General features: G+C 68.4%; 52 protein-coding genes, 1 tRNA gene and 1 other RNA gene (2 of these 54 running past the window's edge). 14 read left to right on the plus strand and 40 right to left on the minus strand.

Annotation, left to right across the window (positions count from 1 at the left end; all coding sequences use genetic code 11):
- The 5 genes from rnpB to rsmI form a co-directional block, all read right to left on the minus strand.
- Positions 1-35: RNase P RNA component class A (gene rnpB / locus EV678_RS08570), an RNA gene on the minus strand (it extends 402 nt beyond the left edge of the window).
- 9 nt (positions 36-44) lie between these two features.
- Positions 45-860 (minus strand): DUF3025 domain-containing protein, encoded by an 816-nt coding sequence (locus EV678_RS08575; protein WP_130459180.1) that lies wholly within the window; start codon positions 858-860, stop codon positions 45-47.
- Entirely contained in the window at positions 857-1366 is a 510-nt protein-coding gene (locus EV678_RS08580; RefSeq protein WP_014235370.1) for a hypothetical protein, read from the minus strand. Before EV678_RS08580 ends, EV678_RS08575 begins: the two co-directional genes overlap by 4 nt.
- Positions 1367-1405: 39 nt before the next feature.
- Positions 1406-2440: a dihydroorotase gene (pyrC, locus tag EV678_RS08585; RefSeq protein WP_130459181.1), complete on the minus strand. Its 1035-nt coding sequence runs from the start codon at positions 2438-2440 to the stop codon at positions 1406-1408.
- Between the two features lie 102 nt (positions 2441-2542).
- Positions 2543-3385 (minus strand): 16S rRNA (cytidine(1402)-2'-O)-methyltransferase, encoded by an 843-nt coding sequence (rsmI, locus tag EV678_RS08590; protein WP_130459182.1) that lies wholly within the window; start codon positions 3383-3385, stop codon positions 2543-2545.
- 20 nt (positions 3386-3405) lie between these two features.
- Here rsmI and EV678_RS08595 point away from each other — a divergent pair, with 20 nt between their 5' ends.
- Positions 3406-3810 (plus strand): YraN family protein, encoded by a 405-nt coding sequence (locus EV678_RS08595; protein WP_172974727.1) that lies wholly within the window; start codon positions 3406-3408, stop codon positions 3808-3810.
- Positions 3791-4168, plus strand: a complete 378-nt coding sequence (locus EV678_RS08600) for an HIRAN domain-containing protein (RefSeq protein WP_130459184.1) — start codon at positions 3791-3793, stop codon at positions 4166-4168. Before EV678_RS08595 ends, EV678_RS08600 begins: the two co-directional genes overlap by 20 nt.
- Positions 4169-4355: 187 nt before the next feature.
- On the opposite strand, the gene tyrS is transcribed toward EV678_RS08600, so the two are convergent.
- Together tyrS and EV678_RS08610 are read right to left on the minus strand one after the other, a co-directional pair.
- A complete protein-coding gene (tyrS, locus tag EV678_RS08605) occupies positions 4356-5630 on the minus strand; it encodes a tyrosine--tRNA ligase (protein WP_014235375.1) in 1275 nt (424 codons plus the stop codon).
- Between the two features lie 133 nt (positions 5631-5763).
- Positions 5764-6591, minus strand: coding sequence for a ferritin family protein (locus EV678_RS08610; RefSeq protein ID WP_014235376.1), 828 nt, complete (start codon positions 6589-6591; stop codon positions 5764-5766).
- Positions 6592-6783: 192 nt separating this feature from the next.
- On the opposite strand from EV678_RS08610, the gene EV678_RS08615 reads away from it, so the two are divergent.
- A complete protein-coding gene (locus EV678_RS08615) occupies positions 6784-7353 on the plus strand; it encodes a glutathione peroxidase (RefSeq protein WP_130459185.1) in 570 nt (189 codons plus the stop codon).
- Between the two features lie 46 nt (positions 7354-7399).
- Entirely contained in the window at positions 7400-8203 is an 804-nt protein-coding gene (folE2, locus tag EV678_RS08620) for a GTP cyclohydrolase FolE2 (RefSeq protein ID WP_130459186.1), read from the plus strand.
- Between the two features lie 180 nt (positions 8204-8383).
- Here the strand turns inward: folE2 and EV678_RS08625 are convergent, their stop codons facing one another.
- The 9 genes from EV678_RS08625 to EV678_RS08665 form a co-directional block, all read right to left on the minus strand.
- Positions 8384-9466 (minus strand): sulfate/molybdate ABC transporter ATP-binding protein, encoded by a 1083-nt coding sequence (locus EV678_RS08625; protein ID WP_130459187.1) that lies wholly within the window; start codon positions 9464-9466, stop codon positions 8384-8386.
- 10 nt (positions 9467-9476) lie between these two features.
- Positions 9477-10343: a sulfate ABC transporter permease subunit CysW gene (gene cysW, locus EV678_RS08630; RefSeq protein WP_014235380.1), complete on the minus strand. Its 867-nt coding sequence runs from the start codon at positions 10341-10343 to the stop codon at positions 9477-9479.
- Positions 10340-11188: a sulfate ABC transporter permease subunit CysT gene (gene cysT / locus EV678_RS08635; protein WP_014235381.1), complete on the minus strand. Its 849-nt coding sequence runs from the start codon at positions 11186-11188 to the stop codon at positions 10340-10342. Before cysT ends, cysW begins: the two co-directional genes overlap by 4 nt.
- Positions 11189-11262: 74 nt before the next feature.
- The gene (locus EV678_RS08640) at positions 11263-12276 is read right to left on the minus strand and encodes a sulfate ABC transporter substrate-binding protein (protein ID WP_014235382.1); all 1014 of its coding nucleotides are present in this window, start codon (positions 12274-12276) and stop codon (positions 11263-11265) included.
- A gap of 133 nt (positions 12277-12409) precedes the next feature.
- Positions 12410-15328, minus strand: a complete 2919-nt coding sequence (locus EV678_RS08645; protein WP_014235383.1) for an EAL domain-containing protein — start codon at positions 15326-15328, stop codon at positions 12410-12412.
- The gene (locus EV678_RS08650) at positions 15325-16359 is read right to left on the minus strand and encodes a cytochrome-c peroxidase (protein ID WP_130459188.1); all 1035 of its coding nucleotides are present in this window, start codon (positions 16357-16359) and stop codon (positions 15325-15327) included. Before EV678_RS08650 ends, EV678_RS08645 begins: the two co-directional genes overlap by 4 nt.
- Before the next feature lie 118 nt (positions 16360-16477).
- Positions 16478-16553 (minus strand) — tRNA-Phe (locus EV678_RS08655).
- 74 nt (positions 16554-16627) lie between these two features.
- Positions 16628-18163 (minus strand): sensor histidine kinase, encoded by a 1536-nt coding sequence (locus EV678_RS08660; protein ID WP_014235385.1) that lies wholly within the window; start codon positions 18161-18163, stop codon positions 16628-16630.
- Positions 18129-18812: a response regulator transcription factor gene (locus EV678_RS08665; protein ID WP_014235386.1), complete on the minus strand. Its 684-nt coding sequence runs from the start codon at positions 18810-18812 to the stop codon at positions 18129-18131. The genes EV678_RS08660 and EV678_RS08665 overlap by 35 nt, the downstream gene beginning before the upstream one ends.
- A 438-nt stretch (positions 18813-19250) precedes the next feature.
- Here EV678_RS08665 and EV678_RS08670 point away from each other — a divergent pair, with 438 nt between their 5' ends.
- From EV678_RS08670 to EV678_RS08685, 4 genes are read left to right on the plus strand one after another with little or no spacing between them, the layout of a single operon-like run.
- Positions 19251-20237 carry an HlyD family secretion protein gene (locus EV678_RS08670; RefSeq protein WP_130459189.1) on the plus strand — a complete coding sequence of 329 codons (987 nt, stop codon included), beginning with the start codon at positions 19251-19253 and terminating at the stop codon, positions 20235-20237.
- A 48-nt stretch (positions 20238-20285) separates the two neighbouring features.
- The gene (gene rbbA / locus EV678_RS08675) at positions 20286-23048 is read left to right on the plus strand and encodes a ribosome-associated ATPase/putative transporter RbbA (protein ID WP_207222218.1); all 2763 of its coding nucleotides are present in this window, start codon (positions 20286-20288) and stop codon (positions 23046-23048) included.
- 9 nt (positions 23049-23057) lie between these two features.
- Positions 23058-24194, plus strand: coding sequence for an ABC transporter permease (locus EV678_RS08680; protein ID WP_130459190.1), 1137 nt, complete (start codon positions 23058-23060; stop codon positions 24192-24194).
- A gap of 8 nt (positions 24195-24202) precedes the next feature.
- Positions 24203-24871, plus strand: coding sequence for a CerR family C-terminal domain-containing protein (locus EV678_RS08685; RefSeq protein ID WP_130459191.1), 669 nt, complete (start codon positions 24203-24205; stop codon positions 24869-24871).
- A 77-nt stretch (positions 24872-24948) separates the two neighbouring features.
- Here the strand turns inward: EV678_RS08685 and kdpE are convergent, their stop codons facing one another.
- The 15 genes from kdpE to EV678_RS08750 all read right to left on the minus strand — a co-directional run bounded on the left by kdpE (position 24949) and on the right by EV678_RS08750 (position 39148).
- Positions 24949-25656, minus strand: a complete 708-nt coding sequence (kdpE, locus tag EV678_RS08690; RefSeq protein WP_014235391.1) for a two-component system response regulator KdpE — start codon at positions 25654-25656, stop codon at positions 24949-24951.
- Positions 25653-28349, minus strand: coding sequence for a two-component system sensor histidine kinase KdpD (gene kdpD / locus EV678_RS08695; RefSeq protein ID WP_130459192.1), 2697 nt, complete (start codon positions 28347-28349; stop codon positions 25653-25655). The genes kdpE and kdpD overlap by 4 nt, the downstream gene beginning before the upstream one ends.
- A 9-nt stretch (positions 28350-28358) precedes the next feature.
- The gene (locus tag EV678_RS16070) at positions 28359-28535 is read right to left on the minus strand and encodes a hypothetical protein (protein WP_165397475.1); all 177 of its coding nucleotides are present in this window, start codon (positions 28533-28535) and stop codon (positions 28359-28361) included.
- A gap of 10 nt (positions 28536-28545) precedes the next feature.
- Entirely contained in the window at positions 28546-28848 is a 303-nt protein-coding gene (locus tag EV678_RS08700; RefSeq protein WP_130459193.1) for a hypothetical protein, read from the minus strand.
- Positions 28849-29061: 213 nt separating this feature from the next.
- Complete coding sequence (locus tag EV678_RS08705) at positions 29062-29898, minus strand: TorF family putative porin (protein ID WP_130459194.1); 837 nt, start codon at positions 29896-29898, stop codon at positions 29062-29064.
- Complete coding sequence (locus EV678_RS16075) at positions 29895-30035, minus strand: hypothetical protein (RefSeq protein ID WP_165397476.1); 141 nt, start codon at positions 30033-30035, stop codon at positions 29895-29897. The genes EV678_RS08705 and EV678_RS16075 overlap by 4 nt, the downstream gene beginning before the upstream one ends.
- Before the next feature lie 9 nt (positions 30036-30044).
- Positions 30045-30620 carry a potassium-transporting ATPase subunit KdpC gene (kdpC, locus tag EV678_RS08710; RefSeq protein WP_130459195.1) on the minus strand — a complete coding sequence of 192 codons (576 nt, stop codon included), beginning with the start codon at positions 30618-30620 and terminating at the stop codon, positions 30045-30047.
- A 10-nt stretch (positions 30621-30630) separates the two neighbouring features.
- Positions 30631-32709 carry a potassium-transporting ATPase subunit KdpB gene (gene kdpB, locus EV678_RS08715; RefSeq protein ID WP_130459196.1) on the minus strand — a complete coding sequence of 693 codons (2079 nt, stop codon included), beginning with the start codon at positions 32707-32709 and terminating at the stop codon, positions 30631-30633.
- Between the two features lie 10 nt (positions 32710-32719).
- Positions 32720-34528, minus strand: coding sequence for a potassium-transporting ATPase subunit KdpA (gene kdpA, locus EV678_RS08720; RefSeq protein ID WP_130459197.1), 1809 nt, complete (start codon positions 34526-34528; stop codon positions 32720-32722).
- Positions 34525-34617 (minus strand): potassium-transporting ATPase subunit F, encoded by a 93-nt coding sequence (locus tag EV678_RS08725; protein ID WP_014235400.1) that lies wholly within the window; start codon positions 34615-34617, stop codon positions 34525-34527. The genes kdpA and EV678_RS08725 overlap by 4 nt, the downstream gene beginning before the upstream one ends.
- A gap of 506 nt (positions 34618-35123) precedes the next feature.
- Positions 35124-35567 (minus strand): YaiI/YqxD family protein, encoded by a 444-nt coding sequence (locus EV678_RS08730; RefSeq protein ID WP_130459198.1) that lies wholly within the window; start codon positions 35565-35567, stop codon positions 35124-35126.
- Between the two features lie 251 nt (positions 35568-35818).
- Entirely contained in the window at positions 35819-37468 is a 1650-nt protein-coding gene (groL, locus tag EV678_RS08735) for a chaperonin GroEL (protein ID WP_014235403.1), read from the minus strand.
- A gap of 42 nt (positions 37469-37510) precedes the next feature.
- Positions 37511-37801, minus strand: coding sequence for a co-chaperone GroES (locus EV678_RS08740; protein WP_014235404.1), 291 nt, complete (start codon positions 37799-37801; stop codon positions 37511-37513).
- 295 nt (positions 37802-38096) lie between these two features.
- Positions 38097-38921, minus strand: coding sequence for a type I methionyl aminopeptidase (gene map, locus EV678_RS08745; RefSeq protein WP_130459199.1), 825 nt, complete (start codon positions 38919-38921; stop codon positions 38097-38099).
- Positions 38918-39148, minus strand: a complete 231-nt coding sequence (locus tag EV678_RS08750) for a ParD-like family protein (RefSeq protein ID WP_014235406.1) — start codon at positions 39146-39148, stop codon at positions 38918-38920. Before EV678_RS08750 ends, map begins: the two co-directional genes overlap by 4 nt.
- Before the next feature lie 236 nt (positions 39149-39384).
- Between EV678_RS08750 and EV678_RS08755 the strand changes: the two genes are divergently transcribed.
- The 5 genes from EV678_RS08755 (at position 39385) to EV678_RS08775 (ending at position 43806) form a co-directional block, all read left to right on the plus strand.
- Entirely contained in the window at positions 39385-39861 is a 477-nt protein-coding gene (locus tag EV678_RS08755; protein ID WP_014235407.1) for an OmpA family protein, read from the plus strand.
- A gap of 52 nt (positions 39862-39913) precedes the next feature.
- Positions 39914-40129 carry a hypothetical protein gene (locus EV678_RS08760; protein ID WP_014235408.1) on the plus strand — a complete coding sequence of 72 codons (216 nt, stop codon included), beginning with the start codon at positions 39914-39916 and terminating at the stop codon, positions 40127-40129.
- 442 nt (positions 40130-40571) lie between these two features.
- Positions 40572-40889, plus strand: a complete 318-nt coding sequence (locus EV678_RS08765) for a DUF485 domain-containing protein (protein ID WP_014235409.1) — start codon at positions 40572-40574, stop codon at positions 40887-40889.
- A complete protein-coding gene (locus EV678_RS08770) occupies positions 40886-42634 on the plus strand; it encodes a cation acetate symporter (RefSeq protein WP_130459201.1) in 1749 nt (582 codons plus the stop codon). Before EV678_RS08765 ends, EV678_RS08770 begins: the two co-directional genes overlap by 4 nt.
- A gap of 203 nt (positions 42635-42837) precedes the next feature.
- Entirely contained in the window at positions 42838-43806 is a 969-nt protein-coding gene (locus tag EV678_RS08775) for an SLAC1 anion channel family protein (RefSeq protein WP_130459316.1), read from the plus strand.
- A gap of 33 nt (positions 43807-43839) precedes the next feature.
- On the opposite strand, the gene EV678_RS08780 is transcribed toward EV678_RS08775, so the two are convergent.
- Together EV678_RS08780 and EV678_RS08785 are read right to left on the minus strand one after the other, a co-directional pair.
- Positions 43840-45231 (minus strand): EAL and HDOD domain-containing protein, encoded by a 1392-nt coding sequence (locus tag EV678_RS08780; protein ID WP_130459202.1) that lies wholly within the window; start codon positions 45229-45231, stop codon positions 43840-43842.
- Between the two features lie 61 nt (positions 45232-45292).
- A complete protein-coding gene (locus EV678_RS08785; protein ID WP_165397477.1) occupies positions 45293-45871 on the minus strand; it encodes a PilZ domain-containing protein in 579 nt (192 codons plus the stop codon).
- 70 nt (positions 45872-45941) lie between these two features.
- On the opposite strand from EV678_RS08785, the gene dacB reads away from it, so the two are divergent.
- A complete protein-coding gene (dacB, locus tag EV678_RS08790) occupies positions 45942-47453 on the plus strand; it encodes a D-alanyl-D-alanine carboxypeptidase/D-alanyl-D-alanine endopeptidase (protein ID WP_130459204.1) in 1512 nt (503 codons plus the stop codon).
- Between the two features lie 19 nt (positions 47454-47472).
- Here dacB and EV678_RS08795 read toward each other — a convergent pair whose 3' ends face one another.
- From EV678_RS08795 to EV678_RS08825, 7 genes are all read right to left on the minus strand, one after another.
- Positions 47473-50265 carry a patatin-like phospholipase family protein gene (locus tag EV678_RS08795; protein ID WP_130459205.1) on the minus strand — a complete coding sequence of 931 codons (2793 nt, stop codon included), beginning with the start codon at positions 50263-50265 and terminating at the stop codon, positions 47473-47475.
- Positions 50262-51044 carry a hypothetical protein gene (locus tag EV678_RS08800; RefSeq protein WP_130459206.1) on the minus strand — a complete coding sequence of 261 codons (783 nt, stop codon included), beginning with the start codon at positions 51042-51044 and terminating at the stop codon, positions 50262-50264. Before EV678_RS08800 ends, EV678_RS08795 begins: the two co-directional genes overlap by 4 nt.
- A 250-nt stretch (positions 51045-51294) precedes the next feature.
- Complete coding sequence (gene sfsA, locus EV678_RS08805) at positions 51295-52014, minus strand: DNA/RNA nuclease SfsA (protein ID WP_130459207.1); 720 nt, start codon at positions 52012-52014, stop codon at positions 51295-51297.
- Between the two features lie 64 nt (positions 52015-52078).
- Positions 52079-52957, minus strand: coding sequence for an ion transporter (locus EV678_RS08810; protein ID WP_130459208.1), 879 nt, complete (start codon positions 52955-52957; stop codon positions 52079-52081).
- 84 nt (positions 52958-53041) lie between these two features.
- Positions 53042-53536: a GNAT family N-acetyltransferase gene (locus tag EV678_RS08815; protein WP_235832421.1), complete on the minus strand. Its 495-nt coding sequence runs from the start codon at positions 53534-53536 to the stop codon at positions 53042-53044.
- Positions 53537-53540: 4 nt separating this feature from the next.
- Positions 53541-55166: a tetratricopeptide repeat-containing response regulator gene (locus tag EV678_RS08820; RefSeq protein WP_014235420.1), complete on the minus strand. Its 1626-nt coding sequence runs from the start codon at positions 55164-55166 to the stop codon at positions 53541-53543.
- A 31-nt stretch (positions 55167-55197) separates the two neighbouring features.
- Positions 55198-55788, minus strand: partial view of a sensor histidine kinase gene (locus EV678_RS08825; protein WP_130459209.1) — the 3' portion only. Its footprint extends 99 nt past the window's final position; only the last 591 of its 690 coding nucleotides appear in the window; the start codon falls outside the window, past its right edge; the stop codon is at positions 55198-55200.

Consider the following 55788-nt stretch of genomic DNA (forward strand, 5'->3'; position numbering starts at 1 on the left):
CGGTACGAATACCCAGCGGCTGCCTGGCCAGCTTCACCCCGCCATTATACGGGCTTGGCGCGCCGCCCCGGACGGAATTGCCAGGTATCGGCGTAATAGTCCGGATTTTCGTTGTCCGGGGTTACCCCGGGCAGGCCCAGCAGCGGCAGGGGCTGCAGCTCCCGGGGCCGGCCGTGGTGGCCGGCGGCCAGCTCAGTCGCCAGGCGCGCATCCAGGGCCGAGAGGTCGCCCCGGTCCACCGCCGCCAGGACTGCCGCATCCACCTCGTAGAGAACCGCCTTGGCCGTCAGCCCGCGAAAAGGCGCGAGCAGGGATTCATAGGTGGCGTGGCCGAACACCACCACCCGCAGGGAAACGGCCAGGTCCGCCCGGCGCTGCCAGAACAGTTCCTGCCAGCGGAACTCCCGCAGCAGCTGCAACAGGGAAGGATCGCTGGACAGCACCAGGGCGCCGCACTCATCGAAATGGGTCATGGCATCCCGGGCGCCGCCGCGCCCACTCCCCGGGGCACCGTCCCCGGCTGCCGCCAGGGCCTGCAGGTGGCGGCCGTTGATGGCCTGCTTGCTCAGGGGAAAGGCACACCACACCAGGGCGTTGAAGAAGTCGTGCCAGTTGTCGGGCCGGGTTTCCACCTGGCCGTTGGCGCCGATGCGCGCCTCGTAGCCCAGGCCGTCGTCCCGGGGCGGCGGAAAACTCAGAGGATGGCCGGTGGCCGAGCGCAACCCCAGACCGGCCGCCAGCGCCGTCAGGCCGGCCAGGGCGGCGGCATCGGGCACCGGCGGCCAGGGCGGCTGCAGCCGCGCCAGCCAGGGAGCCAGGGGCGCGAAGAGGGGATTGGCGTAGGGAGCCGGCCGGCTCACTGCTGGGTCGGCGCGGGCGCGGCGGGAGCCGTTGCGGCGGGTTCCGTGGCGGGGGCCGGCACCGCTTCCGCCGCCGCAGCCGGCGGCGTGGCGGGCTTGGGTTCCGGGGTGAAGACGAAGCGGTCGCCCTTCTCCTCGAACACGCCCACCTTGTCGCCCAGACCTTCCTGGGGGGCCGCCGCCAGCTTCTGGAAGCCCTTGCAGGTCTGGGTTTCGGTGAGGAAATAGGCCTCGCCCTGCTTCAGCACGAAGGTGCCGGGACCGGGCTGCCACAGCTCGACCCTGGTGTTGCGGGGAGCCGGATTGAGCAGGTGGATGCGCTGGCAGTCCGGCAGGCGGGCGGCGATGACGGCGAACTTCACCGTCTTCTCCCAGAAGAAGTTCTGCTCCCGGGAGACGCTGATGGCGTGATCGCGGCCATCGATGCGATAGGCGGCGGCGTCATTGATGCAGCCGGCCAGCAGGGGCAGGGACAGCAGGGGCAGGAGCAGCAGGGGCTTCTTCATGGCAGGCATCCTCGGGGAAGCGGTGGCGCAGTCGGGTCGTCAGGCGACGAAGGTCCAGGGCAGGCTCTCGCCGGCCCGCAGGGGGGTCAGGCTGTCGCCGCTCAGGTAGGCCAGGCTGGCAGGCACGGCCTGGGCCTTCTTTTCCAGGGTGATCTTGCCGCTGTTGCGCGGCAGGCCGTAGAAGTCGGCGCCGTGGAAGCTGGCGAAGCCCTCCAGCTTGTCCAGGGCACCCGCATTGTCGAAGGCCTCGGCATACAGCTCCATGGCATGCAGGGCGGTGTAGCAGCCGGCACAGCCGCAGGCCGCCTCCTTGGCGCCGGTGGCGTGGGGCGCCGAGTCGGTGCCGAGGAAGAACTTGGGATTGCCGGAGATGGCCGCCTGCACCAGGGCCTGGCGGTGGGTCTCGCGCTTCAGCACCGGCAGGCAGTACCAGTGGGGGCGCACGCCGCCCTGGAAGATGGCGTTGCGGTTGTAGAGCAGGTGGTGGGCGGTGATGGTGGCGCCGATGCTGGCGCCGCTCTCGGCAACGAAGGCCGCCGCGTCGGCGGTGGTGATGTGCTCGAACACCACCTTGAGGCCGGGGAAGTCCTTCAGCAGGGGCATCATGACGGTATCGATGAAAGCCTTTTCCCGGTCGAAGAGATCGATGGCCGGATCGGTGACTTCACCGTGCACCAGCAGGGGCAGGCCCCGCTTTTCCATCTCGGCCAGGGCCGCCGAGCACTTGGCCAGGCTGGTGACGCCGGCGTCGGAATTGGTGGTGGCGCCGGCGGGGTACAGCTTGACCGCCTTGACGAAGCCGGAGGCCACGGCGGCGGCGATTTCGCCGGCCGGGGTGTTGTCCGTCAGGTACAGGGTCATCAGGGGCTCGAAGCTCATGCCGGCCGGCAGGGCCGCCAGGATGCGCTGACGGTAGGCGGCCGCCTGCTCCACCGTGGTCACCGGCGGCTTCAGGTTGGGCATGACGATGGCCCGGGCGAACTGGCGGGCGGTATGGGGCAGCACGGCGGCCAGGGCTTCGCCGTCGCGCAGGTGCAGGTGCCAGTCGTCGGGACGGGTGATGGTGATTTGCATGGAAGTTCTTCGTCAAAGGGCCTTGCGGCTGATAAACGTAATTTTAGCTGCCGCCCTGCCCCACTGTCTGTAGGGACTTGGCGGGCCGCTGCGGCGGTCGCCTCAGCCGGCGTCCTTGAGGGCCAGGGCCTTCTGGTACAGCTCGTTCTTGGAGGCGCCGGTGATTTCGGCGGCCAGCTTGGCGCACTGCTTCACCGGCAGGCCTTCCGCCAGCAGCAGCCGGAGGACGCGCTCGCCGGCGCCGTCGTCCGCATCCTCCGGCGCGCCCTCCACCAGCAGCACGAACTCGCCGCGCTGGCGGTTGGCGTCGGCCTGCAGCCATTCCAGGGCCTCGCCCAGGGGACAGGCGTGAATGGTCTCGAACAGCTTGGTCAGTTCCCGGGCGAAGACGATGGTGCGCTCGGGGCCGAAGGCGGCGGCCAGGGCCTCCACCGATTCCAGTACCCGGTGGGGCGCCTCGTAGAAGACCAGGGTATAGGGCAGGGCCGCCAGGGCTTCCAACTCCTTCTGGCGCTGGCCGGCCTTGGCCGGAAGGAAGCCGTAGAAGAGGAAATGGGGAGCCATCAGGCCGGAGGCGGAGAGGGCCGTCACCGCGGCGCAGGCGCCGGGCAGGGGCACCACCTTGAAGCCCGCCTCCCGCACCCGGGCGACGATGCGGGCGCCGGGATCGGAGACGGCGGGCGTGCCGGCATCGGAGACCAGGGCCACGGCCTCGCCGGCGGCCAGCTTGTCGATGACGCCCTGGGCGGCCTGTTCCTCGTTGTGCTGGTGGGCCGGCAGCAGACGGGCGCCGCTGCCGAAGTGGCGCAGCAGGGGCTGGCTGTGACGGGTGTCCTCGGCGGCGACCCAGGGCACGGCCTTGAGCACCTCCACGGCGCGCAGGCTCATGTCCTGGAGATTCCCCAGGGGGGTGGGGACCACATACAATGCAGATTCAATTGTCATCAATACTCGCGAGCCGGACCGTGAACACAGGCGCCAAAGATACCACGGCAGCAGCCCCCTCCCCCGCCCGGGACCCGCGGCAGGCCGACGGCAGCCTGGCCGAGGCGCGGGCCGCCGCCTGGCTGGAGGGCCGGGGACTGAAGGTCCTAGCGCGCAACTACCGGGTCAGGGGCGGCGAAATCGACCTGGTCTGCCGCGACGGCCGCACCACGGTCTTCGTTGAGGTGCGCCTGCGCCGCAACGGGGATTTCGGCGGCGCCGCCGCCAGCATCACCCGGAAGAAGCAGCAGCGCCTGATCCTGGCGGCCCGCCACTGGCTGCAGGAACAGGGCGACAGCGCCTGCCGTTTCGACTGCGTGCTGTTGCAGGGCGAGGCGGCGAGCGCCCCCTTGGAATGGCTCAAGAATGCCTTCGACGCCGATTAGGGCCTTCCTGCTCTCGTGCCTGCTGCTGGCGGCGCCGGTGGGGGCCGCCGAGGTGCGCATCCTGGTGCAGAGTTCGCCCCTGGCCGGCAGCCAGTATTACGGCAGCGACACCCTGTGGCCGGCCATGGCCGTGGGCGATCCCCTGACCCTGCACCGGGAACCGGACAATCCCCACGATCCCCGGGCGGTGCGGGTGGAGTGGCGCAAGGCCAAGCTGGGCTACCTGCCCCGGGCGGAAAACGCCGCCGTGGCCGCCGCCCTGGACCGGGGCGAAGTGCTGGAGGCCCGCATCAGCCGCCTCACCCGCCACAAAAATCCCTGGCGGCGGGTGGAGGTGCAGGTGTGGGTACGCCTGTAAAGCGCAGCGGGAGCGACACCGCCCGGAGGCATGGCCCGGGAGGCAGCAAAGACGGCCATCCCCAGCGCGCCATGTCGCCAAAGCCCATGCCTGCTGCCTCTCCAGCCCCCCCTGAAAACGACAAGGGCACAGACCCACCATCTCGGTGACCTCTGTGCCCTCTGTGGCCAACGCTTTTAAAGCAGCGTCAGATCCAGCTCACCAGCCCGTACTGCTTCTTGCCTCGACGCAGGATGGTGAAGCGGCCGAAGAGGCGCTCGCCTTCGCCGATCTGGTGCTCGATGCCTTCCACCTTCTGGCCGTTGATGGCCACGCTGCCGCTCTGGATGAAGGTGCGGGCTTCGGACTTGGACTTGGCCAGGTTGGCAGCCACCAGGGCGTCGATGAGGCCGCCCTGGGCCTTGTCGATGGCGACGCCGGGCATGCCGTCCTGGGCCAGCTGCTCCAGGTCGTTTTCCGTCAAAGAGGCCAGTTCGCCGGAGAACAGGCTGTGGGAAATGCGCTGGGCCGCCTTGAGGGCCTCGTCGCCGTGCACCAGGCGGGTGGCTTCCTCGGCCAGGATGCGCTGGGCTTCGGGCTTGCCGCCGCCGGCCTTGTCCGCCGCCTCGATTTCGGCGATGCGGGTCAGGGGCAGGAAGGTGAAGAATTTGAGGAACTTGTAGACGTCCGCGTCGCTGGTGTTGAGCCAGAACTGGTAGAAGGCGTAGGGCGAGGTCTTCTTCGGGTCGAGCCAGACGGCGCCGGATTCGGTCTTGCCGAACTTGGTGCCGTCGGCCTTGGTGATGAGGGGCACGGTCATGCCGTACACCTGCTGCTGGTGCAGGCGGCGGGTCAGGTCGGTGCCGGCGACGATGTTGCCCCACTGGTCGGAGCCGCCCACCTGCAGGATGCAGCCGAAACGCTTGTACAGCTCGGCGAAGTCGTAGCCCTGCAGCAGGCTGTAGGAGAACTCGGTGTAGGAGATGCCCTGGTCTTCCCGCACCAGGCGCTGCTGCACCGATTCCTTCTTGATCATGGCGTTCACCGAGAAGTGCTTGCCGATGTCGCGCAGGAATTCCAGGCAGTTCATGCCGCTGAACCACTCGTAGTTGTTGGCCATGCGGGCGGCGTTGGGGCCGTCGAACTTGAGGAAGGGCATGACCTGGCCGCGGATCTTCTCCACCCAGGTGGCGATCACGTCGGGGGTGTTGAGCTTGCGCTCGGTGGCCTTGAAGCTGGGGTCGCCGATCATGCCGGTGGCGCCGCCCACCAGGGCGATGGGCTTGTGGCCGGCTTCCTGGAAGCGCTTCAGGATCAGCACCGGCACCAGATGGCCCAGGTGCAGGCTGTCGGCGGTGGGATCGAAGCCGCAATAGAGGGTCACCGACTCCTGGGTCAGCAGTTGATCGAGCGCCTGGGCGTCGGTCAGCTGGGCGATGAGCCCGCGATCGTGCAGATCCTGGATGAGGGGGGACTTGTACATTGCTATTTCTCCACGGCAGAACGGCTGGCCGCCCGGTGGCGGCCGCAAAGACGGGAGATTTTACCAGAGCCGGGGCGCCAGGCTGGCGCCGCCGGGCCGGTGAGGGAGAAAAGGGGGGAGCGGCGGGGCGGCCTCAGGCTACCTTGAGGGTTTTGCGGTAGCGGCTCAGGTCCTGCACCGTCTCGAAGGTCTGGTCGAAGAGGCTGGAGAGGTTGCGCAGGATGCCGCCCACCACCCGGGCTTCCCAGGTCTTGTCGAAACAGATCTGGGTGTCGAGCCAGCGTTCCAGCCATTCCGGGTCCGGCAGGCGGCTTTGCACCGTGTCGTTGGGGAAGAGGCTCTGGTTCACGTGCAAGTTGGTGGGGTGCAGGGGCTTGCCGGAACGGCCGCTGGCGGCCATCAGCATGCCCAGCTTGGCGAAGGCGGCCCGGGCGCTGTCGCCGAACTTGTCGATGGCCCGCTTCATGTACTTGAGGTAGGCGCCGCCGTGGCGGGCCTCGTCCCGGGAGATGTGGTCGTAGATGGCCTTGATCACCGGCTCGGTGTGCCATTCGCTGGCCCGGCGGTACCACTGGGTCAGGCGCACTTCGCCGCAAAAATGCAGCATCAGGGTTTCCAGGGGCGGGGCCGGGTCGAACTCGAAGCGCACGGCGTGCAGCTCCTCCTCCGTCGGCACCAGCTCGGGGCGGAAGCGGCGCAGGTATTCCTGCAGCACCAGGGAATGCTTCTGCTCTTCGTAGAACCAGATGGACATGAAGGCGGAAAAGTCGGAATCGTCCTTGTTGTCCCGCAGGAACATCTCCGTGGCCGGCAGGGCGGACCATTCGGTGATGGCGTTCATTTTGATGGTGATGGCCTGCTCGTCGGAGAGCAGGCCGGCGTCGAACTGGTCCCAGGGAATGTCGTCGGCCATGTTCCAGCGGGCTTTTTCCAGGCTGGTGAAGAGTTCCGGGTAGAGCATTTTTATGTTTTCTCTGTTGGAGTTGGGGGCGCGCAGCTACAGACAGCGCCAATGCCGCCCGGTTCCCTGCTTTTTTGCAGCGTCCGCCTTCGTGCGGGGGCCTGGGCCGGGAACCCGGAGCCGCCAGTTGCTGTCTTGAGTAAGCCGGGCTGCTGGCCTGGAGCCATCGACCTGCCCCTGCCCGGAGGATTCATGTCCCGACTTGCCGCCCGAGTTCTGCCCGCCCTCCTCGTCCTGTTCAGCCTGATAGGAACCGCCATGCCGGCCAGCGCCGCCGATTGCCCGCCCCTGCTGCAGCACACCTTCCCCGCCCTGCAGGACGAAAAGCCCCAGCCCCTCTGCCAGTACGCCGGCAAGGTGCTGCTGGTGGTCAATACCGCCTCCTACTGCGGCTTCACCAACCAGTACGACGGTCTGGAAGACCTCTACGCCGAACTGAAGGGCCAGGGCCTGGTGGTGCTGGGCTTCCCGGCCAACGACTTCGGCCAGCAGGAACCGGGCTCCAACCAGGAGATCGCCGATTTCTGCCGCCTCACCTACGGCGTGCGCTTCCCCATGCTGGCCAAGACCGCGGTGGTGGGCAAGGACGCCAACCCCTTCTACCAGGCCCTGGCCAAGGCCACCGGCCAGGTGCCGCAATGGAATTTCCACAAGTACCTGATCGACCGCAGCGGCAAGACCGTGCTGTCCTTCGGCAGCCGCACCACGCCCAACGACCCCCAGTTGCGCCAGGCCATCCAGCGCTTCCTGGCCCAGCCCTGAACGACAAAAAGGCGCCACGCCGCCCCCAACCCCACGGAGAGACGATATGAATGCACCGGACAAGATGTTCCACCTGCCCGATGTCCAGGCCACCCCGGACCAGCGCCAGCTGGCGATCCAGAAGGTGGGCGTGAAGGGCCTGCGCTATCCCCTGGCCCTGGCCGCCGCCGACGGCGCCGTGCAGCACACGGTGGCCGAGCTGACCATGGCCGTGGGCCTGGCGCCGGAGGTGAAGGGCACCCACATGTCCCGCTTCGTCGAAATTCTCGAACGCCCCCGGGGCGCCCTGCAGGCGGCGGACCTGCCGGCCCTGCTGCAGGAAATGCTGGGCCATCTGCAGGCCGAGAGCGGCAACATCGACCTGGCCTTCCCCTACTTCATCGCCAAGGCGGCCCCGGTTTCCGGCGTTTCCAGCCTGCTCGACTACGACGTGCGCCTGCAGGTGGAGCAACAGCCCGGCGCCCCGATCCGCACCACCCTGGCGGTGACCGCCCCGGTCACCAGCCTCTGCCCCTGCTCCAAGAAGATTTCCGAATACGGCGCCCACAACCAGCGCTCCCACATCACCATCAGTGCCGAACTGCGCCAGCCCATGGCAGTGGAGGAACTGGTGCGCCTGGCCGAGGAGGAAGCCTCCTGCGAGGTCTTCGGCCTCTTGAAGCGCCCGGACGAGAAGTGGGTCACCGAACGGGCCTACGACAATCCCAAATTCGTCGAGGACCTGGTGCGGGACATCGCCCTGCGCCTCATGGCCGAGCCCCGCATCGGCCGCTGGTCGGTGGCCTCGGAGAATTTCGAGTCCATCCACAACCACTCGGCCTACGCCGAGCTGTGCGGCGAAAATGTCTGAGACCCGGTGCCTGAAACCCGGCGCCTGAGGCCCGACCGCCAAGACCCGGCGACCTGAGGCTGGGCAAGGAATTCATCCAAGCCCTGCCCTGAAACGCAAGAGGGGCGCCATTCTCCGGCATGCATTGCCGAAGAATGGCGCCCCTTCTGCTTTAGCGGGCACCCGTTGTGAGACGACGCCTCAGAACAGGAAGGGCTGCTTTTCCTGGGCCTGAGCCGGCGCCACCGCCCCCTCGCCGTTGGCGAAGACCTTGACCTGGCGCGGCTTCAGCCACACCTGCTGGCCGGCCGTCAGGCCCAGCACCTGCTGGCGCTCCCGGGTCAGTTCCACTTCCACCAGTTCCCCCTGGTGGATCACCTCCACCCGCACCAGGGGGCCGATGGTCTGCACGTAGCTGACCTTGGCCTCCAGGGATTCGGGTGTGGCCACGGTGTCGATGTCGATATCGTGGGGGCGGATGAAGGCCACCGCCTCCTGGCCGGCGGGCACGTCGTCCCGGGCCACCTCGGCCCAGGCGCCATGGACCCGGCTGTGGAAGACGTTCACGTTGCCGAGGAACTGATAGACGAAGGGGCTGGCCGGGTTGGAATAGACCTCGTCCGGGGAACCCACCTGTTCGATGCGGCCCTTGTTCATCACCACCACCCGGTCCGCCACTTCCAGAGCCTCTTCCTGGTCGTGGGTGACGAAGACGGAAGAGATGTGCATCTCGTCGTGCAGGCGGCGCAGCCAGCGGCGCAGTTCCTTGCGCACCTTGGTGTCGAGGGCGCCGAAGGGCTCGTCCAGCAGCAGCACCTTGGGTTCCACCGCCAGGGCCCGGGCCAGGGCGATGCGCTGCCGCTGGCCGCCGGAAAGCTGGGTCGGGTAGCGGTCCGCCAGCCAGTCCAGCTGCACCAGGGAGAGCAGGTCCATGACCCGCTTGCGGATCTCGGACTCGCTGGGGCGCTCCTTGCGCGGCTTGACCCGCAGGCCGAAGGCCACGTTCTCGAACACGTTCATGTGGCGGAACAGGGCGTAGTGCTGAAAGACGAAGCCCACCTGGCGCTCCCGGGCGTGGAGGTGGGTGGCCTCGCTGCCTTCGAACATGACCTGGCCCTCGTCCGCCGTTTCCATGCCGGCGATGATGCGCAGCAGGGTGGTCTTGCCACAGCCGGAAGGACCGAGCAAGGCCACCAGCTCGCCGGTGGGAATGGAGAGGGAGACGTCGTCGAGGGCGACGAAGTTGCCGAAACGCTTGGCGATGTTGCGGATTTCGATACTCATGGCGGCAGGCTCAGTTGGTTTTCTCGGGGGGCAGTTCGGCGGTCAGCATCGCGGTCTCGGCCCGCATGCGCCACTCCACCAGGGTCTTGGCCACCAGGGTGACCAGGGCCAGGAGGGCGAGGACGGAGGCCGAGGCGAAGGCACCGATGGCGTTGTATTCGTTGTAGAGAATTTCCACGTGCAGGGGCAGGGTGTTGGTCTCGCCGCGGATGTGGCCGGAGACCACGGAGACGGCGCCGAACTCGCCCATGGCCCGGGCATTGGCCAGGATCACCCCGTACAGCAGGCCCCACTTGATGTTGGGCAGGGTCACCCGCCAGAACATCTGGAAGCCGGAGGCGCCGAGGGAGACGGCGGCCTCCTCCTCGTCCTTGCCCTGGGCCTGCATCAGGGGAATCATTTCCCGGGCGACGAAGGGGAAGGTGACGAAGAGGGTGGCCAGGATGATGCCGGGCACGGCGAAGACGATCTTCACGTCGTGCTCGGCGAGCCAGGGGCCGAAATAGCCCTGGGCGCCGAACATCAGCACGAAGATGAGGCCGGCGATGACCGGGCTGACGGCAAAGGGCAGGTCGATCAGGGTGATCAGCAGGCTCTTGCCGCGGAACTCGAACTTGGCAATGGCCCAGCTGGCGGCAATGCCGAAGGCCACATTGAGGGGCACGGCGATGGCCGCCACCGCCAGGGTCAGAGTCACGGCGCTGCGGGCCTCCGGGTCCAGGAGGCCGTTGACATAGGCTTCCCAGCCGCCCCGCAGGGCTTCGGCGAAAACCGCCGCCAGGGGCACGCCGAGGAACAGGGCGAGGAAGGCGAAGGCCAGGGTCAGCAGGGTGTAGCGCACCCAGGCCGGTTCGGTATTGGCACGGCGCACGCTCATTGCTCGCCTCCGGTATTGCGGTTGTTGTGTCGGTTGGCGGCCCACCACTGCAGGCCGTTGATAGCCAGCAGCAGGACGAAGGAAATGCCCAGCATCACCACCGCCAGGGCGGTGGCGCCCACGTAGTCGTACTGCTCCAGCTTGGAAATGATGAGCAGGGGCGTGATCTCGGAAATGAGGGGCATGTTGCCGGCGATGAAGATCACCGAGCCGTACTCGCCCACGGCCCGGGAGAAGGACAGGGCGAAACCGGTGAGCAGGGCCGGGAAGATGGCGGGGAAGATGATGCGGCGGAAGGTCTGCCAGCGGGAGGCCCCCAGGGTGGCGGCGGCCTCCTCCACTTCCGGCTCGATGTCCTCGATCACCGGCTGCAGGGTGCGCACCACGAAGGGCAGACCGATGAAAGTGAGGGCCACGACGATGCCCAGGGGCGTGTACGCCACCTTCAGGCCCAGGGGCTCCAGGTACTTGCCGATCCAGCCGTTGGTGGAATAGAGGGTGGCCAGGGTGATGCCGGCCACGGCGGTGGGCAGGGCGAAGGGCAGATCGACGAAGGAGTCGATCAGGCGCTTGCCGGGGAAGTCGTAGCGCACCAGCACCCAGGCCACGATGAGGCCGAAGAAGGCGTTGATGACGGCGGCCAGGGCCGAGGCGCCGAAGGTCACCCGATAGGCCGCGAGGGCCCGCTCGGTGGTGGCGATGTCCCAGAACTGGGCGAAGGTCAGGGCGGTGGACTTGAGCACCAGGCCGCCCAGGGGGATCAGCACCAGCACCGAGAGGTACACCAGGGTGTAGCCCAGGGCCAGGCCGAAGCCGGGGAGGACGTTGTTTTTCTTGGCTGACATGGGTTTCTCAAACGACGGCGCCGGGGAGCCTTGCAGGCCGGCCCGGCGCCGTGGGGGTCGGGGGCGGGGGTGGATTACTTCTGCACGTAGAGCTGGTCGAAGGAGCCGCCATCGACGAAGTGGGCCTTGGCCGCCTTGCTCCAGCCGCCGAACACTTCATCCACGGAGAAGGTCTTGATGTTGGGGAACTGGGCGGCATACTTCTTCAGCACTTCCGCATCCCGGGGCCGCAGGTAGTTCTGGGCGGCGTTCTCCTGGCCTTCCTTGGACCACAGGTAGTCCAGGTAGGCCTGGGCCTGCTTGCGGCTGCCCTTCTTGTCCACCACCTTGTCCACCACGGCCACCGGGAACTCGGCCAGGATGGAAACGCTGGGATAGACCACCTCGAACTCGCCGCGGCCGAATTCCTTGGCGATCAGCTCGGCCTCGGACTCGAAGGTGACCAGCACGTCGCCCAGGCGGCGCTGCATGAAGGTGGTGGTGGCATCCCGGCCGCCGGCGGCGAACAGGGGAGCGTTCTTCAGGATCTTGCCGACGAATTCCAGGGCGCTCTTGTCGTTGCCGCCGGGCTGCTTGAGGGCGTAGCCCCAGGCGGCCAGATAGGTATAGCGGCCGTTGCCGGTGTTCTTGGGGTGGGGCACGATCACTTCGACGCCGGACTTGGCCAGGTCGGACCAGTCCTTCAGGGCCTTGGGATTGCCCTTGCGCACGATGAACACCATGGTGGAGGTGTAGGGCGAGGCGTTGTTGGGGAATTTCTTGGCGTAGTCCTTGGCCACCAGGCCCTTGTCGGCCAGGTAATCGACGTCGGTGGCCTGGTTCATGGTCACCACGTCAGCTTCCAGACCGTCGGCCACGGCCCGCACCTGCTTGGAGGAACCGCCGTGGGACTGCTTCACCTCCACCTTTTCACCGGCCTTGGCCTGCCAGTGCTTGGTGAACATGGGGTTGTAGTCCTTGTAGAAATCCCGGGCCACGTCGTAGGAGGCGTTGAGCAGGGTGACATCGGCCAGGGCCGGGGCGACCAGGCCGCCCGCCAGGAGCAGGGCGGCGAACAGGCGGGAAACGGGGGAAACGGCGTTCTTCATGGGGGTTCCTTCCAGCGATGGCTGACTCTTCAGAAGCGAACTCTAAACAAGGTGTTTAGAACCACAAAGCTTCTTTGGCTATTTGTTTATTTGAGAAAACGCATAAAGCAAAGGCCCGTACGGCCCTTGCCCGTCACACCGGCAGGCGGCTCTCGCTGCGCTGCCAGTCGCCCTTGAGCAGGGGAATCTGGTGCGGCGGCACCGGCTTGCTGAACAGGTAGCCCTGCAGTTCATCGCAATCCAGGTCGCTCAGCACCTGCCACTGGGCCTCGGTCTCCACCCCTTCGGCGACGGTGCGCATGCCCAGGCCGTGGGCCAGGAGGATCACCGCCCGCACCACGGAGCGCGCCTCCCGGTCGTCCAGGAGGCGGGAGACGAAGCTGCGGTCGATCTTCACCTCGTCCACCGGATACCGGGAGAGATAGGAAAGGGAGGAATAGCCCGTGCCGAAATCGTCGATGGAGACCCGCACCCCGGCCTGGCGCAGGGTGCTGAAGATGGCCAGGATCTGTTCCGGGTCGTCGGCCAGGGAGCTTTCCGTCAGTTCCAACTCCAGGCCGGCCGGGTCGATGCCGCTCTGGGTCACCACCTGCAGCACCTCCTGGGCAAAGTCCCAGCGCCGCAGCTGGCGGGCCGAAACATTCACCGCCACCCGCGGCACCGGCACCCCCTGCTCCTGCCAGGCCCGCAGCTGGCGGCAGGCGGCCACCAGGCACCAGTGGCCGATGGCGTCGATGAGGCCGGCGTTTTCCGCCAGGGCGATGAAGCTGTCGGGCATGACCAGGCCCCGGGTCGGATGGCGCCAGCGCACCAGGGCCTCGACCCCGGCGATGCGGCCGCTGCTGGCACCGATCTGGGGCTGGTAGTAGAGCAGCAGCTGCTCGCCCTCGACGGCCCGGCGCAGGTCGTTCTCCAGTTCCAGCCGCTCCAGGGAACGCTCGTTGTGGCTGGCGATGAAGAAGCGGTAGGCCGCCCGGCCACCGTCCTTGGCTGCGTACATGGCCACGTCGGCATGCTTGAGCAGGGACTCCCCGTCCTCCCCGTCGGCCGGGTAGAGGGCGATGCCGATGGAGGTGGAGGCAAAAATCTCCCGCTCCCCCAGCCGCACCGGCTGGTCGAACTGGGCCAACAGCTTGCCGGCGACGATGCTGGCATCCTCCGCCGACAGCACTTCGGGCAGCAGCAGGACGAACTCGTCGCCGCCGAGGCGGGCCAGGGTGTCGCCCTCCCGCAGACAGAGACTGAGGCGGGCCCCCACTTCCTTGAGCAGCAGGTCGCCCTGGTCGTGGCCCAGGGTGTCGTTCACCGCCTTGAAGCGGTCCAGGTCCAGCAGCAGCACCGCCAGCTTGCGCCGGGAACGGTGGGCCTGGCGCAGGGCGTTTTCCAGGCGGTCGTAGAAAAGGCGGCGGTTGGGCAGGCCGGTGAGGGGGTCGTGGTAGGCCAGGTGGTGGATGTGGGCCTCGGCCTGCTTGCGGTCGGTGATGTCGGTGAACAGGCCCACGTACTGGCTGACCTGGCCGGCCCCGTCCTTGATGGCGGTGATGGACAGCCACTCCGGATAGGTCTCGCCGGACTTGCGCCGGTTGATCACTTCGCCCTGCCACTTGCCCTGCTCCTGCAGGCTCTGCCACATCTGGGCATAGAAGGCCGGATCGTGCTGGCCCGAGGCCAGGATATGGCCCGGCGCCCGGCCCCGGGCGTCCGCCTCGGAATAGCCGGTGACCTCGGAGAAGGCCGGATTGACCGACTGGATGCGGCCCCGGGCATCGGTCACCACCATGGCCTCGCCCAGGCTGTCGAAGACCCTGGCCGCCAGATGCAGGCGGGCCTCGGCCTGCTTGATTTCGCTGATGTCGCGGAAGGAGGCCACGTAGCCGGCCTGGTCGGCGTCGCCCTCGCCGCCCCGCAGGGGCGCCCCCAGCACGGCCACCGGGAAGGCACTGCCGTCGCTGCGCACGAAATCGTCCTCGCCCTCGAACACGGCGCCGGTGGCCAGGGCCCGGGCCAGGCCGGAAACCTCGGCCGGCGCCGCGCCGGGCCACAGCACCGTGGCGGCATCGCGGCCGAGCAGGCCGCCCGGCGCCGCCCCCAGCAGGGCTTCGGCCCGCTGGTTGGCGAAGGTGATGCGCCCGCCCCGGTCCAGGGCCAGGATGCCTTCGGCCAGGGTATTGGCGATGTTGTCGAGGAAGGCATGGCTGTGGCCCAGCTCCAGGGCCGACTTCTTCAGCTCCACCATGATGTAGACCACGGTGGCGATGAGGAACAGGGCAAACAGGGCCAGCAGCAGGCGGTAGCTTTCTGCCTGCTTCAGGTCCTGGCGGTAGATTTCGCTGTAGTCCCGGTAGGAGGCCTCCAGGCTGCCGGCGAAGGGGCTGCCGGTGAGTTCGTTGAGCAGGCTCTCCACGTCCAGGCGATGGCGCAGCACCTGCTGGCCGTGGGCCGTCATCAGCAGCACCTGGCGCCGCACCTCCAGAGGCCAGCCGACGACCTGGTCCTGCAGGGCGGAGAGGTCGGCGGCCACCGCCGGCATGTCGTCGGCCTCGCCGCGGATGAGGAACTCCATGATTTCCCGCCCCACCGTCGCCAGCAGGGCGCTGTGGGGCACGCTGCCGCGGCCGTCCGGGCTGTCGCTGGCACGCAGGAGCTGGCTGGAGAGATTGAGGAAGTGGTCCTGGGAATTGCGCAGCAGGGCGTTCTGCTGCTTGAAGCGCTCCAGTCCTTCCCGCTTTTCCTGCCACAGGGCCAGCACCGGGGTCATGGCCTCGCTGCCGTGGCGCTGCAGTTCCGCCTGCAAACGTTGCAGCAGGGCGGAAATGCGCTCGTCCGCCGCCGCCACCGCGTCATAGTCCTGCAACTGGCGGTGGCGCAGTTTGAGCAGGTCCTGGTTGAGGCGGGCGTCCAGGGCGACGATCTCATGCACCAGGGCCTCGACCCGGGCCTGCTCGGCGACGTCGGCCCCGGTGCTGCGCTGGAACAGCCCCACCAGGATGACGGTGAGGATCAGCACCAGCAGCCAGGGGGCGGCGCCCTTCCAGGACGGCAGGCGGGTCATGGCCGCACGTCCCCGTTGAGGGACTGCAGGAAGGTGACGATCAGGGTCACGTCCCGGGCCGGCAGCTCCACGCCCAACTGGTAGCGCCCCATGAGGGCCACCGCCTCGTCCAGGGAGGAAGTGGCGGCGTCGTGGAAATAGGGGGCGGTGAGCGCCACGTTGCGCAGGGTCGGCACCTTGAACACATGCCGGTCCTCGTCCCGGCCGGTGACGTTGAAACGCCCCATGTCGGCGGCGGTCAGGGCCTTCTTGTTGGCAAAGTAGTTGTCCATGACGCCGAAGCGCTGGAACAGGTTGCCGCCCACATTCACCCCCTGGTGGCAGGAAGAGCAGCCGTGACGTTTGAACAGGCGGTAACCGGCCTTTTCCTCGTCGGACAGGGCGGTGTCATCGCCCCGCAGCCAGCGGTCGAAACGGGAGGGGGTCAGCAGGGAGCGTTCGTACTCGGCAATGGCGTGGCGCACCGTGGCCGCCGTCAGCCCGGCCGGGTAGGCACTGGCGAAGCGGCTGCGCAATTCCTTGTCGGCCTGCAGCTTGGCCAGCACCTGGTCCCAATCCGCCGCCATTTCCAGCGGATTGTGCACCGGACCTTCCACCTGCTCCTCCAGGGTGGCGGCGCGGCCGTCCCAGAACTGGCGGAAATTGAAGGCGGCATTGAGCACCGTGGGGGCATTGATGCCGCCCTTCTTGCCGTCCACCCCGCGGGACACCGGCATGCCGTCGGCACCGCCCCGCTGCAGGTCATGGCAGCCGGCACAGGCCAGGGAGTCGTCGCGGGAGAGGCGGGGATCGTTGAAGAGGAGGCGCCCCAGGGCCACCTTGGCCGGATCCACCGGCAGGCTGTCGGGCAGGGGCAGCAGGGGCTCGCCGGGGCGGATCGGGGTAGTCGCCAGCAGGGCGGGCATGGGTTCGACCGCGGCATCGGGCGAGGCCGCCAGGCGCGGATACAGCAACGCCCCCACCGCCGTAACGGCCAGTACGCAGATCACTGCGAACAGGCGCAAATTGGGAAGACCTGCCGGCTTCGCCATGGACGTGCTCCAACCTCGTTGAACTCGGCGCTTCCGGTCTGATGCCGGAATCCACCCTTAACCGACAGCATAAAACAAAAAAGGGACAGGCTCGCGCCTGTCCCTTTTTATCGAATCTTGGTGGCCAGTCGCGGAATCGAACCACGGACACGCGGATTTTCAATCCGCTGCTCTACCAACTGAGCTAACTGGCCAAAAACGAAGGCCGCATTGTAGCCACGACCTACCGACCTGTCAAAGACTTTGTGACATTTATTTCGCAACGCCCTCACACCGACCCCGGCGGCGGCAGGGAGCGGTTCCAGGCGGAGGCCAGGGGCGCATCTTCGGCCAGCTCGGGACGGGGCTCCTGGTAGGCGGGGAAAACCACCCGGGCGATGCTGCCCTGGCCCTTGGGATTGGGCCGCAGGCTGGCCTGGGCGTGATGCAGCTCGGCGATCTCGCGGACGATGGGCAGGCCCAGGCCGGAGCCTTCGGTGCCCGCATCGTCCACCCGGTAGAAGCGCTCGAAGACCAGTTCGGACTGTTCCTCGGTGATGCCGATGCCGCTGTCCTCGATTTCCAGCACCACTTCCGATTCGCCGCCTTCGCTGCGCCGGCGCACCACCCGGCAGGTGACCTGGCCGCCCACGGGGGTGTAGCGCAGGGCGTTGTCGATGAGGTTGTTGATCATCTCCCGCAGCAGGAAGGAGTTGCCCTCGATCTCGGTGGCGCCGTCGGCAGGCTCGTAGCCCATGTCGATGTAGTTCTCCAGGGCCCGCATGACCCAGTCCTCGACGATCTCCCGCAGCAGCTTGTCCAGGTTCATGGGCGCCAGGGGCTGGCTGGCGGCGCCGCTGCCGGCCTCGGCCCGAGCCAGGGTGAGCAGCTGGTTCACCAGGTGGGAGGCCCGGTCCACCGCCCCGGCCATCTGCCGCAGGGCGTACAGCAGGCGCTCCGGGTCGTTCTCCCGCATGGCCAGCTGGGCCTGGGTCTTGAGGCCGGTGAGGGGGGTGCGCATCTGGTGGGCGGCGTCGGCGATGAAGCGGGTCTGGGCCTCCATGTTGCGCTCCATGCGCTCCAGCATGCCGTTGAAGGCCTCGATCAGGGGCTGCAGTTCTTCCGGCACCTTGCGCGTGTTGATGGGCGAGAGATCGCCGGGACGGCGGGCCTCGATGCGGCTGCGCAGCTTGGTCAGGGGTTTCAGCCCCTGGGAGAGGCCGAACCAGACCAGGATCACCGCCAGGGGAATGATGACGAACTGGGGCAGGATGACGCTGGCGATGATCTTGTTGGCCAGCTGGGAGCGCTTTTCCAGGGTCTCGCCCACTTCCACCACCAGCCAGCGGTCGTCGGGCCGGTTGGGATCGGCGAGGAACTGGTAGGCGATGCGCAGGTCCTGGCCGTTGAATTCGCCGTCGCGGAAGCTGATCTCGCCGGTGTCGTCCCGGGGCCGCACCAGCTCGGGGGCCACCGGCAACTCCTTGTCGCCAGCCAGGCGCGTACCTTCCCGGGTGACGACATGGAAGTAGACGCTGTCCACCTCGTCGGCCCGCAGCACGGCCCGGGCCGAGCCGGAAAGGTTGATCACCGGCTTGCTGTCGCTGTAGCGGATCTGCCGGGCGATGGCGTTCACGTTCTCCCGCAGGGCCTGGTCGTAGGGATAGCCGGCAACGATGTTGGCGAAATAGTGGGTGATGGCGATGCTGATGGGCCAGACGAAGAGCAGGGGCGCCAGCATCCAGTCCAGGATTTCCCCGAACAGGGAGCGCTGGGCGTCGCCCCCCTCCTTAGCGGCCGGCGCCGGGTTCTTGCGGCTTTTCAAGGCAGTAACCGAGTCCGCGCACGGTGGCGATGCGTACCCCGCCGGATTCCAGCTTCTTGCGCAGGCGGTGGATGTACACCTCGATGGCGTTGTGGCTCACCTCCTCGCCCCAGCCGCACAGGTGGTCCACCAGCTGGTCCTTGGAGACCAGGCGGCCGACCCGGGAGAGGAGGATTTCCAGCAGCCCCAGTTCCCGGGCCGAGAGGTCCAGGTTCTGGCCGTCCAGCTGGGCCACCCGGCCGGCCTGGTCGTAGGTCAGGGCACCGCAGGTGATGACCGGGGCGGTGCCGGAGGAACGCCGGGTGAGGGCCCGCACCCGGGCCTCCAGCTCGGCCAGTTCGAAGGGCTTGGCCATGTAATCGTCGGCCCCCAGGTCCAGGCCCTTGACCCGGTCGCCGGTGCCGTCGAGAGCGGTGAGGATCAGCACCGGCAGCTGCACATTGCGGGCCCGCAGGCGCTTCAGCACCTCCAGCCCGGGCAGCTTGGGCAGGCCCAGGTCGAGGATGAGCAGGTCGTAGGAATTGGTCATCAAGGCCGTATCGGCCTCCAGACCCGTATAGGCGCAGTCAACGGCGTAGCCGCCCTGCCGCAGGGAACGGGAAAGCCCGTCCGCGATGATTTTGTCGTCTTCAGCCAGGAGTATGCGCATGGAGGATAAGAGCCTGATCCGCGTAAGTTTTATGTAAGCCCGCGCCCTTAATCTGGCGCCGCTGTTCTCCTTTTATGGTCTTAGGAGTCTCGCTTCGGCGGGACTCGGGGGGCGGTTCGATTCCTGCACCGAATCGTCCCCTGCCATCTTTCTTGCGCGCTTTTTCTGTGCGTGCTGCGTTCCCGCCTCCGCTTCGTCCTCGCTCGGCCACAGGCTAAAAACCGCCTCTGGCGCCGCTTTCCGCCGCACGGACGTTCCTTACGGGAACCTTTTCAGTGTAACAAATTCGCCCCTCTCCGGTTGCTGCGCCGCGTCATGGACGGCACTGCCAGCTCCATCCGGACGGCATCATTTCATTCAAATGAATGAAATGGCACAATGGAGTCATTCAAAGCGCCGGCCATCCCCCAGGCGCCGCATCCTCCGCGGAGAATCCCCATGCCCTCCCCTGCCCCCACCTCCATCGCCCGCCGGGCCGTACCCCTGGTCCTGGTCGCCGTGCTGCTGCTCGGCGGCGCCATCGCCTACCGCCTGCGCCCGCCGGCCCTGCCCCCCGGCATCGCCACTGGCAACGGACGCCTGGAAGCCATCGAAGTGGATGTGGCGACCAAGGTGGCGGGCCGCCTGGCCGAGGTCAACGCCCGGGAAGGGGACAGCGTGCCGCTCAACGCAGTCCTCGCCCGCCTCGACGCCGAGGACCTGGCCGCCCAGCTGCAGGCGGCCGAAGCCCAGATCCGCCAGGCCCGGGAAAGCACCCGGGAAGCCAAGGCCGGAGTAAACAGCGCCGCCAGCCAGCGGCGCCTGGCCCAATCCACCCTGAAGCGGACCGAAGCCCTGGTGCAAAAGGGCTACGTCACCGGCAACAAGCTGGACCAGGACCAAAGCACCCTGCAGACCGCCGACGCGGCCCTGGCCGCGGCCCAGACCCGGGTGGCCGAAGCCGTGGCGGCGGTGGAATCGGCCCAGGCCAAGGCCGAGGCCCTGCGCGTCAGCCTGCGCGACACCGCCCTGCGGGCACCCCTGGCCGGCCGGGTGCTGTACCGCCTGGCCGAACCGGGCGAGGTGCTGGCCGCCGGCGGCAAGGTGCTGACCCTGCTGGACATGAACGACATGTACCTGACCATCTACCTGCCCACGGCGGAAGCGGGCAAGGTAGCCGTGGGCGACGAAGCCCGCATCGTCCTCGACGCCCTGGAGACGCCCATTCCCGCCCGGGTCAGCTTCGTCGCGCCGAAGGCCCAGTTCACGCCCAAGGAAGTGGAAACCCGCAACGAGCGGGAAAAGCTCATGTTCCGCCTGAAGCTGCGGGTGGAGCCGGAATGGCTGGCCCAGCACGCCGACCTGGCCAAGCCCGGCATGCCCGGCGTCGGCTACGTGCGCACCGCCGCCGACGTGGCCTGGCCCGCCAAGCTGCAGCTGCGCTGATCCCGCCACCGGCCCTACCCCAACCACTCCCACTCCCGGCCCGCCGCCATGGCCTTACTGGACACCGCCGCTCCCGTCGCCCGCCTCGCCGGCATCAGCCTGCGCTACGGCCAGGTTGATGCCCTGGCGGACGTCACCCTGGACCTGCCCGCTGGCGGCATGGTGGGACTGATCGGCCCGGACGGCGTCGGCAAGTCCTCCCTCCTGGCCCTGGTGGCCGGGGCCCGCAAGATACAGACTGGACGAGTGGAAGTGTTCGGCGAGGACATGGGCAGCGCCCGGGTGCGGCCCCGCCTGCAGCCGCGCATCGCCTACATGCCCCAGGGCCTGGGCAAGAACCTCTACCCCACCCTGTCGGTGGCGGAAAACGTGGATTTCTTCGGCCGCCTCTTCGGCCAGGGCAAGGCCGAGCGGCAGCGGCGCATCGACGAACTGCTCGCCGCCACCAACCTCTCCCCCTTCCGCGACCGGCCGGCGGCCAAGCTCTCCGGCGGCATGAAGCAGAAGCTGGGACTGTGCTGCGCCCTCATCCACGACCCGGACCTGCTGATCCTGGACGAGCCCACCACCGGCGTCGATCCCCTTTCCCGGCGCCAGTTCTGGGAGCTGATCGACCGCATCCGGGCCCGCCGCCCGGGCATGAGCGTGCTGGTGGCCACCGCCTACATGGAAGAGGCGGAGCGCTTCGACTGGCTGGTGGCCATGGACGCCGGCCGCATCATCGGCACCGGCAGCGCCGCCGAGCTGAAGGCCCGCAGCGGCGCCGCCACCCTGGAGCAGGCCTTCATCAGCCTGCTGCCGGAGGAACGGCGCCAAGCCCACAGCCAACTGGTGATCCCGCCCCTGCCGCCGGACGGCCACGACTTCGCCATCGAGGCGGAGGGCCTGACCCAGCGTTTCGGCGACTTCACGGCGGTGGACCGGGTCAGCTTCCAGATCGGCAAGGGCGAGATTTTCGGTTTCCTCGGCTCCAACGGCTGCGGCAAGACCACCACCATGAAAATGCTCACCGGCCTGCTGCCGCCGACCCAGGGCAAGGCCAGCCTGTTCGGCAAGACGGTGGACGCCAACAACCTGGAGACGCGCAAGCAGGTGGGCTACATGTCCCAGGCCTTCTCCCTCTATGGCGAACTGACGGTGGCCCAGAACCTGGACCTGCACGCCCGCCTCTTCCACCTGCCGCCGGAGAAGATCGGCCCGCGCATCGCCGCCCTCGCCGAACGCTTCGACCTGACGCCCTACGCCGACGCCCCGGCGGCGGACCTGCCCCTGGGCATCCGCCAGCGCCTCTCCCTGGCGGTGGCGGTGGTACATGAGCCCCGCCTGCTGATCCTGGACGAGCCGACCTCCGGCGTCGATCCCATCGCCCGGGACCAGTTCTGGGCACTGCTGGTGGAGCTGTCCCGGGAACAGGGGGTGACCATTTTCATCTCCACCCACTTCATGAACGAGGCCGAGCGCTGCGACCGCATCAGCCTCATGCACGCCGGCAAGGTGCTGGCCAGCGACACCCCGGCGGCCCTGCAGGCCGCCCGGGGCGCCGATTCCCTGGAGGCAGCCTTCATCTCCTACCTGGAGGAAGCCAGCGGCGCCGCCCCGGCCCAGCCCCAGCCCCAGAACCCGACGCCCGCCGACGCCCGGCCCGCGCCGACGGCAGCGGCACGGGCGCCCCACCGGCACAAGGCCTTCAGCCTGCGCCGCCTGCTCGGCTACGCCTACCGGGAAGCCCTGGAGCTGCGCCGCGACACCATCCGCCTCACCTTCGCCCTGCTCGGCTCGGTGCTGCTGATGTTCGTGCTCGGCTACGGCATTTCCATGGACGTGGAAGGCCTGCGCTTCGCCGTGCTGGACCGGGACCAGTCCCCCGAGTCCCGGGACTACATCGACAACATCGCCGGCTCCCGCTACTTCCTGCAGCAGCCGCCCATCGCCGACAGCGCCGAGCTGGAGCGGCGCATGCGCGATGGGGAACTGACGGTGGCCCTGGAAATCCCCCCCAATTTCGGCCGGGACCTGCACCAGGGCCGCTCGCCGGAAGTGGGGGCCTGGGTGGACGGGGCCATGCCCTACCGGGGCGAGACCACCCGGGGCTACGTCCAGGGCCTGCACCAGCAGTACATCGTCAAGCTGGTGACCGAGGCCACCGGCACCGCCCCCACCCTGACCTGGACCGACGTGGCCCTGCGCTACCGCTACAACCAGGACTTCCGCAGCATCTACGCCATGGTGCCGGCGGTGATTCCCCTGCTGCTGGTGTTCATCCCGGCCATCCTCATGGCCCTGGGCGTGGTGCGGGAAAAGGAGCTGGGCTCCATCACCAACCTCTACGTGACCCCGGTCAGCCGCCTCGAATTCCTCATCGGCAAGCAGCTGCCCTACGTGGTGGTGTCCATGCTCAGCTTCTTCGCCCTGGCCCTGCAGGCGGTGCTGGTCTTCGGCGTGCCGATCAAGGGCAGCTTCCTCGCCCTGGCCTGCGGCGCCCTGCTCTACGTGGTGTGCACCACCGGCCTGGGCCTGCTCATTTCCACCTTCACCAAGACCCAGATCGCCGCCCTCTTCGGCACCGCCATCCTGACCATGCTGCCGACGGTGCAGTTCTCCGGCCTCACCACCCCGGTGGCCTCCCTGGTGGGCGGCGCCTACTGGATCGGCCAGTTCTTCCCCGCCACCTACTTCCTGGTCATCAGCCGCGGCGTGTTCACCAAGGCCCTGGGCTTTGCCGACCTGGGACAGCAGTTCCTCGCCCTGGCCTGCTTCATTCCGGTGCTAACCCTCATTTCCCTGGCCCTGCTGCCCAAGCAGGAGAAATAGGAAACGACCATGGACCGCCACGGCACGCTGGCCAACATCTTCCGCCTGGGGCTCAAGGAGCTGCGCAGCCTGTGGGCCGACAAGGTGCTGCTGGTACTGATCGTGTGGGCCTTCACCGGCGGCATCTACAGCGCCGCCAAGGGCGTCTCCCAGGAACTGCGCAACGCCCCGGTGGCGGTGGTGGACGAGGACCGTTCGCCCCTTTCCGCCCGCCTCATCGGCGCCCTGACGCCGCCCTACTTCAAGACGCCGGACCTCATTTCCATGGCCCAGATGGACCGGGCCCTGGACCAGGGCCGCTATTCCTTTTCCCTGGTCATCCCCGCCAATTTCCAGCGGGACCTGAAGGAAGGCCGGCGCCCGACCCTGCAGCTGAACATCGACGCCACGGTGATGAGCCAGTCCTTCATCGGCGCCAGCTACATCCAGAGCATCGTCGCCGGGGAACTCAACGAATACCTCACCGGCAAGCGGGACAGCAGCGCCCCGCCGATCCGCCTCACCACCCGGGTGCGCTTCAACCCCAATCTCACCGGCTTCTGGTTCGGCGGCGTCATGGAGGTGATCAACAACATCAACATGCTGACCATCATCCTGGTGGGGGCCGCCTTCATCCGGGAGCGGGAGCACGGCACCCTGGAGCACCTGCTGGTGATGCCCCTGACCCCCTTCGAGATCATGATGGCCAAGGTCTGGGCCAGCGGTGCCGCCGTGCTGCTGGCCGCCAGCGTCGGCCTCATCGCCGTGATCCAGGCCATCATGCAGGTGCCCATCGCCGGCTCCGTGCCCCTGTTCCTCTGCGGCGCCGCCCTCTACCTCTTCTCGGCAGCCTCCATCGGCATTTTCCTCGGCACCATCGCCCGTTCCATGCCCCAGTTCGGCCTGCTCTTCATCCTCACCATCGTGCCCCTGCAGCTGCTCTCCGGCGGCGTCACGCCCCGGGAGAGCATGCCGGAAGTGGTCAGCGACATCATGCTCGGCGCCCCCATCACCTACTTCGTGCGCCTGGCCCAGGCCATCCTCTACCGGGGTGCCGGCCTCGACACGGTGTGGCCCGAGTTCCTCGCCATCACTGGCATCGGCGCCATCTTCTTCCTCATCGCCCACACCCGCTTCCGCAAGTCGGTGACCCAGACCCAGGTGTAGGACGCGCCATGGCCGAACTGCCCCAACTGCACAGCGACGACACCCGGGAACGGCTCCTGGCCGCCGGCCTGGCCCTCTTCGGCCGCCACGGCTACGACGGCGTCACCACCCGCATGCTGGCCGCCGCCGCCCGGGTGAACCAGTCGGCCATTCCCTACCACTTCGGCGGCAAGGAAGGGGTGTACCGGGCGGTCGCCGAATTCATCGCCGCCGAGATGGGGCCCCGCATCCAGAGCCTGACCCGGGAGGCGGAACAACGCCTGCAGGACCCGGCCACCGACCCGGGCGAGCTGCTGGTGCAGGTGGTGCGGGATCTGGCCGCCGCCTCCTTCGTCCCCGGCCACCCCCTGGCCTGGTTCATCTTCCTCACCCGGGAGCAGTTCCACCCCACGCCGGCCTTCGACGTGCTCTACGAGCGCTTCACCCGCCCCGGCCACACCCTGGTCAGCCGGCTCCTGGCCCGGGTCACCGGCCAGCCGGAGGAATCGCCCGAGAACCTGCTGCTGGCCCACGCCCTGATCGGCGCCATGGTCGCCTTCGGCTCCGCCCGCACCACCCTGCAGCGGCGCCTGGGCTGGTCGGAAAGCGATTACGAGCCGGCCCAGCTGCAGGCCATGCTGGCGGTCATCGAGCAGCACTGCCGGGCCACGGTGGCGGGCCTGCGACGGCAGGCCTGAGAGACAGCAGGGACGCCACTCTCCAGGCAGGCACGGCGGAGATGGCTGCCGATACTGGCTCCCGGACCAGCCCCCTATTACACCGCCAGCCGGTAGCCGACGCCGGATTCGGTGAGGATGTGCCGCGGCATGGCCGGGTCGTCCTCCAGCTTGCGCCGCAGGCCGGCCATGTACACCCGCAGGTAGTGGGCGTGCTCCACATGGCTGGGGCCCCACACCTCCCGCAGCAGCTGGCGGTGGGTGAGGACCCGGCCGGCGTTGGCCACCAGCTGGCTCAGCAGCCGGTATTCGATGGGGGTCAGATGCACCGCCTCGCCATGGCGGCTGACCTGGCGCCGGGCCAGATCCACCTCCACCGGGCCGAAGGCAAACACCGGCGGCATGTCGCCGCCCCGGCCGGCGCGGCGCAGCAGGGCCCGCACCCGGGCCAGCAGTTCGGGAATGCCGAAGGGCTTGGTCAGGTAGTCGTCGCCGCCCGCATCCAGGGCCGCCACCTTGTCGCTCTCGTCGCTGCGGGCCGACAGCACCAGCACCGGCACCCCGGACCAGTTGCGCAGGTCCCGGATCAGATCGACGCCGTCGCCGTCGGGCAGGCCCAGGTCCAGCACCAGCAGGTCGGGCTTGCGGGTGCCGGCCTCGATCAGGCCCCGGGCGGCGGTGTCCGCCTCCCACACGGTGCAGCCTTCCGACTCCAGGGCGGCGCGGACGAAACGGCGGATCTGGGGCTCGTCCTCGACGATCACCACCACCGGGGCAAGGCGCTCCTGGCCGGCGGCGGGATTCACAGCAGCTCCGTCGGCAGGGCCGGGGGCTGGCCCAGGGGCAGGGTGAACACGAAGCGGGCGCCGGGGCCGTCGCTGCGGTTCTCCGCCCACACCTTGCCCTTGTGGGCATCGACGATGGCGCGGACGATGGCCAGGCCGAGGCCGACGCCGGGAATGGCCGACTCGTCCTGGCCCCGGGTGAATTTCTCGAACAGGCCCGCCTCCTTGCCCGGCGGCAGGCCCGGCCCGTTGTCGCTGACGCTCACCAGCACCCGCTCCGCCTCCCGGCGGGCGCCGATCTCGATGAGGCTGCCCGGCGGCGTGTACTTGGCGGCATTTTCGATGAGATTGCAGAACACCCGTTCCATCAGCACGGCGTCGAACTCCAGCAGGGGCAGGTCGGCGGGCAGGTCCACCCGCACCCGGTGTTGGGCCAGGACCGAGGCCCGGGCCTGGAGCGCCGCCCCCACCACTTCCTCCAGGGGCTGCCACTCCTTCTTCAGGGTCACCTGGCCCGACTGCAGCCGGGCCATGTCCAGCAGATTATGCACCAGGGCGCTGGTGCGCATGGCCTCGCCCCGGATGGCCTGGGCCAGCTCGGCCTGGGCCGGCGGCAGGGCGCCGCCCAGGCTGAGGGAGTCGGCCAGCCCCACCAGGGCCGTGAGGGGGGTGCGCAGGTCGTGGGAGAGGGCCGCCAGCAGGCCGTTGCGCAGGCGCTCCGACTCCATCTGCACCAGGGCTTCCTGGGCCACCTCGATGTAATGCACCCGTTCCACGGCGATGGCCACCAGGGTGGCGCAGGTCTCCAGCAGCCGCTCCTGTTCCGGCGAGGGCAGCCAGGGCTGCTCCCGGGGCAGCACCGCCAGCACGCCCCGGGTGCGCATCGGCGCCTTCAGAGGCAGGTAGCGCATGGGGGCCGAGGGCAGGGTGTCGGTGGAGAGACCGGCAGCCTCGCCGTGGTCCGCCGCCCACTGGGCGATGCCCAGGTCCACCGGCAGGTCAGCCGGCAGCCCTTCCGGCAGGCTCAGGCGCTCCTGCTGGCCGGGTACCAGCAGCAGGGCCCGGGCCTGGAAGCCCTGCTGCACGAAGCGCCGGGTAATGTCGTCGATCTGCTCCACGGTGAGGGCCGCCGACAGCTCCCGGGCCATCTCGTAGAGGGCGTCGCTGCGCCGCTCCCGGCTCTGGGCCACGTCCACCTGGAAGCGCAGGCCGGCGGTGAGCTGGGCGGTGATGAGGGCCACCGCCAGCATCACGGAAAAGGTCAGCAGGTACTGCACGTCGCTGACGGCGAAGGAGAGGCGCGGCGAGACGAAGAAGAAATCGAAGGCGGCGACGGAGAGGAAGGCGGCCAGGATGGCCGGGTTGCGCCCCAGCTTGACCGCGGCGAAGAGCACCGCCAGGAGGAACAGCATGACGATGTTGGCCAGGTCCAGGGCGCCGTGCAGGGGCGTCGCCACCAGGGTCACGGCAGCCACGGCCGCCGCCGCCAGGCCGTAGCCCCGCACATTGACTGCGGCGGGCCGGGCCGGGCCGTCCGGGAGCGGCGGCGCTTCCCCGTCCACCCCATCGCTGGCCACCTGCATGACGTCCAGGTCCGGCGCCTGGCGGGCCAGGCGCCGCGCCAGGGAAGTGCGCCAGGGCAGCCAGCGGCGCCAGTCCCCGGGCAGTTCCCGGCCCAGCAGGACCTTGCCCAGATTGTGTTCCCGGGCGTACTGGATGGCCGCCGCGGCGGCATCCTGGCCCGGCCGGTTGGCCGTCTCGGCCCCCAGCTCCTGGGCCAGGCGCAAGCTCTTCAGCACCCGCCCCCGCTCCCCTTCGGGCAGCCGCTGGTAGCGGGGCGTCTCCACATAGAGGGCGTGCCAGGGCACCTCCAGCTGGGTCGCCAGGCGGGCGGCGCTGCGCACCAGGCGCTCGCTGCCGGGGCCCGGACCGATGCACACCAGCAGGGATTCCCGGGTCGGCCAGACGGTGCTAACCGACTGGTCGCGGCGGTAGGCCCGCACGTCGTCGTCCACCCGGTCGGCGGTGCGGCGCAGGGCCAGTTCCCGCAGGGCCAGCAGATTGCCCTTGCGGAAGAAGTTGGCCATGGCCCGCTCGGCCTGCTGGGGCACGTACACCTTGCCGGCCTTGAGCCGGGTCAGCAGTTCCTCCGGCGGCAGGTCCACCAGCACCACCTCGTCGGCGGCATCGAAAAGGCGGTCGGGTACCGTCTCCCACACCCGGGCGCCGGTGATGCGGCCCACCACGTCGTTGAGGCTTTCCAGGTGCTGCACATTGACCGTGGTGAACACGTCGATGCCGGCGGCCAGGAGTTCCTCCACGTCCTGCCAGCGCTTGGGGTGGCGACTGCCAGGGGCATTGCTGTGGGCCAGCTCGTCCACCAGCACCAGGTCCGGCGCCCGCTGCAGGGCGCCATCCAGGTCGAATTCCTGCAGGCGGCGGCCCCGGTGCTCGACCTGCCGGGAAGGCAGCAGCTCCAGGCCCTGGACCAGCTCGGCGGTTTCCCGCCGGCCGTGGGTTTCCACCACCCCCACCGCCACGTCCACGCCCTGGGACTGCAGGGTACGGGCGGCGGCCAGCATGGCGTAGGTCTTGCCGACGCCGGGGCTGGCGCCGAAGAAGATTTTCAGGCGGCCGCGGCGGGCCTGGATTTCCTCCGCCTCCAGGCGGGCCAGGAGGGCGTCGGGATCGGGGCGTTGCAGAGGATCGGACATGGGTGGAGTTTATTCCTTGGCGGCAGCGCGCAGGGCCAGCTCGGCCAGGATGCGCTGCCGTACCTGCTGGCGCAGGCGGTGTTTGCACTGGGGGCCGCAGGTCAGCTGGCGGCCGTAGGCGAAGGGATGCTCGACGGCACTGATGGGATGGCGGGTGCCGCAGACGGGGCAGATATGGATGGGCATGGCCGTTCCCTCACAGGCGCTGCTCGGCGTAGCGGGCCAGGGCCGCCGGCTGGTCGGCGATGCTGGCGGCCACCAGATAGACCTCCCGCCCCGGCCCGTCGCCGAGGGCCACGGCCAGGGCGATGCCGGCGGCCCCGGCCGCCACCGCCAGCCGCAACGGCGCCTCCCAGGCCGCCAGGTAGCTGGCCAGGGCGCGACGCCCGACGCTGTCGCGGGAGAAGGAAACCTGGCCGAGGGCGCGGCCCTGCTGGCGGGCAGCCAGTCGCAGCTGGTCGCCGTCGATACGGATTCCGATACAGACATTGGCATTCATAGGACACCTGGGAACGAAGGGTGGCGCGGCACCCGATGCCCACAGATTAGAAAAGGGGCTGTTGCAATGGGGTCAAAAATAGCCGACCCCGTATCAAGATGGCGTTAAGAATCGCCCCCCAAATCCGGCAGAAAAAAAACCGGCCCGGGCGAAGCCTGGGCCGGCACAAGAAACAGCTTCCCCGGGGGAGGTGGAAGCTGCTGTCGGAACCCGTTAGAAGGAACGTCCCACCTGGAGGACGAGACGGTCCTTGTTCAACTCCCGGGTTTCGCCATTGGCAGCGGAAAGGCCGCCCACCGGAGGCCGGTAGAAGCGGTCGTTGGTGGCGCCGACCCAGGCGCCGGAGAGGCTCCAGCCGCCGCTGAAGGTCTTGGTCAGGCCGAGGCGGTAGTCGGTGTAGTCGGCGCTGATGCCACCGTAGGTGGCTTTGACGTCGGTGCGGCCCAGGTGCAGGTTGAGGGTCAGGTCCTCGGCCAGGGGCACGTTGGCGCTCAGGTCGTGGTAGAGGCTGCCCTTGGTGTCGCTGCTGTAGCCGGTCTTGGTGTTGGCGCCGAAGTAGTCCGTGAGGGACACGGACAGCTTGTAGCTGAGCCAGCGCCAGGAGAAGCCGCCGTTCAGCTCGAAGTTGTCGAATTTCTGCCCCGGCAGGGAACAGGGGGCCGCCCAGGCGGCGGAGGGACAGGTCCCTTTGTCCACATTGGCACCGGGATACCAGTAGCCGTAGCCGCCGACGGTGTAGCCCCAGTCGTCGTCCAGCTTGCCGTTGTAGCCGGCGTAGTAGTCCACCTCCAGGTTGCTGCCCGGGTAGGAGTTGCCGGAGACGTTGGAGGCCCACAGGCCGGCATAGAGGCCGTTGCGGTGGGCCAGGTCCACGCCGCCCTGGAGGGCGGGGCCGCCCCAGGTCTGGTCGATGCCGCGGAAACGGTACTCGCTGACCAGGTTGAGATTGCTGCTGACGGAAAGGTCCGGGGCGGCCTCCGCCTCGGCGCCGGCGGCGCCGGCGGCAAGCAGAAGCAGGGGCAGAAGTACAAGGTGCTTGGAGTTGTTCATGGGTTTTTCCTGTTTTTGGGTGAAGGGGAAGGTGCCGGGGGACGATGTCCCAGCAGCCAGCCGGCCAGGGCGATGGGGGCGAAAATGGCCAGCAGCGCCAGCAGCAGGTGGCAGAGGTCCAGGAGCGGGCCGGTCATGGCGGGCTCTCAGGGCGCCGCCTGGTCCAGGGCCCGGTTGAGGGCCAGGACATTGACCCGGGGCTCACCCAGGAAGCCCCATTGGCGGCCTTCCGTGTGGCGCTCCAGCAGGGCCAGCACCCGGGCTTCGGGCAGGCCCCGCAGGCGGGCTACCCGGGGCGCCTGCCAGCGGGCGGCGGCGGGACTGATGTGGGGATCGAGGCCACTGGCGGAGGCCGTCACCAGATCCACCGGGATGGGGGCCTGCTGGCTAGGGTCCGCCGCCTTGAGGACGCTGATGCGCTCCTGCAGCGCCGCCTCCAGGGCCGGGTTGAGGGGCCCCAGGTTGGCGCCGCCGGAACTGCCGCCGTTGTAGGGCATGGGCGCGGTGGCGGAGGGGCGGCCCCAGAAGTAGCGGGGGTCGGAGAAGGGCTGGCCGATGAGGCGGGAGCCCACGGCCTGGCCGTTTTCCTTGAGCAGGCTGCCGTTGGCCTGGTCGGACATGGTGGCCTGGGCCAGGCCGGTGACCAGGGCCGGGTAGGCAGCGCCGGTGAGGGCGCTGAGCAGCGCCAGGAGGATCAGGGCGGGTTGCAGTTCCTTGAGCATGGAAGTCTCCTTAGGCCAGATGCAGGCCGACAAGCATGAGGTCGATGGCCTTGATGCCGGCGAAGGGCACCACCAGGCCGCCCACGCCGTAGACCAGCAGGTTGCGGCGCAGGATGGCGGCGGCGCCCTGGGGCCGGTAGGCCACGCCCTTCAAGGCCAGGGGGATGAGGGCGACGATCACCAGGGCGTTGAAGATCACCGCCGAGAGGATGGCCGAGGCCGGCGTCGCCAGGCCCATGACGTTGAGCACGCCGAGGGCCGGATAGGTGGCGGCGAAGGCGGCCGGGATGATGGCGAAGTACTTGGCCACGTCGTTGGCGATGGAGAAGGTGGTGAGGGCGCCCCGGGTCATCAGCATCTGCTTGCCCGTCTCCACGATCTCGATCAGCTTGGTGGGGTTGGAATCCAGGTCCACCATGTTGCCGGCCTCCTTGGCCGCCTGGGTGCCGCTGTTCATGGCCACCGCCACGTCGGCCTGGGCCAGGGCCGGGGCGTCGTTGGTGCCGTCGCCGGTCATGGCCACCAGGCGGCCGTCCTGCTGGTGCTGGCGGATCAGTTTGAGCTTGGCCTCCGGCGTGGCTTCGGCCAGGAAGTCGTCCACCCCGGCCTCGGCGGCGATGGCGGCGGCGGTGAGGGAGTTGTCGCCGGTGATCATCACCGTCTTGATGCCCATGCGGCGCAGTTCGGCGAAGCGCTCCTTGATGCCGCCCTTGACGATGTCCTTCAGCTCCACCACCCCCAGCACCCGGGCGGCGCCGGCGCTGGATTCGGCCACCGCCAGGGGCGTGGCGCCGCGGCGGGCGATGTCGTCCACCGCCTGCTGCACGGCGGCAGACCATTCGCCGCCCAGGGCCAGGATGTGGGCCTTGACCGCGTCGGCGGCGCCCTTGCGGATGCTGCGCCCCTGCCAGTCGATGCCGCTCATGCGGGTCTGGGCGGTGAAGTGCACGAAGCTGGCGCCGTCGGCGTGGATGTCCCGGCCCCGCTGGTGCAGGCGCTCCTTGGCCAGGGTGACGATGGAGCGGCCCTCCGGCGTTTCGTCGGCGAGGGAGGCGAGCAGGGCCGCCTCGGCCAGTTCCTTCTCGCTGACGCCGGCGGCGGGGGCGAAGGCGGCGGCCTGGCGGTTGCCCAGGGTGATGGTGCCGGTCTTGTCCAGCAGCAGCACATCCACGTCGCCGGCGGCTTCCACCGCCTTGCCGGAGGTGGCGATGACGTTCTTTTCCATCATCCGCCCCATGCCGGCGACGCCGATGGCCGAGAGCAGGCCGCCGATGGTGGTGGGAATGAGGCACACCAGCAGGGCCACCAGCACCGTCACCGTGACCGGGCTGCCGCTGCCGGCGACGCCGACGCTGTAGATGGAGAAGGGCAGCAGGGTCGCCGTGGCCAGGAGGAAGGTCAGGGTCAGGGCCACCAGCAGGATGGTCAGGGCGATCTCGTTGGGCGTCTTCTGCCGCCTGGCCCCTTCCACCATGCCGATCATGCGGTCGAGGAAGGTCTCCCCCGGATTGACGGTGATCTTCACCACCAGCCAGTCGGAGAGCACCCGGGTGCCGCCGGTGACGGCGCTGAAGTCGCCGCCGGACTCCCGGATCACCGGGGCCGATTCGCCGGTGATGGCCGATTCGTCCACCGAGGCCACGCCTTCCACCACCTCGCCGTCGCCGGGAATGACGTCGCCGGCCTGGACCAGCACCACGTCGCCCTTGCGCAGGTCTTCCGAGGGCACGGTGTGGAAGGGGGCGCCGGCGTGGGCTTCCCGCAACTTCTTGGCCCACACGGTCTTCTTCAGGCCCTTCAGGGCAGCGGCCTGGGCCTTGCCCCGGCCCTCGGCCACGGCCTCGGCGAAATTGGCGAAGAGCACGGTGAACCACAGCCACAGGGTGATGGCCAGGATGAAGCCGGCGGGCGCCTCGCCCTCCCCGGCCAGGGCCTGGAGCCAGAGGCCGGTGGTGAGCAGGCTGCCCAGCCAGACCACGAACATCACCGGGTTCTTCACCTGGTAGCGGGGGGAGAGGCGCTTGACCGATTCCCAGGCGGCTTCTTGCAGCAGGGCCCGGTCGTAGAGGGATTGGCTTGTTGTTTTCATCGAGGACTCCTTAGCGGACGCCGACCATCTGCAGGTGTTCCACCACCGGCCCCAGGGCCAGGGACGGCAGGAAGGTCAGGGCGCCGACCACGATCACGGTGCCGATCAGCAGCACCACGAACAGGGGCGTATGGGTCGGCAGGGTGCCGGCGGACGGGGGAATGCGCTTCTTCGCGGCAAGGGAGCCGGCGATGGCCAGCACCGCGGCGATGATGGTGAAGCGGCCGAAGAGCATGGCCAGACCCAGGGCGGTGTTGTAGTAGGGCGTGTTGGCGCCCAGGCCGGCGAAGGCGCTGCCGTTGTTGTTGGCGGCGGAAGAGAAGGCGTACAGCACTTCCGAGAAGCCGTGGGCGCCGGGGTTGAAGACGCCCGCGGCACCCGCCTCCAGCATCAGGCTCAGGGCCGTGCCCAGGAGCACCGCCAGGGGCGTGGCGAGGATGGCCACGGCGGCCATCTTCATCTCGTAGGCCTCGATCTTCTTGCCCAGGTATTCCGGGGTGCGGCCGATCATCAGGCCGGCGACGAAGACGCCGACGATGGCGAACACCAGCATGCCGTAGAGGCCGGAACCGACGCCGCCGAAGACCACCTCGCCCAGCTGCATCAGCCACATCGGCACCAGGCCGCCCAGGGGCGTGAGGGAATCGTGCATGGCATTGACGGCGCCGCAGGAGACGGCGGTGGTGACGGTGACGAAGAGGGAGGTGGCGCTGATGCCGAAGCGGGCCTCCTTGCCTTCCATATTGCCGCCAGCCATCAGCTCGCTGCCCTGGGTGGCCAGACCGAGCCGCTCGAACAGGGGGTTGCCGGCCTGCTCGGCCCACACTTCCACCGCCAGCAGGGCCACCAGGATGGCGGTCATGGCAGCGAGGATGGCCAGGCCCTGGCGCAGGTCGCCGACCCAGCGGCCGAAAGTGAAGCAGAGGGCGGCCGGGATGAGGACGATGGCCAGCATCTGCAACAGGTTGGAAACCGGGGTCGGGTTCTCGTAGGGATGGCTGGAATTGGCGTTGAAGAAGCCGCCGCCGTTGGTGCCCAGGTGCTTGATGGCGATCTGGCTGGCCGCCGGCCCCAGGGCCAGGGTCTGCTCCCTGGCGGTGGCTGCTTCCAGCACCGGCTTGCCCGCGGCGTCGAGCACGGGCTGGCCGTCGGCGCCGACCTTGGGTTGTTCGTAATCCACCGCCTGGGTCAGGGGCACACTGGCGTAGGGCGCCACGCTCTGCACCACGCCCTGCCCCACCAGCGCGAGGGCCAGGATCAGGGACAGGGGCAGCAGCACGTAGAGGGTGGAGCGCACCAGGTCGATCCAGAAATTGCCGATGCCGCCGGCCTCCTTGCGCTGGAAGCCCCGCATCAGGGCCACCACCACGGCCATGCCGGTGGCGGCGGAAAGGAAGTTCTGCACCGCCAGGCCGAGCATCTGGGTCAGGTAGCTCATGGTGGTCTCGCCGCCGTAGGCCTGCCAGTTGGTATTGGTGACGAAGCTGACAGCGGTGTTGAAGGCCAGGTCCGGCGTGGTGTTGGCCATGGCCTGGGGATTGAAGGGCAGCCACAGTTGCAGGCGCTGCAGGGCGTAGACGGCGAGCACGCCGAGCAGGCTGAAGGCCAGCACGGCGCCGGCATAGCGGCGCCAGCCCATGTCGTCGCCGTGGCGCACGCCGGCCAGGCGGTAGCAGAAGTTCTCCAGCGGCCGCAGCCAGGCCACGAAGGCCGGCAGGTCGCCCCGGTAGATGCGGGCCATGTACAGCCCCAGGGGCCAGGCCAGGAGAAAGAGGACGGCGAAGAAGAAGCCGTACTGCAGCAGGAGGTTGGCGTTCATGAGAAGTCCTCCGGGTAGAACAGCACGGCCAGCAGATAGGCGAAGAGGCCGCCGGCCACCGCCAGGGCGATCAGGTAGAGGGGCGCCATCACGACCTCCGCAAGCGGTCGAAACAGGCCACCAGGCCGGCCGTCAGGGCAAAGAAGCCGACGGCCAGGCCGATGTAGAACAGGTCCATGGAAATCCTCCGTATGCAGATGGAACATCACGCTCGAACTGTAGGCGGGGAGGAATCAAGACCTTGCTAAAGCTGGGGAGGGCCTCGTTAAGATGGCGTAAAGACGCCGGACCGGCTTCAAGACCTGGCTGAGAAGGCAATAGGGACGGCCATCTTCAGGCAGCCATAGCCGAAATGCCCGTCCTTGCTGCCTCTCAGCCGAGGCGATGAGAGCAGAGACAACGTGCGGGAAGGAGGAGCGCAGGCCCGGGCGGGGCGCCATGACACCCGGCGGCAAGAGGAAATGAAGGACGACGGGGGCCAGCCGCGACACTGCCTTCGGACGGGGCTCTCCGGGACCGGCTACGCCGAAAGGAAAGGGACGGGCGCCGCCAACGGCGCCGCTGCGGCGGTTCTAACGGAAGGAACCGGAGCGCCTCAGCCCCGGGGCAGCAGGCGCTCCAGTTGCTGGGCGAAGGCGTGGCGGTCGGACTGGCTCATGGCGGCAGGGCCGCCGGTCTCGACCCCGGCGGAGCGCAGGGTGTCCATGAAATTGCGCATGGAGAGGGCAGCCTGGATGGAGCCCTTGTCGTAGGGCTCGCCCCGGGGCGTCAGCACCCGGGCGCCCTTGGCGATGACTTCCGCCGCCAGGGGAATGTCGGCGGTGATGACCAGATCCCCCGCCGCCACCCGGGCGACGATTTCGTTGTCCGCCACGTCGAAGCCCTTGGGCACCTGGATGCTGCGCAGGTAGGGCGAGGGCGGCGCGTAGAGGGCCTGGTTGGCCACCAGGGTGACCAGGATTTGGGTGCGCGTCGCCACGCGGAAGAGGATTTCCTTGATGGCCTTGGGACAGGCATCGGCATCGACCCAGATTTGCATGGTCAGCGGGTTCCGAACGGGAGAATGGCCGGCAGCTTACCGCAAGCGCCCCCAACTGGCAGCGGGGCGGGCCGGATTCCGTCCGCCGCCCGGAACCGGGACCGGGGAACTTCGCCGGACGGGAGTGCCGCTGCCGCCAGCGGATGGAGACCCGCCGGGGGAGCTGCGGCGGCGGTGTCGGCAGACAATCCCAAAAGAAAAAGCCCGGCTTCAAGCCGGGCTTTTTTGCAGCAGATGCTGGCAGGGGCGAATTACATGCCCATGCCCATGCCGCCCATACCACCCATGCCGCCCATGTCGGGCATGCCGGCGGCGGGCTTGTCTTCGGCCAGCTCGGCCACCATGCAATCGGTGGTCAGCATCAGGCCGGCGACGGAAGCGGCGTTCTGCAGAGCGGTGCGCTCGACCTTGGTGGGGTCCAGCACGCCCATTTCCACCATGTCGCCGTACTCGCCGGTGGCGGCGTTGAAGCCGAAGTTGCCCTTGCCTTCAACCACCTTGTTCACCACCACGGAAGGCTCGTCGCCGGCGTTGGCAACGATTTCGCGCAGGGGCTGTTCCAGGGAGCGCAGCACGATCTTGATGCCGGCGTCCTGGTCGTGGTTGTCGCCCTTCAGGTTGCCCAGGTTGGCGCGGGCGCGCAGCAGGGAAACGCCGCCGCCGGGGACGATGCCTTCTTCAACGGCAGCGCGGGTGGCGTGCAGGGCGTCTTCGACGCGGGCCTTCTTTTCCTTCATTTCGACTTCGGTGGCAGCACCCACCTTGATCACGGCCACGCCGCCGGCCAGCTTGGCCACGCGTTCCTGCAGCTTTTCGCGGTCGTAGTCGGAGGTGGCGGCTTCGATCTGGGCACGCACCTGGGCCACGCGGGCCTTGATGGCGTCTTCGGAACCGGCGCCGTCGATGATGGTGGTGTTTTCCTTGCCCACTTCGATGCGCTTGGCCTGGCCCAGGTCATCCAGGGTAGCCTTTTCCAGGGTCAGGCCCACTTCTTCGGAGATCACCTGGCCGCCGGTCAGGATGGCGATGTCTTCCAGCATGGCCTTGCGACGGTCGCCGAAGCCGGGAGCCTTGACGGCCACGGTCTTCAGGATGCCGCGGATGTTGTTCACCACCAGGGTGGCCAGGGCTTCGCCTTCCACGTCTTCAGCGATGATCAGCAGGGGACGGCCGGCCTTGGCGACTTGTTCCAGCACGGGCAGCAGGTCGCGGATGTTGGAGATCTTCTTGTCGAACAGCAGGACGAAGGGATTGTCCATGACGGCAATCTGCTTGTCCGGGTTGTTGATGAAGTAGGGGGACAGGTAGCCGCGGTCGAACTGCATGCCTTCGACGACGTCCAGTTCGTTATTCAGGGACTTGCCGTCTTCAACGGTGATGACGCCTTCCTTGCCGACCTTTTCCATGGCATTGGCGATGATGGTGCCAATGTCAGCGTCGGAGTTGGCGGAGATGGAACCGACCTGGGCGATTTCCTTGGTGGTGGCACAGGGCTTGGAAATCTTCTTCAGCTCTTCGATGGTGGCGGCGACAGCCTTGTCGATACCGCGCTTCAGGTCCATCGGGTTCATGCCGGCGGCCACGTACTTCATGCCTTCGCGCACGATGGCCTGGGCCAGCACGGTGGCGGTGGTGGTGCCGTCACCAGCCAGGTCGGAGGTCTTGGAAGCGACTTCCTTGACCATCTGGGCGCCCATGTTGGCGAACTTGTCCTTCAGTTCGATTTCCTTGGCCACGGACACACCGTCCTTGGTCACGGTGGGGGCGCCGAAGGAGCGCTCCAGCACCACGTTGCGGCCCTTGGGGCCCAGGGTCACCTTGACCGCGTCGGCCAGGACGTTGATGCCTTCGACCATGCGGGCGCGGGCGGAATCACCGAATTTGACTTCTTTAGCTGCCATTGAAATTCTCCAGAATCTGTTGAATGGGAAAGGGGGAGAGGCTTAGGCCTCGACCACGCCCATGATGTCTTCTTCGCGCATGACCAGCAGTTCCTGGCCGTCCACCTTGACGGTCTGGCCGGCGTACTTGCCGAACAGGACGCGGTCGCCCACCTTCACGTCGGGGGCGTTCTGCTTGCCGGAATCGTCACGCTTGCCGGGGCCAACGGCCAGGACTTCACCCTGATCGGGCTTCTCACCGGCGGAATCGGGGATGACGATACCGGAAGCGGTGGTGCGCTCAGCTTCGACGCGCTTGACGATCACACGGTCGTGCAAGGGACGGATTTTCATAGGGATAGCTCCTTGTAACGAAGTTATTGCAGGGATTCAGGGGCCTGTCGGCCCGGTCAGGCGGGGTGGTGAAGGCCTGGCCTGTTAGCACTCACCCCGAGCGAGTGCTAATAATAGGGGCGCCCCCCTTCGATTTCAAGGGCGGCCAGACACAATTGTTGTCCCCAGGTATGGCGAGAGGCAGAAAATTGCCGGGGGAAGGAAGCTAAGCAACTGATCCAAAATACAAACATCCACCCAACCCACGGAACCGATCAATACACCCTCCGGTAGGCGCCAGAGCCCAATGGCAGGATCAGGACAGGGACAGGACGGCGCCTGCCGGCGTGATGGGCGGGTAGTCCCCCTCCCCATCGGGCCAGGGCGTCAAAATCTCGAAACCGGTTTCGGTCACCAGCACCATGTGCTCCCACTGGGCCGAAAGGGAGCGGTCTTTGGTCACGACCGTCCAGTCGTCAGGCAGATGGCGGATGGCGGCGCCGCCCGCATTGAGCATCGGCTCAATGGTGAAGATCATGCCCGGCTCCAGTTTCAGCCCCTTACCGGGCTGGCCGTAGTGGGGCACATGCAGGTCGTCGTGGTAGACCGTGCCGATGCCGTGGCCGCCGTATTCGCGAACGACGCTGAAGTTCTCCCGCTGGGCAACGCTCTGGATGGCGTGGCCGACATCGCCAAGGGGGGCCCCCGGACGGACCTGCCGTATACCTGCCCGCATGGCTTCATAGGTCGTGCGCACCAGGCGCCGGGCCAGGATGCCGGGGTTGCCGACCAGGAACATCCTGCTCGTATCGCCGAACCAGCCGTCCTTGATGACGGCAACGTCGATGTTGACGATGTCCCCGTCCTTCAGCTTCTTGTCGGACGGAATGCCGTGGCAAACCACATGGTTTACCGAAGCGCAAATGGTCTTGGGGTAGCCGTGGTAGCCCACATTGGCAGGAATCGCCTGCTGCACATGGACAATGTACTCGTGGCACAAGCGGTCCAGCTCATTGGTGGTAACTCCCGGCCGGATATGGCCGGCAATCATCCGCAGGACATCGGCAGCCAACATTCCGGCGCGTCGGGCCATGGCAATCTCGGCCTCCGCCCGGATGGGTACGGCTCGCGCTGCGCTCATGCCGCCTGCGCCACCGCTGCATCCTTGTCGGCAGAACTGCCTTCAGCCTGCCGTTCCGCCTGAATCAGCAACTGGCAGATATCAGCGTAGGCCAGGTTCGGGTTGAGTTCCGCGAGCATCCCCACACGTAGCCAATGTTCCGCTTGCGCGTTGATGGAACGGCTCAAGGCGCCGCTGGTGAGACGCAAATTTTCGTGCATCTGCTCTGAAATTTTGACGATTCCCATGACACCTCAAAATATACGATTCATATACGAATCGTATACTAGCAAAAATATGTGTGCTCTGGCCCATCCTGCCCCCCCAGGTCCGGGCCGGGCTTTGCGGCGATTCCCGGACTCGCCCCCGGGCCTGGGCCGCCCCTATAATGGCAGGCTTCCCAGTCCCGCTGCGGGGCCCCGGACAGCCATGCGCCCCTCGCCGGTGGCGGACGACGGCCCGGCGGCGGCCCCGCCAGATTCCGATGCAGCCCATTCGCCTGACCCTGCTTTGCCTCGCCGCCTGTCTTGCGGCCTGCGCCGCGCCCACTGCCCCCACCGTCGTCAGCGCGCCGCGACCGCCGGCCCCGGCCCGGCCCAGCGTGCCGCCCCCGGCCGAAGTGGTGGCCACGCCCCAGGCCCCCAGCGTCTATTTCTCCCCCGGCGATGCCGAGGTGCCGCCGGCGGCGGCGCCCCTGCTCGACCAGATGGCCGAGGAGCTGCGGGCCGACCGGCTGCGGCGCCTGGTGCTGCGTGCCCACACGGACCACCTGGGCAGCAAGGAGTACTGCCTGGCCCTGTCGGAGAAATGGGCCTCCCTGGTGGAGGCCGCCCTGGTACGCCGTGGCGTCCGCGGCACCCAGATACTCATCCGCGCCCGGGGCAGGGAACTGGCGCCGGCCTGCGACAGCGAAGCCTGCCGCAGTTCCTGGCGCCGTGTCGAACTGGTGCTGCAGCCCTGACCCCCCTTTGGCGGCCATGCCGCCGGCCCGCCCTCCTCCCTGGAATTCCGCCATGCCCATGACCTACGAAGAGTATCTGGACGAAGTCACCACCCTGATCACCGAGAAGTACGACCTGGAGGACGAGGCGGCCATCGCCCTGGTCATGGCCGCCCAGGACAAGGAATACTTCTGCCCCCACGACGACGATCCGGCCCTGCGCAACCTGGAGCAGGCCCACGCCGATGCCCGCAAGCTGTTCAAGGAACGGCAGAACTTCCTCGCCTAAAAAAATATTTTTCACAGCGGCACCGCTCCGGAACGTCCGTCACCCCCCTGACGGACACCCGCCGGACCAATACCGGCGCCGTTCTTTCCGCATTTGCACCACCCCCTCCCCCTCCCCGTCCGCGGTTAATCGCGGACGCGGCCACCTGGGCTGCCAAGCCCAAAAACCGAATCAAAACAGCGCTTCCGCAATTTACGCATTGATGAATCGATTGCACCAGACGACATGAAACACCCCATTGCAACGGCATAACCGCCAAGAAAAATTGACGCAGCGCACAAATCGTTTTTCCATTAAATCATTCACTTACCGAGACTCGAAATTCTTCCGTCCTGACGCAAAAAGTTCTCATTGGAGTAAGGGAACTGTAAGTCTTCGGGGACATAGTTCGGCTCCATGGCCATTCCTTCGATTGGCCCGGAGGTTTTTTAGGAGGAGACAAATGAGTCAACAAGAGCTGACCAAGCGGATTCGGGCAAACCCGAAATTCCACGAGCTGAAAAGCAAGCGCAACGTCTTTGGCTGGACCCTGACCGTCATCATGCTGCTGGCCTACTACGGCTATATCGCCATCATCGCCTTCGACAAGGCGCTGCTGGCCCAGAAGCTGTCCGAAAGCGGCGTCATGACCGTCGGCATTCCCGTCGGTGTCGGCCTGATCCTGTTCACCGTCGCCATCACCGGCCTCTACGTCCGCCGCGCCAACAGCGAGTTCGATGCCCTGACCGAGCAGATCGTCCAGGAGGAAATGAAGAAATGAAAAAACTGACCAACACCCTCGCCCTCGCCGGCCTGGGCCTGCTCAGCTCCCCGGTGTTCGCCGCGGCGCTGGAAGGCCAGGCCGAAAAGCAGGCCACCAACTGGACGGCCATCATCATGTTCGGCGCCTTCGTGCTGCTGACCCTGTGGATCACCAAGTGGGCAGCCTCCAAGACCAAGACGGCGGCTGACTTCTACACCGCTGGCGGCGGCATCACCGGTTTCCAGAACGGCCTGGCCATCGCCGGCGACTACATGTCCGCCGCTTCCTTCCTGGGTATTTCTGCCGCCGTGTTCGCCAACGGCTACGACGGCCTGATCTACTCCATCGGCTTCCTGGTGGGCTGGCCCATCATCATGTTCCTCATGGCCGAGCGCCTGCGGAACCTGGGCAAATTCACCTTTGCCGACGTGGCAGCCTACCGCTTCCAGGCCACGCCGATCCGCGCTCTGGCGGCTTCCGGCACCCTGGTGGTGGTGGCCTTCTACCTGATCGCCCAGATGGTGGGTGCCGGCCAGCTGATCAAGCTGCTGTTCGGCCTCGACTACTGGATGGCCGTGGTGCTGGTCGGCATCCTGATGATGGTCTACGTGCTGTTCGGCGGCATGACGGCCACCACCTGGGTGCAGATCATCAAGGCCGTGCTGCTGCTCTCCGGCGCTTCCTTCATGGTGTTCATGGTGCTGGCCAAGTACGGCTTCTCCCCTGAAGCCCTGTTCGCCGACGCCGTGCGCATCAAGACCGACCTGGCTGCCAAGGGCCTGCTGGCCAAGGCGCTGGAAACCGATCCGAGTGCCACTGCCGAGACGGTCGCTGCCGCTGCTGCCGCCAAGGGTCAGTCCATCATGGGCCCGGGCTCCTTCATCAAGGATCCCATCTCCGCCATTTCCTTCGGTATGGCCCTGATGTTCGGTACCGCCGGTCTGCCCCACATCCTGATGCGCTTCTTCACCGTGCCGGATGGCAAGGAAGCCCGCAAGTCCGTGTTCTGGGCCACCACCTGGATCGGTTACTTCTACATCCTGACCTTCATCATCGGCTTCGGCGCCATCGTGCTCGTCGGTACCAACCCCGAGTTCCTGGATGCCAAGGGCGTGCTGAAGGGCGGCGGCAACATGGCGGCTATCCACCTGGCCAACGCCGTGGGCGGCAACGTGTTCCTCGGCTTCATCTCTGCCGTGGCCTTCGCCACCATCCTGGCTGTGGTTGCCGGTCTGACCCTGTCCGGTGCCTCCGCCGTGTCCCATGACCTCTACGCTTCCGTGTTCCGTCACGGCAACGTGGATAGCGCCACGGAAATGCGCGTGTCCAAGATGACCACCGTTGCCCTGGGCATCATCGCGGTGGTGCTGGGTATCGCCTTCGAAAAGCAGAACATCGCCTTCATGGTGTCCCTGGCCTTCGCCATCGCCGCATCCGCCAACTTCCCGGTGCTCTTCATGTCCGTGCTGTGGAAGGATTGCACCACCAAGGGCGCCTTCTACGGCGGCTTCCTGGGCCTGATCACCGCTGTGGTCCTGACTGTCCTCTCCAAGTCCATCTGGGTCGACATCCTGGGCAACAAGACGGAAATCTTCCCCTACGCCTCCCCGGCCCTGTTCTCCATGGCTGCCGGCTTCATCGGCATCTGGCTGTTCTCCCTGATGGATCGCAGCGAACAGGCCGCCAAGGAACGCGTCGCCTACCTGGATCAGGAAATCCGCTCCGAAACCGGCATCGGTGCCGCAGCGGCCTCCTCCCACTAAGAAGCAAACCGACCCACCTCACAGCCCGGGGCTTGCCCCGGGCTTTTTTTTTGCCCGTCCGGTTCCCCCATTTTGAATATTAGAAAACGCTGAATTTGCATATAATGGGCGCCGGCCTCATTCCGGGCCATCCCGACAAGAAGCAGCCCAAGTCCGACCCCGCCGCGTTTATTCCGGCCGCCCGTTATACGGAACCCACCGCCATGACCCACACCGCCCCCACGCCCGCCCGGCTCTCCCTCTTCCCCGTTTCCTTCTTCTCCACGGTGATGGGCACCGCCGGCCTTGCCATCGCCTGGCAGAAGGCCCACCTGGTCCTGGGGGCGCCGACGGAAGTGGGCCAATGGCTACGCTGGCTGGCTACCGCCGTGTGGCTGCTGACGGCCCTGGTGTACGGCCTCAAGTTCCTCACCCACCGGGTCGCCGTCCTCGGCGAATGGCGCCATCCGGTGCGCATCAACTTCTTCCCCACCATTTCCATCGGCCTGCTGCTGCTGGCCATCGCCTGGGCCGAGGACGCCCCCGGCCTCGCCGCCCCGATCTGGGGCCTGGGCGCCGGGCTGCATCTGGCATTCACCCTGGCCATCATGGGCGGCTGGCTGCACCACACCCACTACGAGATCAAGCACGCCAACCCGGCCTGGTTCATCCCGGTGGTGGGCAACATCATCGTGCCCGTGGTCGGCGTGCGCTTTGCCCCGCCGGAGTTGTCCTGGTTCTTTTTCAGCATCGGGCTGGTGTTCTGGCTGGTGCTGCTGACCATCGTCATGTACCGGCTCTTCTTCCATGAGCCCCTGCCTCTGCGCCTCACCCCCACCCTGTTCATCCTCCTGGCGCCGCCCTCGGTGGGTTGCGTGGCCTGGATGAACCTGACCGGGGAGGTGGACGCCTTTGCCCGCATCCTGCTGCACACGGCCCTGTTCCTGGCCCTGCTGCTGTTTTCCAATGTGCTGCGCTTCCTGCGCGTGCCCTTCTTCCTCTCCTCCTGGGCCTATTCCTTCCCCCTGGCGGCAGTGACCATCGCCACCCTGGCTATGGCCGGCCGCACCCACAGCACCTTTTTCAGCGCCCTGGGCATGATCCTGCTCTCCATCCTCAGCCTGGTCCTGGGCCTGCTCATCACGCGCACCCTGGTGGCCATCCGCCGCGGCGAAATCTGCCAGCCCGAATGAGGCCGGCGGCGGGCCGCCCGGGCCTGCCCCGCCTTACAGGGCGTCGCTACCGCCCAGTTCCCCCACCTCGTTGGCCCAGGCCATGGCCATGATCATGGCCCGGTTGGTGGCCTCCGCCTCCAGGCCGGCGGCCTGGGCGGCGCTTTCGATGCGGGCCGACTCCAGGCTCTCGCAGGCTTCCGCCACCTCCAGCAGCTGGGCGTAGGGCCCCTGCCGCTGCAGCAGGGCCTGCTTCACCGCCGGCGGCAGGGTCAGCTGCCCCACCACTTCGGCCAGGGGCTGCTGCAGCAGCCGGTCCAGCAGGGAAAAGGAGCCGCACAGGAAAAGGGCATCGTGCTCGGCCGGCGGGAAGCGGCCGGCCCCCAGCAGTTCCATCAGCCGGCCCCGGGTCAGGGCGTGCTCCACCACCAGCCACTCGCCGAAGCCGCCGCCCTGGGGGGCGAACAGAAGCAGGGACAGCCAGCGGTAGAAGCGCCCCAGGCCCAGCACCACCAGGGCATGCTCGATGGAGGAAACGGGCGTGGTCAGGCCGATGCCGGGGGAGTTGATGTAGCGCAGGATGCGGAAGGAAAGCAGGGGGTCCTGCTTCAGGGTTTCCGCCAGCTCCTTGTTCTCCGCCTCGTTGCGCACCAGGTTGAGCAGCTGGATGATGCGCATGCGGGAAGCGGCACCCTTGGCCGGCGCCCAGGCTTCCTTGAGGGACACGGCGCGGCCCTGGAAATAGTCGAAGCCGCGCTGGAAGCAGAGATTGAATTCATCCGCCGTCTGCACGTTGTCGGCGATGAGGTGCACCGTGTGGCCGTCCACCGTCTTCAGGGCGTAGGCCAGGTTGCGCAGGCGCTCGCCGTCGAAAGCCGCCACATCCACCGCCACGTAGTCGAGATGGGGCCGCAGGGCGGCCAGGGCGGCCTTGTCCGGCGGCACGTACATGCCCAGGAGAAAGCCTTCCTGGCGCAGCCGCACCAGGGTCGCCGGCGGCGGCAGGGCCTCGGCCTCCACGTCGGGCGGCAGGGCCAGCATGAGCACCGTGTTCTGCCGCGGCAGGCGGGCCAGGGCGGCCGAATCCAGGGCATCGGGACTGACCGGGACAAAGGCCAGGCGCTGCCCGAGCACCCCGGATTCGCCGGAGGCCAATGCCAGTTCGTGGAACAGGGCTTCCTGCAGGCTGCGCTGGACGACGGCGCTGCGCCCGCCCAGGCGGGAAGCGAGGCGGGCCTCCAGATTGAACTCGTAGGCGGCCACCCGCTGTTGGCGATTGACGATGGGCTCGCGCCGCACGAAGGAATGGCGCTGCGCCTCCCCCGTCAGGGGAGCAACCGGCGGCGTGGCGGGCGCGGCCGCGCCAGAGGCGGCAGGGGCAACAGGCGCGGCAGCCTCGGCGGCGGCCGGCACTTCGCTGCGGGAGCGGAACAGGCGGGAAAACATGGGCGGGCGGCTCCTCGGATGAAGCCGTCATTCTAGACCGGGAAACCCGGCTGCGGCAGGATCAGGCCGAGGGTTGGCGGGCCGCGCGCCAGAGGCTGGCCACCGCCGGCGAGAGCCGCTCGATGACGACGCCGCGGCGCTCGGCGGCGACGACGCAGAGGGCCAGGCCGTCCGCATCCACGGTCGTCACCTCGGAGAGGTCGATCTCAGCCACCCCCATCTTGTCCAGGGCGTGGAAGAAGTCGTTGCGCAGGGACAGGTTGAGGGCGCCAGCGATGCGCATCACCTTGCGTCCGGCCAGGGTGTGCATGGACAGCACGGAGGCGATGCCATTGCGCAGCGAGTCCTGGATCGCCCCTTCCAGCTGGATCTCGGAAGCCGGCCCCAGGTCGAAGCGCACCCCCACCAGATCGCCCAGGCCGCGGCTGATGACGATGGGCACGGTGTCGATGCCCATGCCCTGGAGCGCGAACTCCAGGCCGAAGCGGTCGCCGATGGCCAGGGGCAGGTCGGTGCGCAGCAGGGCGCCGCCGAGGGAAACATTGTGCAGTTCCGCCCGCAGGTTCTGGCCCTGGTGCCCCACATAGGCCGGCAAGGGCTTGGCGAAACGGATGCGGACGTGGCGACGCTGTTCTTGCATGATGGGCTGGGCGGGGGACGGTGGGATTCGCGCTATTATCGCCCCAAAGCCCCTCCCCGAACGCCGAATAATGCGCATATTCCACCGTAGTCCCTCCGCCACCGGCCGCCTGGTGCTTGCCCTGTGGCTGACCCTGCTCTGCAACCCGCTCCACACCTACGCCGCCGGGCAGATGCCGCCGGATACGGCCACTGTCCTGCCTCCCGAGATCACCCGTGCCCTCAACGCCGCCGGCCTGCCTCCCGGCCAGTTCGCCGTCGCCGTGCAGGCGGTGGACGCTGCCGCGCCGCGCCTGCTGCACAACGCCGCCCGCCCCATGAACCCGGCCTCGGTGATGAAGCTGGTGACCACCTACGCCGCCCTGGAAAAGCTGGGCCCGGCCTACACCTGGAAGACCGAACTGCGCGGCGACAACGCCCCCCGGGACGGCCGCCTGGAAGGCAATCTCTACCTGGTCGGCAGCGGCGACCCGGCCCTCACCCTGGAACGCTTCTGGCTGCTGCTGCGGCAGCTGCGGGACCGGGCCGAGGTACGCCAGATCGGCGGCGACCTGGTGGCCGACCGCCGCGCCTATCGCCTGCCCCCCTTCGACCCCGCCGCCTTCGACAACGAGCCCCTGCGGGCCTACAACGTCAATGCGGATGCGGCCCTGGTGAACTACACCGCCCTGCGCTTCACCCTGGTGCCGGACCTGGCCGCGGGCAGCGTGCGCCTGGTCCAGGAAGTGCCCCAGGAAGGCCTCGCGGTGAACGCCCGCATCGCCCCCGGCGCCGGCGAATGCGGCGACTGGCGCGAAAAGCTGACGGTGCGCTTCGACCCCGCCGGCAAGCGCCTCGACATCGGCGGCACCTTCCCCCTGGTGTGCGGCGAAAAACCTCTGCACCTGGCCCCCCTGACCGGCGACGCCTATCTCGCCGGCCTCTTCCGCCCCCTGTGGCGCGAACTGGGCGGCCAGTTTGCCGGCCAGGTGCGGGAAGGCCCCGCCCCCGTGGGCGGCGTGCCCCTGCTGCGCTGGGAATCCCCCAGCCTGGCCGAGATCGTGCGCGACACCAACAAGTACAGCAGCAACGTCATGGCCCGTCACCTCTTCCTCGCCCTGGCCGACACCCCGGCCGGCGAGGCCGCCACCCTGGCCGGCGCCCGCCAGGGGCTGCGTCAGGTGCTGGCGGAAAAGGGCCTCAGCTTCCCCGAACTGGCGGTGGAAAACGGTTCCGGCCTCTCCCGGGACGACCGCATCGCCGCCCGCAGCCTGCTGCAACTGCTGCTGACGGCCTGGAAGAGCCCGGTCATGCCCGAGTTCGTCGCCTCCCTGCCGCTGGCGGGCAGGGACGGCACCCTGAAGCGCCGCTTCGGCAACGGCAGCAGCGCCGGCCGCGCCCACCTCAAGACCGGCTCCATCGAAGGCGTGCGCGCCTGGGCCGGCTACGTCACCGACGCCGGCGGCCGCCGCTGGGCCCTGGTGGCCCTGGCCGGCGGGCCCAAGGCCGGCGCCGCCTGGGGCCCGGTGGAGGCCCTGCTGGAATGGGTGGCGAGCCAAAGCCCAACGCCCCAGGCAGCCCCCAGCACCCCACTCTCCAACTGATCCCGCCAGGCCCCGGCGCCTAGGGCGCCGCTGCGGCTGCCGGTGCCAGGGCGGCGGCCACGGCCCGCACCCAGGCCTCGTCGTCCGCCGCCTCGTCCTGCCGCCATGGTCCCTGGCCGAAGCCCCGGCGCCCGGTGGCCAGCCCCAGCTGACGATAGCTCTCGAACTGGGCCTCGTCGAACCACTGGTCGGCGGTGGACTGGTGGGGGAAGTCAGGATGGGTGGCGGCGTAGTTGCCCACGTCCACCGGCTCGTCCCCCAGCACCATGGGTTTCAGGTACACCAGCACGCCGCACTCCGGGGTCGGCGGCATCCCCGCCAGGGCCTGCCGCCCGTCGTCCCAGTAGCGGATGCGCCCCACCGCCAGCCGCTGCCGCGGCGCCGCCCCGGGCAGCAGGGGGCGCACGTCGATGTCGATCTCGGCCCCCAGGTCCACCCGGCACTTGCGGATGGCGTTGCCCAGGTCCTCGAACTGGAAGTCCCGGTCCTGGCCGCCGTCGCTGACCACGATCAGGCGGCAGCGGCGGCGCACCAGTTCGTACAGCCCCAGGTTCTCGAAATGGCCGCCGTCGGAGACATTGACGAAGCCGGTGTCCTCATTGACGCTGCCGAACAGCTCCCGCAGCAGGTACCACAGCCCCAGGGGCGGACTGCTGAGGGCGGCGAACGGTCCTGCCGGATTGGGGCACCAGCGCCCCAGGCGGACATTGAGCAGGGCCATGACGAAGGCCATGGCCGGCTCGGTGTGGTAGCCCATGTTGGGGTTGGCGGCGGCCCCGGAGACGGCCATGGCCATGCCCAGATGGGCGCCCTCCCGGCTCATGTAGTCCCGGCTCGGCGCCAGGAACTCGCGCCACTCGGGGCTCTGGGACGAGGGCGGCAGGAGGAAGCCGCAGCGGTCCGGCGAGAAGATGAAGGGGGCCGCCTGGCGCTGCTGCCATTCCAGGGGTTCGCTGCCGGTGAGGTTGAGGGCGCCGTTGAGCAGGGGGATGGGGCGCTGGGCCGCCAGGTCCTGCAGGGGCAGGTCGTCCGCCGGGTCGAAATCGGTGAAACGGTCGCTGCGCCGCTGCGGATTGGAGGCGCCCAGATAGCAGCGGGTCAGTCGGTTGCGGTAGAACTGGTGCATGGAAAAGAGATTGACGTCGATCCGCGCCGACAGGGCCCAGGCGCCCAGCAGGCAGACGCTGGCCGCCAGCACCACCGCCGCCAGCCCGGGCATGGTTAGGGACGGCGCCAGGAACCAGGGCTGCTCCCCCGCCCCGGCCAGGGTGCGCAGGCCCCATTCCCCCAGCCAGGAAAGAAACAGCAGCAGGCCGCCGATGAAAATGTAGGGGGCCGCCTGCAGCAGCCGCTCCAGCCAGGGGTTGGCCCTCTTGCCGCCGGTGGCCGGGCTGCGTCCGGCGAGGGCGCCGGCCACCGTGCTGATCAGCCAGGCGAGACCGCCCGCCGCCGCCAGGGTCTGGCCCAGCCAGCCGAGGAAGGCGCTGCCGTAGAAACTGACCAGGGCCACCAGGGACCAGCCCAGGCCGATGCCGATGGACATGCCGCCGGCCCGGCCGGCCCACTCCCGCGCCAGTTCGGCCAGGGCCCGCTTCATCAGGCCGATGTGCAGGGCGACCGCCAGGCAGAGGAACTCCCACAGGACGAAGGCTCCCAGCCCCACCGCCAGCCAGGGCCGGGACGGCGGCGGCAGGGCGGCGAGGAGGCGCACATAGCCGTAGACCAGGACGGCAAGCAGGGCCCCGGCGGGCAGGGCTGCCGCCAGGGAGACACGGAAGGCGGTGCCGCCGCCCCGGGGCAGGGGCAGGTCGAGGCCCGCCGCCAGCAGCCACAGCAGGGGGTAGGCCAGGACCAGGGCGGCCCACAGCGCCCCGTCGCCGCCGGCCAGGGCCGGCAGCCAGGTCCCGTCGTTGAACAGGGCGGCGGCCAGCAGGGCCGCCAGCATGCCCGGCAGCACGGCGCCGCGCAGCACCTGCCCCTGGCTCGGCCCGGGACGGGACGATCCGTCGCCGGCGGCGGCCGGGCGCCGGTACCAGGTCATGCCCCGGTACAGGCCCCGGGCGGCGACGGCCAGCAACAGCAGCACCGCCCCCCACAGCCAGGGCGCCGGCGGGCCGCCCTGCCACAGGGCAAGAACGACGCCCCGCGGCAGGAACAGCAGGCCGAGGAGGAAGAGGATGAAGACGCTCTGGGTCAGCAGCAGGTTGCGCGACAGGTTGGCCACCGCCGCCAGGGTATCCACGCTGAAGAGGCCGAAGCGGGGCGTCAGGTAGTTGCTGTAGCGGCGCAGGAAGGCAATGGCCGGATGCTCGCTGGCGCCGGTGGCCGTCTGGTTGGCGTCGTCCCGGCAGCCACCGGGTTGGCCGGCGGCGGCCACCGAGGGCGCGATGCCGACGGGGCCGGGCTGTTCCAGCTGCCGCACGGCCCGGCGGCTGTCCGCATCGGTACGGTGGATCAGGGCGGAGAGCCAGGTACCGATGTAGCCGCCGCCGGAAACGGTGGACAGGTAATCCACCCGGCGCAGCAGGCGGGCCTCGGCCATGGCCTGCAGCACGCCCAGGGCGAAGGTGGCGCTGCGGATGCCGCCGCCGGACAGGGCCAGGCCGCAGAAAGCCGCCGTGGCGGCCGGCTGGGGTGCCGGAGGCTCGGGCGGAGTCGCGGCGGCTTCGCCGGACCAGGCCTGGACCCGGACGACCCCCGCCGCTGCCGACTCCGATGCTGCCGTCGGGCGCAGACGCCGGGCCTCGTCCTCGAACTGGCGCCAGCTTTGGCTTCGCTCCGGGCCATCTTCAGGCAACAGGGGCGCGCTCATGGTTGCAGCTCCGCGCAGGGCTTGAGCACCTTGCACACGGGGGCGCTCTCCTCCTGGGCGCCGCCGAGGCGGGCCAGGCTCTTGCACGACACTTCCAGGCGGTCGGCCACGGCCTGCCAGGCCCCTTTCAGTTCCTTGCCGTCCACCTTGTTCTGGGGAGCGATGATGTCCAGGGCGGCGACGAAGCCGCGGCGGGAGGCGGAGCCGTAGATGGCATCGGCCATGCCGTCCTCCAGCACGTCGCCCACCTCGGCCAGCAGGCTCACCGGATTGCTGGCCAGCCCCCGCAGGCGCCGGGCGGTGGGCTTGATGCCGGCCTTGACCACGTCGGCCACGGCGATCAGGGCATCGGCCCGCTCCAGGGGATAGATGGCGGCCTTGCGCGCCGCCGGGGTCCACGCCAGGACCGAGCAGGCCTCGTGCAGTTCGGCCTCGGCGGTGCGGATGCGCTGCAGCAGGGCCGGCGCCAGCACGCCCCGGTCCTCGTGCTCCTCCAGGGCCCGGGTGCCGGCCTCGGCGAAGGTCAGCACGACGAAGTGGGCCGCCAGCTGCCGCACCCGGGCGCCGTCGTCGCCCTGGCCGGCATCGCCCAGCATCCTGGCGCAGGCACTGTTGTCGGCGACGGCGGTCTTGCCGCAGACCAGCTTGAGAAAGCTGTCCTGCACTTTTTCCAGCCCCTTCCTTTCCTCTGCGGCGCCGGCGCCGGCGGCACCGAGCAAAAGGCCCAGCAGGGCAAGGCAAAGGGAATGGCGGAAGGCGGCGATGGCAGAGGGATGCATGGCGTTCTCCTTGGCAGCGAATGGGCCGACGGGTCGGGAAAATCCATTATGGATAACCGTAAGGGTTTTTCCATTAAGCCATTTGGCATACCCAAAGAATCACGGCGTCAGCCGCCGGCCGCCGGGCCAGTCCCGGAGCGGCTTTCCCTGCACCGCCCCAGGAAGCGCGCCCCCATTGGATGAAAAAGCCCCGCCATCCCTTTAGGGACGCGGGGCCTGGCCCAGCATAGAAATTTCTGCTGACGCCGGTTCAGCACACCACCGGCAGGGGCCGCCACAGCCGGATGCCCTCGGGGCGGACGTCGGCGCCGTAGGCCAGCACCTCCACCCCCAGCCCCAGGACCCGGCGCAGGGTGCGGCCGTATTCCGGGTCGATGTGGTCCGCCGGCCGCACTTCATCCACGTCGCCCCGCTGCACGCAGAAGAACAGCACGGCCCGGTTGCCCTTGGCCACCTCGTCGGCCATTTCGTTGAGGTGCTTGGTGCCGCGCTCGGTGACGGCGTCGGGAAAATAGCCGATGCCGCCGGCGACGGCGGCGGTGACGTTCTTCACCTCCACATAGCACGGCGGGCGCCCTGCTTCAGTCAGCAGCAGGTCGATGCGGCTGCGCTTGCCGCCGCGGCCGTTGTCGCCGCCGTAGGGCACCTCGCCGCGGATCGCCCCATAGCCGGCCAGCTCGGCCACCGCGCCGGCCTCGATGGCTTCCCGCACCAGGGCGTTGGTGCGGCCGGTGTGCAGGCCCACCAGGACGCCGTCCGCCTCCACCAGTTCCCAGGTCCAGGCCAGCTTGCGCTGGGGGTTGTCGCTGGGGGACAGCCACACCCGGCTGCCCGGATCCTTGCAGCCCTGCATGGAGCCGGTGTTGGGGCAATGGGCGGTAACCACGCTGCCGTCGGCCAGTTCGACGTCGGCGAGGAAACGCTGGTAGCGCCGCAGCAGGCGGCCTTCGGTGAGCAGGGGCAGTTGCATGGGGAATGCTCCGGCGGCGGCTCCGGGGCCGCGGCGTGGGCGGGTGGCAGAAAAGGGGAAAGGCTCAGGCCGGATCGCGCCGGTATTCCGGCAGGCGGGCGCCGCAGGCCTGGCAGTAGGCGGCCTCCGGCGCCAACCCTTCGGTCAGGCAGTCCGGACAGGTGCGGCTGCTGGGCGTGACCTGCAGGCGCTGGGCGGTGATCTCGGAGGTGACGATGCCGGTGGGCACCGCCAGGGTGCCCCAGCCGAGCAGCATCATGGCCGAGGAGATGAGACGGCCCACGTCGGTCTTGGGCGTGATGTCGCCGAAGCCGACGGTGGTCATGGTGGTGATGGCCCAATAGACGGCGGTGGGAATGCTGGTGAAGCCGTTGGCCGGGCCTTCCACCACATACATCAGGGTGCCCATGACCAGCACGATCATCAGCACCACCGAGAGGAACACCAGGATCTTGCGCCGGCTGGCCAGCAGGGCGCTGCCCAGCATCTGGTACTCGCCCAGGTAGGCGGTGAGCTTGAGCACCCGGAACATGCGCAGCAGGCGCAGGATGCGTACGTCGATGAGCAGGTGGGCCTCGGGCACCAGCAGCGCCAGGTAGGTGGGCAGGATGGCCAGCAGGTCCACCAGGCCGAAGAAGCTCAGGGCATAGCGCCAGGGCCGGCGCAGACAGGCCAGGCGGGCCAGGTATTCGGCGGTGAACAGCAGGGTGAAGCCCCACTCCAGGGTGGCGAAGAGGTCCTGGTGGCGGGCGTTGAGGCTATGCACGCTGTCGGCCATGACCACCGCGACGCTGGCCAGGATGGCGAAGATGAGGCACTGGTCGAACAGGCGACCGGCCCGGGTCTCCGACTCGAATACCACCGAGTAGAGGCGCAGGCGCCAGCCGGCGAGGGGCTTGCCCAGGGAATCGGCGGCGGAATGGACGGCGGCGGCAGGGCTCATGGGCGGTCGCTTCGGAAAGTCGGGAAACAGGGGAACCAGCCCGCCATCTTAGCGCCGGCCGCCGGCCCGGGGAACCGGCCGGCCCTACAGCAGCTTCTGCAGGAACAGGGCCTGACCGGCGGCCGGATCGAGCACGTAGGGGGCGAAGCCGGCCCGCTCGTAGGCGGCCAGGGCGCGCCGGTTGTTGGACAGCACTTCCAGGGTCAGCTTGCAGCAGCCCAGTTCCCGGGCCCGCCCCTCGGCCCAGGCCAGCAGGGCCTGGCCGATGCCGGCACCGCGGCGGGCGTCGCGCACGGCGATGTCGTGGATGTTGAGCAGGGGCTTGGCGGCGAAGGTGGAAAAGCCGGCGAAGCAGTTGATCAGGCCCACGGCCTCATCCCCCTGCCAGGCCAGGGCGCTGTGGAAATGGGGCACGCCGGCCAGGGCCGGCACCAGGGCCTGCCGCACCGCCGGGTCCAGCCCGCTGCCGCCGCCCATGGGGTCCCGGGCGTAGTGGTCGAGCAGATCGAGCCAGGCCGCGGCCTGCTGCGGCTGGCTCAGGTCGGTGGGGCGGACCTCCACAGGCGGCATGGTCGGCATGGCGTCAGCCGGCCAGGGACTTGAGTTTGCCCAGCAGCTGGGGATAGCGCTTGTCGGCGGGAGCCAGGCGGTGGGCGGTTTCCAGGTGCTGGCGGATTTCGTCCACCAGGGAGGGGCTGACCACGGTGCGCTGCATGAAGGTGATGCCCATGTGGGCGAAGTTGAACAGCACCCGCACGTTGCCCGGCAGGCGCTCGCAGGCGGTGCGCATGGCTTCCATGGCCTCGTCGAACTTGCCGTCCCGGGCCAGCAGCACGCCCTGGTTCATCAGCTGCACCGCTTCCTTGCGCGAGGCTTCCACCAGGGCCACGCCCTCCTCGCTCATGGCGCCGGTGTCGAACACCTGCTGGATGCGCTGCAGCAGGATGGCGTCGTCCGGGTTGTTGCGCACTTCGCCCTGGAGCAGGGCGGCGGCCTTTTCCTTCTCGCCGGAGACCATCATCAGCTCGGCCATCTCCACCACGGCGGCGCTCTCCAGGCGGGGCGCGCCGGGCTGGGCCAGCACCTCGTCCAGCTTGAGGGCCACCTTGCGGGCGGATTCCAGGTCGCCGGCCCGGTGGTAGACCATGCCTTCGGTGGCCATGGCCTTGACCTTGACCTCCTCGGCATCGAACTGCTTGGTCAGGGTGGACAGCACCTGCAGGGCTTCCTTGCTGTTGTTCTGGGCGCTGCAGGCCCGGGCCAGGCCCAGGTAGGCGTCCGGCGTCTTCAGCACCGAGTGCTCGCCCAGGGCCACGCTCTTGCGGAAGGCCTTTTCCGCGTTTTCCACCTTGCCCAGCTGCAGGGACACTTCGCCCAGGTTCTTCTGCCGCATCACCGACAGGGGCGAGAGGCGGGCGGCGTTTTCCAGCACCTCCTCGGCCTTCTGCAGGTCGCCCCGGGCGTTGTGCACATTGGCCAGCCAGTCGTGGGCTTCCAGGTAGGTGCGGTTCTCCGCCACCAGGGTTTCCAGCAGGGCCTGGGCGTGGTCCAGCTCGCCGGCCGCCACATGCACCCGGGCCAGGCCGAGCTGGGCCCAGGGCACGTCCCGCTTGGCCAGCAGGGCGTTGTAGAGCAGGCGGGCCTGCTCGTGTTCGCCGGACACCAGCAGCAGGTGGCACTTCAGGCGCAGCAGTTCGCCCGCATTGGCCTTGTCCACCGCCAGGCGCTCGTCGCAGAGGCGGATGGCCAGGGGGAAGTCCATGGCCATGACGGCCTGGTCGATGTCCACGAAGGCGGCCTTCTTCACCCAGATCTTTTCCAGGCGCAGGCGCAGGGTGGATTCGGTGATGGGTTTGAGCAGGTAGGCGTCCGGCTGGTATTCGGCGGCGCCCATGACCACGTCGGCGGTCTTCTCGGCGGTGATCATGACCCAGGCGCAGCTGGGTCCCACCAGGTTGCGGTACTTGGCCTCCTCCAGCACCTGCTGGCCGTTCTTGCCGGCGCCCAGGTTGAAGTCGCAGAGGACGCCGTCGAAGCGGGTCTGGCTGAGCTGGCTGATGGCTTCGTTGCCGTTGGCGGCGGTGGCGATGACCTTGGGGTTCACCCCCATGGAGCGCAGGATGTCGCGCAGCACGGTGCGCATGCCCTGGAAGTCGTCGATGACGAGGAAGCTCTTGCTGCCGAAGTCGATGTTCTGGAAGTTGCTCATTGTTGTTCTGTTTTCCCTGGAGATGGGCCGCTCAGGGCAGGGTCAGGACGAAGCAGCCGCCGCCCCAGGCGCCGCCGTTTTCCAGGCGGATGGCGCCGTGGCGCCCCTTGTTGCGGTGCAGCCGGGCGGCCATGGCGGAGAAGTAGAGGCCCAGGCCGGTGCTGCCGCCCTGGAAGTCCACCCCGTTCATGGCAGCGACGCCGTCATCCAGCATCTTCTGGGGATAGCCGCGGCCGTCGTCCTCGACGCGCATTTCCAGGCCCTCCTCCGTCTCCCGCACCACCAGGCGCACCTTGCCCTTGGTGTAGTGGATGGCGTTGTTGAGGGCGTGGCCGATGATGCCGCCCACCAGGTCCGCATCGAAGGGCCACACCAGGTCCGACTCCACCACGGCCTCGAATTCCAGGCCGCGGAAGCGCAGCAGGGGCAGGTGCTGGGACACGGTCTCGGCGACGAAGTCCTCCAGCACCCAGTCCTCCGGAGCGAAGGGATAGAGGTGGTTGCCCAGCTTGTAGAGGGCCAGCAGCTGGATCAGGTTGCCGTTGATCCGCTTGGTCTCGTACATCATGTGGGTCATTTCGCCGAACTCGGGCCGGCTGGGGTCGCTGTCGGCCAGCAGCTT

Source organism: Azospira oryzae (assembly GCF_004217225.1).
GTDB lineage: Bacteria > Pseudomonadota > Gammaproteobacteria > Burkholderiales > Rhodocyclaceae > Azospira > Azospira oryzae.

Excerpts from the sequence above, each read along its gene's own strand:
- EV678_RS08580 (WP_014235370.1), bottom strand. The coding sequence starts at position 1,366 with ATGAAGAAGCCCCTGCTGCTCCTGCCCCTGCTGTCCCTGCCCCTGCTG.
- pyrC (WP_130459181.1), bottom strand. The coding sequence starts at position 2,440 with ATGCAAATCACCATCACCCGTCCCGACGACTGGCACCTGCACCTGCGC.
- rsmI (WP_130459182.1), bottom strand. The coding sequence starts at position 3,385 with ATGACAATTGAATCTGCATTGTATGTGGTCCCCACCCCCCTGGGGAAT.
- EV678_RS08600 (WP_130459184.1), top strand. The coding sequence starts at position 3,791 with ATGCCTTCGACGCCGATTAGGGCCTTCCTGCTCTCGTGCCTGCTGCTG.
- tyrS (WP_014235375.1), bottom strand. The coding sequence starts at position 5,630 with ATGTACAAGTCCCCCCTCATCCAGGATCTGCACGATCGCGGGCTCATC.
- EV678_RS08610 (WP_014235376.1), bottom strand. The coding sequence starts at position 6,591 with ATGCTCTACCCGGAACTCTTCACCAGCCTGGAAAAAGCCCGCTGGAAC.
- EV678_RS08615 (WP_130459185.1), top strand. The coding sequence starts at position 6,784 with ATGTCCCGACTTGCCGCCCGAGTTCTGCCCGCCCTCCTCGTCCTGTTC.
- folE2 (WP_130459186.1), top strand. The coding sequence starts at position 7,400 with ATGAATGCACCGGACAAGATGTTCCACCTGCCCGATGTCCAGGCCACC.
- EV678_RS08625 (WP_130459187.1), bottom strand. The coding sequence starts at position 9,466 with ATGAGTATCGAAATCCGCAACATCGCCAAGCGTTTCGGCAACTTCGTC.
- cysW (WP_014235380.1), bottom strand. The coding sequence starts at position 10,343 with ATGAGCGTGCGCCGTGCCAATACCGAACCGGCCTGGGTGCGCTACACC.
- cysT (WP_014235381.1), bottom strand. The coding sequence starts at position 11,188 with ATGTCAGCCAAGAAAAACAACGTCCTCCCCGGCTTCGGCCTGGCCCTG.
- EV678_RS08640 (WP_014235382.1), bottom strand. The coding sequence starts at position 12,276 with ATGAAGAACGCCGTTTCCCCCGTTTCCCGCCTGTTCGCCGCCCTGCTC.
- EV678_RS08645 (WP_014235383.1), bottom strand. The coding sequence starts at position 15,328 with ATGACCCGCCTGCCGTCCTGGAAGGGCGCCGCCCCCTGGCTGCTGGTG.
- EV678_RS08650 (WP_130459188.1), bottom strand. The coding sequence starts at position 16,359 with ATGGCGAAGCCGGCAGGTCTTCCCAATTTGCGCCTGTTCGCAGTGATC.
- EV678_RS08665 (WP_014235386.1), bottom strand. The coding sequence starts at position 18,812 with ATGCGCATACTCCTGGCTGAAGACGACAAAATCATCGCGGACGGGCTT.
- EV678_RS08670 (WP_130459189.1), top strand. The coding sequence starts at position 19,251 with ATGCCCTCCCCTGCCCCCACCTCCATCGCCCGCCGGGCCGTACCCCTG.
- rbbA (WP_207222218.1), top strand. The coding sequence starts at position 20,286 with ATGGCCTTACTGGACACCGCCGCTCCCGTCGCCCGCCTCGCCGGCATC.
- EV678_RS08680 (WP_130459190.1), top strand. The coding sequence starts at position 23,058 with ATGGACCGCCACGGCACGCTGGCCAACATCTTCCGCCTGGGGCTCAAG.
- EV678_RS08685 (WP_130459191.1), top strand. The coding sequence starts at position 24,203 with ATGGCCGAACTGCCCCAACTGCACAGCGACGACACCCGGGAACGGCTC.
- kdpD (WP_130459192.1), bottom strand. The coding sequence starts at position 28,349 with ATGTCCGATCCTCTGCAACGCCCCGATCCCGACGCCCTCCTGGCCCGC.
- EV678_RS16070 (WP_165397475.1), bottom strand. The coding sequence starts at position 28,535 with ATGCCCATCCATATCTGCCCCGTCTGCGGCACCCGCCATCCCATCAGT.
- EV678_RS08700 (WP_130459193.1), bottom strand. The coding sequence starts at position 28,848 with ATGAATGCCAATGTCTGTATCGGAATCCGTATCGACGGCGACCAGCTG.
- EV678_RS08705 (WP_130459194.1), bottom strand. The coding sequence starts at position 29,898 with ATGAACAACTCCAAGCACCTTGTACTTCTGCCCCTGCTTCTGCTTGCC.
- EV678_RS16075 (WP_165397476.1), bottom strand. The coding sequence starts at position 30,035 with ATGACCGGCCCGCTCCTGGACCTCTGCCACCTGCTGCTGGCGCTGCTG.
- kdpC (WP_130459195.1), bottom strand. The coding sequence starts at position 30,620 with ATGCTCAAGGAACTGCAACCCGCCCTGATCCTCCTGGCGCTGCTCAGC.
- kdpB (WP_130459196.1), bottom strand. The coding sequence starts at position 32,709 with ATGAAAACAACAAGCCAATCCCTCTACGACCGGGCCCTGCTGCAAGAA.
- kdpA (WP_130459197.1), bottom strand. The coding sequence starts at position 34,528 with ATGAACGCCAACCTCCTGCTGCAGTACGGCTTCTTCTTCGCCGTCCTC.
- EV678_RS08725 (WP_014235400.1), bottom strand. The coding sequence starts at position 34,617 with ATGGCGCCCCTCTACCTGATCGCCCTGGCGGTGGCCGGCGGCCTCTTC.
- EV678_RS08730 (WP_130459198.1), bottom strand. The coding sequence starts at position 35,567 with ATGCAAATCTGGGTCGATGCCGATGCCTGTCCCAAGGCCATCAAGGAA.
- groL (WP_014235403.1), bottom strand. The coding sequence starts at position 37,468 with ATGGCAGCTAAAGAAGTCAAATTCGGTGATTCCGCCCGCGCCCGCATG.
- EV678_RS08740 (WP_014235404.1), bottom strand. The coding sequence starts at position 37,801 with ATGAAAATCCGTCCCTTGCACGACCGTGTGATCGTCAAGCGCGTCGAA.
- map (WP_130459199.1), bottom strand. The coding sequence starts at position 38,921 with ATGAGCGCAGCGCGAGCCGTACCCATCCGGGCGGAGGCCGAGATTGCC.
- EV678_RS08750 (WP_014235406.1), bottom strand. The coding sequence starts at position 39,148 with ATGGGAATCGTCAAAATTTCAGAGCAGATGCACGAAAATTTGCGTCTC.
- EV678_RS08755 (WP_014235407.1), top strand. The coding sequence starts at position 39,385 with ATGCAGCCCATTCGCCTGACCCTGCTTTGCCTCGCCGCCTGTCTTGCG.
- EV678_RS08760 (WP_014235408.1), top strand. The coding sequence starts at position 39,914 with ATGCCCATGACCTACGAAGAGTATCTGGACGAAGTCACCACCCTGATC.
- EV678_RS08765 (WP_014235409.1), top strand. The coding sequence starts at position 40,572 with ATGAGTCAACAAGAGCTGACCAAGCGGATTCGGGCAAACCCGAAATTC.
- EV678_RS08770 (WP_130459201.1), top strand. The coding sequence starts at position 40,886 with ATGAAAAAACTGACCAACACCCTCGCCCTCGCCGGCCTGGGCCTGCTC.
- EV678_RS08775 (WP_130459316.1), top strand. The coding sequence starts at position 42,838 with ATGACCCACACCGCCCCCACGCCCGCCCGGCTCTCCCTCTTCCCCGTT.
- EV678_RS08780 (WP_130459202.1), bottom strand. The coding sequence starts at position 45,231 with ATGTTTTCCCGCCTGTTCCGCTCCCGCAGCGAAGTGCCGGCCGCCGCC.
- EV678_RS08785 (WP_165397477.1), bottom strand. The coding sequence starts at position 45,871 with ATGCAAGAACAGCGTCGCCACGTCCGCATCCGTTTCGCCAAGCCCTTG.
- dacB (WP_130459204.1), top strand. The coding sequence starts at position 45,942 with ATGCGCATATTCCACCGTAGTCCCTCCGCCACCGGCCGCCTGGTGCTT.
- EV678_RS08795 (WP_130459205.1), bottom strand. The coding sequence starts at position 50,265 with ATGAGCGCGCCCCTGTTGCCTGAAGATGGCCCGGAGCGAAGCCAAAGC.
- EV678_RS08800 (WP_130459206.1), bottom strand. The coding sequence starts at position 51,044 with ATGCATCCCTCTGCCATCGCCGCCTTCCGCCATTCCCTTTGCCTTGCC.
- sfsA (WP_130459207.1), bottom strand. The coding sequence starts at position 52,014 with ATGCAACTGCCCCTGCTCACCGAAGGCCGCCTGCTGCGGCGCTACCAG.
- EV678_RS08810 (WP_130459208.1), bottom strand. The coding sequence starts at position 52,957 with ATGAGCCCTGCCGCCGCCGTCCATTCCGCCGCCGATTCCCTGGGCAAG.
- EV678_RS08815 (WP_235832421.1), bottom strand. The coding sequence starts at position 53,536 with ATGCCGACCATGCCGCCTGTGGAGGTCCGCCCCACCGACCTGAGCCAG.
- EV678_RS08820 (WP_014235420.1), bottom strand. The coding sequence starts at position 55,166 with ATGAGCAACTTCCAGAACATCGACTTCGGCAGCAAGAGCTTCCTCGTC.